The organism is uncultured Ruegeria sp. (assembly GCF_947489545.1).
Classification (GTDB): Bacteria; Pseudomonadota; Alphaproteobacteria; order Rhodobacterales; family Rhodobacteraceae; genus Ruegeria.
This window is the reverse complement of record NZ_CANLDZ010000019.1, coordinates 1-55,143: the sequence shown is the minus strand read 5'-3', so window position 1 is coordinate 55,143 and position 55,143 is coordinate 1. Positions and strand designations below refer to the sequence as shown.

General features: G+C 57.3%; 65 protein-coding genes (1 of these 65 only partly in view). 39 read left to right on the top strand and 26 right to left on the bottom strand.

The window, feature by feature from the left end; translation table 11 throughout:
- The 5 genes from Q1B13_RS21060 to Q1B13_RS21040 form a co-directional block, all read left to right on the top strand.
- Positions 1-300: the 3' portion of a PLP-dependent aminotransferase family protein gene (locus Q1B13_RS21060; protein ID WP_299083563.1), read on the top strand. It extends 900 nt beyond the left edge of the window; 300 of the gene's 1,200 nt are visible here — the last part of the coding sequence; its start codon lies off the left edge, out of view; the stop codon is at positions 298-300.
- Between the two features lie 58 nt (positions 301-358).
- Positions 359-766, top strand: a complete 408-nt coding sequence (locus tag Q1B13_RS21055) for a hypothetical protein (RefSeq protein WP_299083561.1) — start codon at positions 359-361, stop codon at positions 764-766.
- A gap of 137 nt (positions 767-903) precedes the next feature.
- The gene (locus tag Q1B13_RS21050) at positions 904-4,359 is read left to right on the top strand and encodes an AAA family ATPase (protein WP_299083559.1); all 3,456 of its coding nucleotides are present in this window, start codon (positions 904-906) and stop codon (positions 4,357-4,359) included.
- Positions 4,360-4,413: 54 nt separating this feature from the next.
- Positions 4,414-4,764, top strand: a complete 351-nt coding sequence (locus Q1B13_RS21045) for a hypothetical protein (protein WP_298937118.1) — start codon at positions 4,414-4,416, stop codon at positions 4,762-4,764.
- A gap of 133 nt (positions 4,765-4,897) precedes the next feature.
- Positions 4,898-5,695 carry a class II glutamine amidotransferase gene (locus Q1B13_RS21040; protein WP_298937117.1) on the top strand — a complete coding sequence of 266 codons (798 nt, stop codon included), beginning with the start codon at positions 4,898-4,900 and terminating at the stop codon, positions 5,693-5,695.
- A 3-nt stretch (positions 5,696-5,698) separates the two neighbouring features.
- On the opposite strand, the gene Q1B13_RS21035 is transcribed toward Q1B13_RS21040, so the two are convergent.
- Genes Q1B13_RS21035 through cobD form a run of 3 tightly spaced genes read right to left on the bottom strand, consistent with a single transcriptional unit; the run spans position 5,699 to position 8,753 of the window.
- Positions 5,699-6,862: a lytic murein transglycosylase gene (locus Q1B13_RS21035; RefSeq protein ID WP_299083557.1), complete on the bottom strand. Its 1,164-nt coding sequence runs from the start codon at positions 6,860-6,862 to the stop codon at positions 5,699-5,701.
- 14 nt (positions 6,863-6,876) lie between these two features.
- On the bottom strand, positions 6,877-7,797 hold the full coding sequence (gene cbiB / locus Q1B13_RS21030) for an adenosylcobinamide-phosphate synthase CbiB (RefSeq protein ID WP_299083554.1): 921 nt from the start codon (positions 7,795-7,797) through the stop codon (positions 6,877-6,879).
- Positions 7,794-8,753, bottom strand: coding sequence for a threonine-phosphate decarboxylase CobD (gene cobD, locus Q1B13_RS21025; protein WP_299083552.1), 960 nt, complete (start codon positions 8,751-8,753; stop codon positions 7,794-7,796). The genes cbiB and cobD overlap by 4 nt, the downstream gene beginning before the upstream one ends.
- A 184-nt stretch (positions 8,754-8,937) precedes the next feature.
- Here cobD and Q1B13_RS21020 point away from each other — a divergent pair, with 184 nt between their 5' ends.
- Positions 8,938-9,300 (top strand): hypothetical protein, encoded by a 363-nt coding sequence (locus tag Q1B13_RS21020; protein WP_299083549.1) that lies wholly within the window; start codon positions 8,938-8,940, stop codon positions 9,298-9,300.
- Here Q1B13_RS21020 and Q1B13_RS21015 read toward each other — a convergent pair.
- On the bottom strand, positions 9,282-10,271 hold the full coding sequence (locus Q1B13_RS21015) for a glutathione S-transferase family protein (protein ID WP_299083546.1): 990 nt from the start codon (positions 10,269-10,271) through the stop codon (positions 9,282-9,284). The genes Q1B13_RS21020 and Q1B13_RS21015 overlap by 19 nt on opposite strands.
- Before the next feature lie 211 nt (positions 10,272-10,482).
- Between Q1B13_RS21015 and Q1B13_RS21010 the strand changes: the two genes are divergently transcribed.
- On the top strand, positions 10,483-10,836 hold the full coding sequence (locus Q1B13_RS21010) for a hypothetical protein (protein WP_298937111.1): 354 nt from the start codon (positions 10,483-10,485) through the stop codon (positions 10,834-10,836).
- On the opposite strand, the gene Q1B13_RS21005 is transcribed toward Q1B13_RS21010, so the two are convergent.
- On the bottom strand, positions 10,833-11,360 hold the full coding sequence (locus Q1B13_RS21005; RefSeq protein WP_299083543.1) for a L,D-transpeptidase family protein: 528 nt from the start codon (positions 11,358-11,360) through the stop codon (positions 10,833-10,835). The genes Q1B13_RS21010 and Q1B13_RS21005 overlap by 4 nt on opposite strands.
- A gap of 3 nt (positions 11,361-11,363) precedes the next feature.
- Positions 11,364-12,536, bottom strand: a complete 1,173-nt coding sequence (locus Q1B13_RS21000; RefSeq protein ID WP_299083540.1) for a MalY/PatB family protein — start codon at positions 12,534-12,536, stop codon at positions 11,364-11,366.
- Positions 12,537-12,630: 94 nt separating this feature from the next.
- On the opposite strand from Q1B13_RS21000, the gene def (Q1B13_RS20995) reads away from it, so the two are divergent.
- Genes def (Q1B13_RS20995) through Q1B13_RS20975 form a run of 5 tightly spaced genes read left to right on the top strand, consistent with a single transcriptional unit; the run spans position 12,631 to position 15,059 of the window.
- A complete protein-coding gene (gene def / locus Q1B13_RS20995; RefSeq protein WP_298937108.1) occupies positions 12,631-13,149 on the top strand; it encodes a peptide deformylase in 519 nt (172 codons plus the stop codon).
- A complete protein-coding gene (gene def / locus Q1B13_RS20990; protein ID WP_299083537.1) occupies positions 13,146-13,640 on the top strand; it encodes a peptide deformylase in 495 nt (164 codons plus the stop codon). The genes def (Q1B13_RS20995) and def (Q1B13_RS20990) overlap by 4 nt, the downstream gene beginning before the upstream one ends.
- Before the next feature lie 23 nt (positions 13,641-13,663).
- Complete coding sequence (gene fmt / locus Q1B13_RS20985; protein WP_299083534.1) at positions 13,664-14,578, top strand: methionyl-tRNA formyltransferase; 915 nt, start codon at positions 13,664-13,666, stop codon at positions 14,576-14,578.
- Between the two features lie 6 nt (positions 14,579-14,584).
- Complete coding sequence (locus Q1B13_RS20980; RefSeq protein ID WP_299083531.1) at positions 14,585-14,821, top strand: hypothetical protein; 237 nt, start codon at positions 14,585-14,587, stop codon at positions 14,819-14,821.
- A 1-nt stretch (position 14,822) separates the two neighbouring features.
- Positions 14,823-15,059, top strand: coding sequence for a GlsB/YeaQ/YmgE family stress response membrane protein (locus Q1B13_RS20975; protein WP_120634432.1), 237 nt, complete (start codon positions 14,823-14,825; stop codon positions 15,057-15,059).
- 10 nt (positions 15,060-15,069) lie between these two features.
- On the opposite strand, the gene Q1B13_RS20970 is transcribed toward Q1B13_RS20975, so the two are convergent.
- From Q1B13_RS20970 to Q1B13_RS20940, 7 genes are all read right to left on the bottom strand, one after another.
- The gene (locus Q1B13_RS20970) at positions 15,070-15,672 is read right to left on the bottom strand and encodes an alpha/beta hydrolase (RefSeq protein WP_299083526.1); all 603 of its coding nucleotides are present in this window, start codon (positions 15,670-15,672) and stop codon (positions 15,070-15,072) included.
- Between the two features lie 51 nt (positions 15,673-15,723).
- Complete coding sequence (locus Q1B13_RS20965) at positions 15,724-16,347, bottom strand: trimeric intracellular cation channel family protein (protein WP_299083524.1); 624 nt, start codon at positions 16,345-16,347, stop codon at positions 15,724-15,726.
- Positions 16,344-16,811 (bottom strand): ribonuclease HI, encoded by a 468-nt coding sequence (gene rnhA / locus Q1B13_RS20960; RefSeq protein ID WP_120634429.1) that lies wholly within the window; start codon positions 16,809-16,811, stop codon positions 16,344-16,346. Before rnhA ends, Q1B13_RS20965 begins: the two co-directional genes overlap by 4 nt.
- Entirely contained in the window at positions 16,804-17,397 is a 594-nt protein-coding gene (locus Q1B13_RS20955) for a bifunctional 2-polyprenyl-6-hydroxyphenol methylase/3-demethylubiquinol 3-O-methyltransferase UbiG (RefSeq protein ID WP_299083521.1), read from the bottom strand. The genes rnhA and Q1B13_RS20955 overlap by 8 nt, the downstream gene beginning before the upstream one ends.
- Positions 17,394-17,846 (bottom strand): DUF3429 domain-containing protein, encoded by a 453-nt coding sequence (locus Q1B13_RS20950; protein WP_299083518.1) that lies wholly within the window; start codon positions 17,844-17,846, stop codon positions 17,394-17,396. The genes Q1B13_RS20955 and Q1B13_RS20950 overlap by 4 nt, the downstream gene beginning before the upstream one ends.
- Positions 17,843-18,793, bottom strand: coding sequence for a 4-hydroxy-3-methylbut-2-enyl diphosphate reductase (gene ispH / locus Q1B13_RS20945; protein ID WP_299083515.1), 951 nt, complete (start codon positions 18,791-18,793; stop codon positions 17,843-17,845). The genes Q1B13_RS20950 and ispH overlap by 4 nt, the downstream gene beginning before the upstream one ends.
- A 190-nt stretch (positions 18,794-18,983) precedes the next feature.
- A complete protein-coding gene (locus tag Q1B13_RS20940; RefSeq protein ID WP_120634425.1) occupies positions 18,984-19,559 on the bottom strand; it encodes an NYN domain-containing protein in 576 nt (191 codons plus the stop codon).
- Between the two features lie 136 nt (positions 19,560-19,695).
- Between Q1B13_RS20940 and folK the strand changes: the two genes are divergently transcribed.
- From folK to Q1B13_RS20890, 10 genes are all read left to right on the top strand, one after another.
- Positions 19,696-20,265, top strand: coding sequence for a 2-amino-4-hydroxy-6-hydroxymethyldihydropteridine diphosphokinase (folK, locus tag Q1B13_RS20935; protein ID WP_299083512.1), 570 nt, complete (start codon positions 19,696-19,698; stop codon positions 20,263-20,265).
- A 94-nt stretch (positions 20,266-20,359) separates the two neighbouring features.
- Entirely contained in the window at positions 20,360-20,713 is a 354-nt protein-coding gene (rpoZ, locus tag Q1B13_RS20930; RefSeq protein WP_085824454.1) for a DNA-directed RNA polymerase subunit omega, read from the top strand.
- Between the two features lie 25 nt (positions 20,714-20,738).
- Positions 20,739-22,871, top strand: a complete 2,133-nt coding sequence (locus tag Q1B13_RS20925) for a bifunctional (p)ppGpp synthetase/guanosine-3',5'-bis(diphosphate) 3'-pyrophosphohydrolase (RefSeq protein ID WP_298937093.1) — start codon at positions 20,739-20,741, stop codon at positions 22,869-22,871.
- 16 nt (positions 22,872-22,887) lie between these two features.
- Positions 22,888-23,586 (top strand): DUF2062 domain-containing protein, encoded by a 699-nt coding sequence (locus tag Q1B13_RS20920; protein WP_299083509.1) that lies wholly within the window; start codon positions 22,888-22,890, stop codon positions 23,584-23,586.
- Positions 23,579-24,325: a pyridoxine 5'-phosphate synthase gene (locus Q1B13_RS20915; RefSeq protein ID WP_298937091.1), complete on the top strand. Its 747-nt coding sequence runs from the start codon at positions 23,579-23,581 to the stop codon at positions 24,323-24,325. Before Q1B13_RS20920 ends, Q1B13_RS20915 begins: the two co-directional genes overlap by 8 nt.
- Positions 24,322-24,945, top strand: coding sequence for a LysE family translocator (locus tag Q1B13_RS20910; protein WP_299083506.1), 624 nt, complete (start codon positions 24,322-24,324; stop codon positions 24,943-24,945). The genes Q1B13_RS20915 and Q1B13_RS20910 overlap by 4 nt, the downstream gene beginning before the upstream one ends.
- A gap of 482 nt (positions 24,946-25,427) precedes the next feature.
- Entirely contained in the window at positions 25,428-25,847 is a 420-nt protein-coding gene (gene acpS, locus Q1B13_RS20905) for a holo-ACP synthase (RefSeq protein ID WP_298937089.1), read from the top strand.
- Between the two features lie 59 nt (positions 25,848-25,906).
- Positions 25,907-26,746: a signal peptidase I gene (gene lepB / locus Q1B13_RS20900; RefSeq protein WP_298937088.1), complete on the top strand. Its 840-nt coding sequence runs from the start codon at positions 25,907-25,909 to the stop codon at positions 26,744-26,746.
- A complete protein-coding gene (gene rnc, locus Q1B13_RS20895) occupies positions 26,743-27,420 on the top strand; it encodes a ribonuclease III (protein WP_298937087.1) in 678 nt (225 codons plus the stop codon). Before lepB ends, rnc begins: the two co-directional genes overlap by 4 nt.
- 152 nt (positions 27,421-27,572) lie before the next feature.
- Positions 27,573-28,049: a hypothetical protein gene (locus tag Q1B13_RS20890; protein WP_299083503.1), complete on the top strand. Its 477-nt coding sequence runs from the start codon at positions 27,573-27,575 to the stop codon at positions 28,047-28,049.
- 33 nt (positions 28,050-28,082) lie between these two features.
- Here the strand turns inward: Q1B13_RS20890 and Q1B13_RS20885 are convergent, their stop codons facing one another.
- Positions 28,083-29,459: a multicopper oxidase family protein gene (locus tag Q1B13_RS20885; RefSeq protein ID WP_299083500.1), complete on the bottom strand. Its 1,377-nt coding sequence runs from the start codon at positions 29,457-29,459 to the stop codon at positions 28,083-28,085.
- 158 nt (positions 29,460-29,617) lie between these two features.
- On the opposite strand from Q1B13_RS20885, the gene era reads away from it, so the two are divergent.
- The 4 genes from era to recO all read left to right on the top strand — a co-directional run bounded on the left by era (position 29,618) and on the right by recO (position 32,170).
- On the top strand, positions 29,618-30,526 hold the full coding sequence (era, locus tag Q1B13_RS20880) for a GTPase Era (protein WP_299083497.1): 909 nt from the start codon (positions 29,618-29,620) through the stop codon (positions 30,524-30,526).
- Entirely contained in the window at positions 30,523-30,852 is a 330-nt protein-coding gene (locus Q1B13_RS20875) for a DUF1491 family protein (RefSeq protein ID WP_299083495.1), read from the top strand. The genes era and Q1B13_RS20875 overlap by 4 nt, the downstream gene beginning before the upstream one ends.
- A 47-nt stretch (positions 30,853-30,899) precedes the next feature.
- A complete protein-coding gene (locus tag Q1B13_RS20870; RefSeq protein WP_299800389.1) occupies positions 30,900-31,292 on the top strand; it encodes a hypothetical protein in 393 nt (130 codons plus the stop codon).
- Positions 31,293-31,444: 152 nt separating this feature from the next.
- On the top strand, positions 31,445-32,170 hold the full coding sequence (gene recO, locus Q1B13_RS20865) for a DNA repair protein RecO (RefSeq protein WP_299083489.1): 726 nt from the start codon (positions 31,445-31,447) through the stop codon (positions 32,168-32,170).
- Here recO and Q1B13_RS20860 read toward each other — a convergent pair.
- The gene (locus Q1B13_RS20860) at positions 32,154-32,546 is read right to left on the bottom strand and encodes an META domain-containing protein (protein ID WP_299083486.1); all 393 of its coding nucleotides are present in this window, start codon (positions 32,544-32,546) and stop codon (positions 32,154-32,156) included. The genes recO and Q1B13_RS20860 overlap by 17 nt on opposite strands.
- 265 nt (positions 32,547-32,811) lie before the next feature.
- Here Q1B13_RS20860 and Q1B13_RS20855 point away from each other — a divergent pair, with 265 nt between their 5' ends.
- Entirely contained in the window at positions 32,812-34,038 is a 1,227-nt protein-coding gene (locus Q1B13_RS20855; protein ID WP_298937079.1) for a hypothetical protein, read from the top strand.
- A 243-nt stretch (positions 34,039-34,281) separates the two neighbouring features.
- On the opposite strand, the gene Q1B13_RS20850 is transcribed toward Q1B13_RS20855, so the two are convergent.
- A complete protein-coding gene (locus tag Q1B13_RS20850) occupies positions 34,282-35,973 on the bottom strand; it encodes an acyl-CoA dehydrogenase family protein (RefSeq protein WP_299083483.1) in 1,692 nt (563 codons plus the stop codon).
- A gap of 144 nt (positions 35,974-36,117) precedes the next feature.
- Here Q1B13_RS20850 and Q1B13_RS20845 point away from each other — a divergent pair, with 144 nt between their 5' ends.
- The gene (locus Q1B13_RS20845) at positions 36,118-36,882 is read left to right on the top strand and encodes a sulfite exporter TauE/SafE family protein (protein WP_299083480.1); all 765 of its coding nucleotides are present in this window, start codon (positions 36,118-36,120) and stop codon (positions 36,880-36,882) included.
- 4 nt (positions 36,883-36,886) lie between these two features.
- Here Q1B13_RS20845 and Q1B13_RS20840 read toward each other — a convergent pair whose 3' ends face one another.
- The 3 genes from Q1B13_RS20840 to Q1B13_RS20830 form a co-directional block, all read right to left on the bottom strand.
- On the bottom strand, positions 36,887-37,429 hold the full coding sequence (locus Q1B13_RS20840; protein ID WP_299083477.1) for a hypothetical protein: 543 nt from the start codon (positions 37,427-37,429) through the stop codon (positions 36,887-36,889).
- A 33-nt stretch (positions 37,430-37,462) separates the two neighbouring features.
- Positions 37,463-37,705 (bottom strand): hypothetical protein, encoded by a 243-nt coding sequence (locus Q1B13_RS20835; RefSeq protein ID WP_298937075.1) that lies wholly within the window; start codon positions 37,703-37,705, stop codon positions 37,463-37,465.
- 414 nt (positions 37,706-38,119) lie between these two features.
- Positions 38,120-39,718 carry a phosphoenolpyruvate carboxykinase gene (locus tag Q1B13_RS20830; RefSeq protein ID WP_299083474.1) on the bottom strand — a complete coding sequence of 533 codons (1,599 nt, stop codon included), beginning with the start codon at positions 39,716-39,718 and terminating at the stop codon, positions 38,120-38,122.
- Between Q1B13_RS20830 and Q1B13_RS20825 the strand changes: the two genes are divergently transcribed.
- From Q1B13_RS20825 to Q1B13_RS20790, 8 genes are read left to right on the top strand one after another with little or no spacing between them, the layout of a single operon-like run.
- Positions 39,712-40,044: a hypothetical protein gene (locus Q1B13_RS20825; RefSeq protein WP_298937073.1), complete on the top strand. Its 333-nt coding sequence runs from the start codon at positions 39,712-39,714 to the stop codon at positions 40,042-40,044. The genes Q1B13_RS20830 and Q1B13_RS20825 overlap by 7 nt on opposite strands.
- A 21-nt stretch (positions 40,045-40,065) precedes the next feature.
- Positions 40,066-40,770 carry a response regulator transcription factor gene (locus tag Q1B13_RS20820; protein WP_298937072.1) on the top strand — a complete coding sequence of 235 codons (705 nt, stop codon included), beginning with the start codon at positions 40,066-40,068 and terminating at the stop codon, positions 40,768-40,770.
- 32 nt (positions 40,771-40,802) lie between these two features.
- On the top strand, positions 40,803-42,521 hold the full coding sequence (locus Q1B13_RS20815; protein WP_299083468.1) for a sensor histidine kinase: 1,719 nt from the start codon (positions 40,803-40,805) through the stop codon (positions 42,519-42,521).
- A 4-nt stretch (positions 42,522-42,525) separates the two neighbouring features.
- Positions 42,526-42,996, top strand: a complete 471-nt coding sequence (locus Q1B13_RS20810; protein ID WP_299083465.1) for a serine kinase — start codon at positions 42,526-42,528, stop codon at positions 42,994-42,996.
- Positions 42,993-43,874 (top strand): RNase adapter RapZ, encoded by an 882-nt coding sequence (gene rapZ, locus Q1B13_RS20805; RefSeq protein WP_298937069.1) that lies wholly within the window; start codon positions 42,993-42,995, stop codon positions 43,872-43,874. Before Q1B13_RS20810 ends, rapZ begins: the two co-directional genes overlap by 4 nt.
- On the top strand, positions 43,871-44,263 hold the full coding sequence (locus tag Q1B13_RS20800; RefSeq protein WP_298937068.1) for a PTS fructose transporter subunit IIA: 393 nt from the start codon (positions 43,871-43,873) through the stop codon (positions 44,261-44,263). Before rapZ ends, Q1B13_RS20800 begins: the two co-directional genes overlap by 4 nt.
- Positions 44,264-44,279: 16 nt before the next feature.
- Positions 44,280-44,549: an HPr family phosphocarrier protein gene (locus Q1B13_RS20795; protein WP_298937067.1), complete on the top strand. Its 270-nt coding sequence runs from the start codon at positions 44,280-44,282 to the stop codon at positions 44,547-44,549.
- Positions 44,550-44,588: 39 nt separating this feature from the next.
- On the top strand, positions 44,589-45,488 hold the full coding sequence (locus Q1B13_RS20790; RefSeq protein ID WP_299083462.1) for a lysophospholipid acyltransferase family protein: 900 nt from the start codon (positions 44,589-44,591) through the stop codon (positions 45,486-45,488).
- A gap of 52 nt (positions 45,489-45,540) precedes the next feature.
- On the opposite strand, the gene Q1B13_RS20785 is transcribed toward Q1B13_RS20790, so the two are convergent.
- Positions 45,541-46,416: a 3-hydroxybutyryl-CoA dehydrogenase gene (locus tag Q1B13_RS20785; protein WP_298937065.1), complete on the bottom strand. Its 876-nt coding sequence runs from the start codon at positions 46,414-46,416 to the stop codon at positions 45,541-45,543.
- Between the two features lie 163 nt (positions 46,417-46,579).
- On the opposite strand from Q1B13_RS20785, the gene Q1B13_RS20780 reads away from it, so the two are divergent.
- Positions 46,580-47,389 (top strand): DUF6473 family protein, encoded by an 810-nt coding sequence (locus tag Q1B13_RS20780; protein WP_299083459.1) that lies wholly within the window; start codon positions 46,580-46,582, stop codon positions 47,387-47,389.
- Positions 47,390-47,439: 50 nt separating this feature from the next.
- Here Q1B13_RS20780 and Q1B13_RS20775 read toward each other — a convergent pair whose 3' ends face one another.
- From Q1B13_RS20775 to Q1B13_RS20750, 6 genes are all read right to left on the bottom strand, one after another.
- The gene (locus Q1B13_RS20775) at positions 47,440-48,369 is read right to left on the bottom strand and encodes an electron transfer flavoprotein subunit alpha/FixB family protein (protein WP_298937063.1); all 930 of its coding nucleotides are present in this window, start codon (positions 48,367-48,369) and stop codon (positions 47,440-47,442) included.
- Complete coding sequence (locus Q1B13_RS20770; protein ID WP_298937062.1) at positions 48,369-49,127, bottom strand: electron transfer flavoprotein subunit beta/FixA family protein; 759 nt, start codon at positions 49,125-49,127, stop codon at positions 48,369-48,371. The genes Q1B13_RS20775 and Q1B13_RS20770 overlap by 1 nt, the downstream gene beginning before the upstream one ends.
- 200 nt (positions 49,128-49,327) lie before the next feature.
- Entirely contained in the window at positions 49,328-49,900 is a 573-nt protein-coding gene (locus Q1B13_RS20765) for a cob(I)yrinic acid a,c-diamide adenosyltransferase (protein ID WP_299083456.1), read from the bottom strand.
- Between the two features lie 3 nt (positions 49,901-49,903).
- Positions 49,904-50,104 (bottom strand): twin transmembrane helix small protein, encoded by a 201-nt coding sequence (locus Q1B13_RS20760; RefSeq protein WP_298937060.1) that lies wholly within the window; start codon positions 50,102-50,104, stop codon positions 49,904-49,906.
- Between the two features lie 81 nt (positions 50,105-50,185).
- A complete protein-coding gene (locus Q1B13_RS20755; RefSeq protein WP_299083453.1) occupies positions 50,186-51,013 on the bottom strand; it encodes an SDR family NAD(P)-dependent oxidoreductase in 828 nt (275 codons plus the stop codon).
- A 69-nt stretch (positions 51,014-51,082) separates the two neighbouring features.
- Positions 51,083-51,712: an SH3 domain-containing protein gene (locus tag Q1B13_RS20750; protein ID WP_299083450.1), complete on the bottom strand. Its 630-nt coding sequence runs from the start codon at positions 51,710-51,712 to the stop codon at positions 51,083-51,085.
- A 201-nt stretch (positions 51,713-51,913) separates the two neighbouring features.
- Between Q1B13_RS20750 and parC the strand changes: the two genes are divergently transcribed.
- The gene (gene parC, locus Q1B13_RS20745; protein ID WP_299083447.1) at positions 51,914-54,262 is read left to right on the top strand and encodes a DNA topoisomerase IV subunit A; all 2,349 of its coding nucleotides are present in this window, start codon (positions 51,914-51,916) and stop codon (positions 54,260-54,262) included.
- Between the two features lie 97 nt (positions 54,263-54,359).
- Positions 54,360-54,992, top strand: a complete 633-nt coding sequence (locus Q1B13_RS20740; protein ID WP_299083444.1) for a hypothetical protein — start codon at positions 54,360-54,362, stop codon at positions 54,990-54,992.
- Positions 54,993-55,143 lie beyond the last annotated feature (151 nt).

Here is a 55,143-nt window from a genome sequence, read left to right as displayed (position 1 = left end):
ACCGTCTATCGGTCTCGGCGGGACGCCATGCTGACGGCCTTGGAACAGCACATGCCTGAAGGTGTGGAATGGACCAAACCCGAAGGTGGCATGTTTGTCTGGGTGACTTTGTCCAAAGGGGTTAGCGGGGCTGATCTGCTGGCGCGTGCACTGGACACGGTCAAAGTTGCCTTTGTTCCCGGGCGGGCGTTCTTTCCTGACCAAAGCGGCACCAACACTATCCGGTTGAGCTTTTCGAATTCCGACGAGGAGAAAATCCGAGAAGGCGTGCGCCGATTGGCAGAGCTTTTGCAAACCTGACAGGAGGAAGCCGAAAACCGGAAAGGTTCTGTTAACCAAAATACCCCAAAGCTGCGGCATGATCCGGTTTCTTGCCCCTCTGCTGATGGCCGCATGTTCCGCGGGCACACCGCATTTTCGCGACGTGCCAGCAACCCGCGTGGCGGTGAACGGCAGCGTGTTCGACATCCGTGTGCGTGGAGAACTGGCCGAGGCAGTGCGGATGAACTCTCAATACGCCCCAAGGCTCGGGCCAATTCGCGACCGGGCGGCATTGGCTATGGCTCAGGTGTCGGGCTGTCCGATACTGGATGTGCTGGGCGACGCGGCGGTGACCATTGGGGTGTTGGGGTGTGATCGTAAGGCAGGTGAACGGTTATTGCTGACGGCCGTGTCGACACCAAATTACGAATGTATCGACTTTGGCATTTACGAAGGCGACGGCAAGAATGACGGGTACCAGGTGTTCGAATGCACACCTTACTGAAACGCGTAATCCTGCTCAGACAGCCAAGATGTTGTGGATAACTCGGCTCAATAGCCCATATCCTGCGCATCTCCGTTGACTCGCCCCAATCCCTTGCGCAGACTTCTTTGACGTAGGAATCATGGGACCCACCACCTTTGCGTTTTAGCAAACTCAAACTGACCGGCTTCAAAAGCTTTGTTGATCCGACCGATCTGATTATCGCGGACGGGTTGACCGGTGTTGTGGGTCCGAATGGTTGTGGCAAGTCCAATCTTCTGGAAGCTCTGCGCTGGGTGATGGGCGAAAACCGCCCCAAATCCATGCGTGGTGGCGCAATGGAAGATGTGATCTTTGCCGGTGCCGCCACGCGTCCTGCCCGTAACTTTGCTGAGGTTGTCCTGACCATGGACAACTCGGAACGATTGGCTCCCTCAGGCTTTAACGACAGTGACCAGCTTGAGATTGTGCGCCGCATCACCCGTGATGTGGGCAGCGCCTACAAGACCAATGGCAAAGACGTCCGAGCCCGCGACGTTCAGATGCTGTTTGCCGACGCCTCAACCGGCGCGCACTCGCCCGCATTGGTGGGGCAAAACCGCATTGCCGAGTTGATCAATGCCAAACCCCGCTCTCGTCGTCGTATCCTGGAAGAAGCCGCAGGAATTTCAGGTCTGTATCAGCGACGCCACGAGGCGGAACTGAAACTGAAGGGAACGGAATCCAATCTGACCCGCGTGGATGACGTGTTGGAACAGTTGGGGACGCAGCTGGCACAGCTCGCCCGCCAGGCGCGTCAGGCCGCCCGCTACCGTGAGATCGGTGAGCAACTGCGTCAGGCCGAGGGTATGTTGCTATACCGTCGCTGGAAAGAGGCCGACATGGCCCGCCAGCAGGCCGAGGACAAGCTGCGCGAACGCATCACCGAAGCCTCGCGCGCCGAGGCCGAGGCACGCGCCGCAGGTGCCAAACGGGTTGAGATCGAAGAAACCCTGCCGCCCCTGCGCGAAGAAGAGGCTATCGCCGCCGCCGTCCTGCAACGCCAGCAGGTGCAGCGCGACGCATTGACCGATCAGGAAACCCGGGCGCGCCAGACGATTGAGACCCTGACCAACCGTATTCAGCAGCTGGGTAATGATATCGAGCGCGAAACCGGTCTGAACCGGGATGCGGGCCAGATGATCGAACGACTGGAATGGGAATCGCGCGAATTGGCCAAAGCGGCCGACGGGCACGAGGAAAAAGTGGCCGAGGCTGCAGAAATCGCCCGCGAGGCGGCATCGGTTTTGCAGGATCGTGAGGACCACCTGTCACAACAAACCGAAGACATGGCCCGCCTTGTCGCCCGCCACCAGTCGGCACAGCGTTTGGTCGAAGACAGCCGCAAGACGTTGTCCCGATCCGAAGGTGAAGAAGAAAAGGCCCGCGTTGCGGTGGATGAGGCCAAGACATCCCTGACCCGCGCCAGCGCAGCTTTCGAGGCCGCGCAGGAGGGTGAAGAAGAAGCTCGTGAAGCCGCCGAAGCTGCTGATGAAGCGCTCGCCGCCGCCGATGAATTGCGCAACGAGACCCAAGCCCGCGAGGCCGAAGCCCGCGCGCAACGGTCTGAGGCCGAAGGCGAGTTGGGCGCGATCCGGGCCGAGACCACGGCGCTGGCGAAATTGGTGGAACGCGATACCGCTGAGGGCGGGCAGGTGCTTGATATGCTGCGTGTTGCACCCGGCTATGAAAAGGCGCTGGGTGCAGCACTGGCCGATGATCTGCGCGCGCCGTTGGTCGAAGGAGACGGCCCATCCGGTTGGGTCCAGATGGCAGGTTATGACGCCGACCAATCACTGCCAGACGGGGCGGAGCCACTGGCCTTGCATGTCTCGGGGCCTGATCGCCTCAGCCGCCGGATCGCGCAGATCGGGCTGGTTGACGGGGATCAGGGCGCGCGGTTGCAGGCTGCGTTGAAACCCGGTCAGCGTCTGGTGTCGCGTTCGGGCGATCTCTGGCGCTGGGACGGGTTCCGCGCCTGGGCCGAGGATGCGCCAAGCGCCGCGGCATTGCGATTAGAACAGCTCAACAAACTGGAAGCCCTGAAGCAAGAGCTGACTAGGGCAGAGGCGCAGGCTGATGGTGCTCGTGCCGCACATGAGGCGCTGTCGCAGCAGCTGGCCGACGTGACCGAAGCTGACCGTCGTGCGCGCGAAGCCCGCCGCGCCGCCGATCAACGCGTGGCGGAAACTGCCCGTGCGCTAAGCCGGGCCGAGGCGGATCGCAATCTTGCGCAGGGCAAGCTGGAAACGCTGGCGCTCGCCGTAGACCGCCACAAAGAAGACGCCATGGCCGCCCGTGCACAACTGCGCGAGGCTGAGGGGTCTCTGACGGGTCTGGGCGATCTCGACAGCGCCCGCGCTCAGGTTGAAGACATCAAACAAACGGTCGAGGCGGCGCGGATCACCATGCTGACCCATCGTTCGTCCCATGACGAACTGCGTCGAGAGGGCGAGGCCCGGACCCGCCGTACCCAGGAAGTCACCAAAGATCTCAGCGGTTGGAAACATCGTCTCGAAACTGCCGAAAAGCGCATCTCGGAACTCGCTGAACGCAAGGAAGGTTCCGAAGAGGAACTGGCTGAGGCCACGGCAACTCCTGGCGAAATCGCCGAGGCGCGCGAAGAACTGAACGAATTGATCGAAGACGCGGAAGCCCGCCGCGCCGAGGCTGCTGACAAGCTTTCTTTGGCCGAAACACAACAGCGCGAAGTTGTGCTGGCCGAGCGTGAGGCTGAACGCCTAGCCTCGGAAGCGCGCGAAGCGCGCGCTGCGGCTGAAGCACGCTGTGACGCTGCCAAGGAAGGCGTCGTGGCCGCTGCAGAGCGCATTGCCGAAGATCAGCAACTGACGCCGAACCAGTTGCTGAACCAGCTCGACGTGAATCCCGATCAGATGCCTGCCGCCGATGCGCTGGAATCCGAGGTGAACCGCCACAAGCGCCAACGCGACGCGATGGGTGCGGTGAACCTGCGCGCTGAAGAAGACGCCAAAGAGGTTCAGGAAGAATTCGACACGCTGAATGGCGAAAAGGCCGATCTGGAAGACGCGATCAAGGCCCTGCGCAGTGGCATCGCCAGCCTCAACCGCGAGGGGCGCGAGCGTCTGCTAACCGCGTTTGAACAGGTGAATTCGAACTTCGCCATGCTGTTCAAGCACCTGTTCGGTGGGGGTGAGGCCAATCTGGTCATGGTCGAAAGCGACGATCCGCTGGATGCGGGGCTTGAGATCATGTGCCAGCCACCGGGCAAGAAGCTTTCGACCCTCAGCCTGCTTTCGGGTGGAGAACAGACACTGACAGCGACGGCGCTTATCTTCGGCGTCTTCCTCGCCAACCCGGCACCGATCTGTGTGCTGGACGAGGTAGATGCGCCGCTGGACGACGCCAACGTCACCCGCTTTTGTGACCTGCTTGATGAGATGTGCCGCCAGACTGACACGCGCTTTCTGATCATCACCCACCATGCGGTGACAATGGCACGCATGGATCGTCTGTTCGGGGTGACAATGCAGGAACAGGGCGTCAGCCAGTTGGTCTCGGTCGACCTGAAGAAAGCGGAACAGATGGTCGCCTGATCGATCACTGCAACGTTATGCGCGTTTTGCTGTTGACCGGGTTAGGGTAGCGGTATGATCCGATTGCTCATCCTTGCTATGTTTGTTGCAACGCCGCTTTGGGCGGCCGAGTGGCTGACCAAACCCGGCGATGTGCCGTTGAACCCACAAGAGTTGGACGGGTTGGCAGGCCGTACGCTGACGTTCTACGACGATGGTCAATCCAAGTTTTCGGCCGGTGGGGCCTATTCCTATACCTATGCCAGTGGGGAATCGGCATTTGGAACCTATAGCATTGCCGAGGATGGCAGCGTCTGCATCCAATACCGCAATGGCTTCGGCCGTTGTGACCTCTTTGTACGCAGCAGCGACCGTTTGATCCTTATCAACGCAAAGGGTGAACGGTATCCGGTGCGACCCGATTAATCGGACGAAGAAGTGACCAATTGCTCTATCAAGCGATAGAATTCTGCGAATTTTCTGACTAAAATTGGTGACTATTTTGCCCGTTTGCCTGGCATATTGCTGAAAACCTGAAACAACATGTGAGGTAAGGCTGATGTGCCGATTTCTGGCTTGGGTTGGCGCAAAACGCTATCTGGACGAACTTGTACTAAACCAGGAGCAATCGCTTGTCATTCAAAGCCGGAATGCCCTGATCGGAAAAACTCCGATCAACGCGGATGGGTTCGGCCTTGCCTGGTATTCCGACCGCAAGACGCCGTGTTTCTATAAAGACACAAACCCGGCCTGGTCAGATGCTAATCTCAAACAGCTGACCCATCACACTCAATCGCATCTGTTTCTGGCGCATGTCCGGGCATCAACGGGTACGGCCACGTCGCGCAACAACTGCCATCCCTTTGGCGTCGGAAAATGGAGTTTCATGCATAATGGGCAAGCTGGTGGCCATGACCGTATCCGGCAGGAACTGGACGGGATGATCCCGGCCGATCTGTACGGGCATCGGCTTGGGGCAACCGAAAGCGAAGCGATTTTCCTGATTGCCCACGGTGAAGGGCTGGATGCAGAACCGATCGCAGCGATGGAACGCGCAGTCGAACGTGTGGAAGCGTTGGCCAGACGACGGGGCACGCTTCCCTATCTTCGGTTTGCGGCTTGCTGGTCAGATGGGGATCGGCTGTTTGCAGCCCGATACGCCTCGGACCGTTTCGCGCCGAGCCTGCATTACAAAACTTGCGATGACGGCATCATCATTTCGTCCGAGCCGCTGGATGCAAACAGCGGCGAATGGACTGAGATTCCGGCCAATACGGCGATTGAAACGCGCGGCAATTCCCTGAACACGCACGCGTTTGAACCAAACGTGCAATACCGCCGCGCGGACGTCGCCTAGCCGCTATAGCTGGTTCAACAACTCAGCGGTTGGCCAAGCATCGGCGGGCAGGCCCAGCCGGGCTTGCTCGGCCTGTACCGCCGCTCGCGTGCCCGCGCCTAGAATACCGTCGATCTTGCCCACATCATACCCACGCGCCTGCAGCTTGGACTGCAACTGCTTCATCTGCGCCCCGGACAATCCCTGTGCCGGGTTGCCCGCATCATAGACCTGCGCACCTGCCAGCCGGGTCCCGAAGTACGCTGCGGTCAAAACATAGACAAAGCTCTGGTTCCATTCGAAATAGACATCGAAATTCGGGTAGGCCAGAAAGACCGGTCCCTTGTGCCCCTGCGGCAGGATCAGCGAAGCTGGCAGATCGGGCAGAGATCCGCTGCGCGCCGAAACACCCAGTGCCTGCCAGTCGGATACCGAACGCGGTTTGCCGGGGCCGGACAAGGACCAATCCATCTTGGCGGGTACCGTCACTTCCTGCAGCCAAGGCTGACCGGGTTGCCACCCCAGATGTGACAGCATCTTGGCCCCCGACATCAGCGCATCCGGAGCTGAGGTTTTCAACGACACCTTGCCGTCACCATCGCCATCGACGCCATTTTCCAGAATGTCGCGCGGCAGCATCTGCACCATGCCGATCTCTCCGGCCCAGGCGCCGGTTGTGCGATTGGGATCAAAATCGCCCTGCTCAAATAGCTGTACGGCGGCAAAGATCTGCGGGCGGAACAACTCGGGGCGGCGGCAATCATGCGCCAAGGTCACCAGCGCATTGCGCGTGTTGAAATCGCCCTGAAACGCGCCGTAATCCGTTTCAAACGCCCAAAAAGCCAGCAGAACGCCGCGCGAAATTCCATATTGCGATTCGATCTGGTCAAAAACCGCGTCGTATTTGCGGGACATGGACTGCCCTCGGTCGATCCGGTTTTGTGAGATCAGTCGACGCGAGAAATCGATAAAGGGTTTCTGGAAAACTCCTTGCGCCCGATCTGCCTGCAACACTTTGCCATCCTGCTGAACCCCTTTAAAAAAGGCATTCACGCTGGATTTGTCGAACCCCTGTTGCACCGCCTCAGATTTCAGTCCTTTGACAAACTGATTAAAGCCACCGCCGCATTGGGACAGAGCAGGTGAGGCAAACAGGGCGGCGGCAATAAAGCCAGAGACAAGGCGCATGGGCGGCGGGTCCTTCAGAAAACCAGGTTGATCACAACCCACACCGACAAGAGCGCAAGTGCAAGCCCCCAGACCTTCCATAGCATGTCACATGCGCGAAAAACCTCGTATGCGCCGATGTTGCGCGGGGCGTCACCATTAACCCAGGCGAGATCGCGCATTTGCCCGTCATAGCTGCGGGGACCAGCCAAGGCTACGTTCAGGGCGCGGGCCATCGCCGCCTCGGGCCATCCCGCATTGGGCGAGATATGCCTGCGCGCGTCGCCCAGAATTTCCGGCCAGCGTCCCCACTGACCGGACAGGGCGACGATCATCACGCAGGTCAGTCGCGCCGGTATCAGGTTCAGCAGATCGTCTACCCTAGCCGAGGCCCAGCCGAATTCCTGATATCGCTCAGTACGATAGCCGATCATGCTGTCGGCGGTGTTCACTGCCTTGTACACCAGCAACCCTGGCAGCCCGGCAATCAGAAACCAGAAGGCAGGCGCAACAACACCGTCGCTCAGGTTTTCGGCGGCGCTTTCGATAGCCGACCGGGCGACCTGCGCCTCGGACATATCGGTTGTGTCGCGGGACACGATGCGGGCAACCATAGCGCGCCCTTCAGGCAGCGAGGTACGCAGCCCGTCGCCCACATCCCGAACATGTGTGACCAGCGATTTCTGCGCCAGCAGAATTGCACAGACAATGATCTCGACCAGCAATCCGAAAAACGTCAGAAACTGGCCAAGTGTGTACGCCGTCAGAACCAGCAAGATCAGGACGGCAACACCTTTGGTCCGTCGATGCCCTGATTGATTAAGCCGCTTTTCCAGCCACCCGATCCCTTGGCCGATCAGAACAGCGGGGTGACGTAAGCGTGACCAGAGCCAATCAGGCTCTCCTAAAGCGGCGTCCAGACACATGGCGCAGACCAGCAGCAGAGCCACACTCAAAGCGCGGCCTCCAGCCGCTGCCACCCGTCAGTCGGAGGCAGACCAAGGCGCAGGTAGGTTGCAGAGTAGGGGAAAACCCGGCTCCAAATATGGGCGTGGGCCAGCCGGGTCTGCCAATCTGCGGCGCTGTCGACCTGATACAGACGGAAAAGCGATGTGCCGCCAACCACGGCCGCGCCTTTGCGCGTCAGCAAGGCGTCCAGCCGTTCAGCTTCGTGTGCCAACTGCGCTCGGGTTTTCTCAGCCCAACTCGTGTCCAGCAGGGCTTCGGTTCCGATCCGCAAAGCTGGCCCCGAAACGGCCCAGGGCCCGGTCAAATCGTTAAGCCGCGCAATCAACTTGGGCCGGCCAATAGCAAACCCCAGCCGCATCCCGGCAAGGCCCCAGAACTTGCCAAAGCTTTTCAGCACAACCACACCCGGGTTCTCGGTCAGGGCAATCAATGATGCTTCGGGTGTGACGTCGCAGAAGCTTTCATCAATGATCGTCAAAGGTGCGTTTGCATCGGTCTGCTGCCAGAGCCGGCCATCGGGGTTGTTGGGATGCACAATGACACGCGCCTCGGCAGGGCCAGTATCCTGAACAACCCAGCCTTGGGCGGCAAAAGCGGCTGCATGTTCGTTATAGGTCGGCGTATTGATTTGGACGTTGCCTGCCCTGGCAAGGGCTGGAACGCGCGCGATGAGTGCTGACGCGCCGGGCGCGGGTAAAATCGCAGCGTCCGCCGGGACTGACCAGAAACGACGCGCGGCATCGGTCAGCCGTTCAAAGGCACCGTGATCAGGCAATTCCATCCAATCAGAGGCCTGCAGCCCCGCGACATCATAGGGGTGGGGATTGATCCCGGTGGACAAATCGATCCAATCCACCCGTGTTCCGCCAAAATGTTTGATCGCCCTATCCAGGCCGCCACCATGATCGCGCCGTGTGCGGTGGTTCAAGTCGTCATTATTCATTTGCACAATCTGGCCAAAACGCTGGTTTTGGACTGCTTCAAGCGGATTTCTGCCGTTTTGACAAGCAAATCCACGTGATCAGGGGGGTCTGCGACCATCGTTAACACTTTGTTAAGGAAATCACGGGATCACGGTTCACAGGGGTCGGCACCATTCACCATATCAAGTGCCGAGGTTGTTGCAAATGAAAGTTCTGATTGTTGAGAGTAACCCCGACCTAGGTCAGGTCTGGCAAAGACATCTGGAAAGGCAAGGTGCTGATGTCGAATTGGTGCCGGGCCAAGAGGCTGCGATCCTTGCACTCTATGGCACAGCCTTTGACATCATCGTGCTGGATCTGGTTCTGGAAACCGGCAGCGCTTTGGCTGTTGCCGATTTTGCCAGCTATCGGCGCCCCGAGGCGCGCGTGATCTTTGTCACCAACACCACGTTCTTCTCGGACGGCTCGATCTTTGCCCACAGCCCCAATGCGTGTGCCTATGTGCAAAGTGGTACGCCGCCAGAGGATCTGGCGGCGATGGTGGAACATTATGCGGCAGGCCTCTGACCGCGCCCGTGCGGCTCCATATAATCCAGTACCGGATTGACCGGGATGATCCGGTTCGGATTGATGCTGTCATGGCTGTAGTGATAATGTCGCACGATATGATTTAGATTTAACGTCTCTGCGACGCCCGGCCATTGATACAGCTCTCGTGTATAGGCCCAGAGGTTTGGGTAGTCGATCAAACGCCGCAGGTTGCATTTGAAATGCAGATGATAGACCGGGTCAAAACGGATCAGAGTGGTGAAAAGCCGCCAATCGGCCTCGGTGAGGCGATCTCCCATCAGATAGCGGTTTGCGCTTAGGCGATCTTCCAACCAGTCCAGAGTGTCAAACAGTGGATGCACGGCCGCGTCGTATGCCTCTTGCGAGGTGGCAAAGCCGGATTTGTAGACCCCATTGTTGACGTCGGAATAGATGCGGGCATTAACCTCTTCAATCTCCTCGCGCATCGTTTCGGGCCAGTAGTCATCAGTATTGCCGGTGATACCGTTAAAGGCCGAATTGAACATGCGGATGATTTCCGAGCTTTCGTTCGACACGACGGTGCCCTGATCTTTGTCCCAAAGGATCGGTACGGTGACGCGGCCCGAATAGGTCGGATCGGCCTTGGTATAGACCTGGTGCGCAAAGTCCAGACCGTACAACGTATCACCTGTGGCGCCATGGGCGTCTGTCTCGAACGTCCATCCTTTGTCCAGCATATCGGGATGCACGACCGAGACCGAGATCAGGCCGCTGAGGCCCTTCAGCTCGCGAAAGATCAAAGTGCGATGCGCCCAAGGGCAGGCATGGCTTACGTAGAGATGATAACGCCCAGGTTCCGCCTTGAAACCGCCCTTGCCCGAGGGGCCGGAGCTGCCATCGGCGGTCAGCCAGTTGCGAAACTGCGCAGCGCTGCGTTTGAACGCCCCGCCAGTGGATTTGGTGTCATACCAGGTGTCGTGCCATTTTCCGTCGACCAGCAGGCCCATATCAATTCCTCCGCTCAGCGATTTCGGCCAAGATAGGCGTTTGCGTGAAGGCTTCCTATGCCAGCGCCCGCGCATCACGCCTGCATACGCGCACATTCACGCCCGGGATTTCTGTGCAACAAACCGCCAGTGGCGCGGAAGTTTGTGAAACAGTTCACTGGATTTTTACATCTTAAACCCCACAATAGAGAGGATTAGGGGGAATTGTTTTATGAGTACTTATGTTTCCAAGGAAATACGCGCGGAACTGGATGCTGCGCGAATCGCCACACTGAAGAAATCCAGCCGTTTGCGGGTGGAGATGGGCGACAATACCTTCAAGATCCTGAAATTGTGGAAAGACGGTTTCACAGTCGAGTCTGAGACCACGCCGCGCCTGCGCGGGCTTGTCGATGTGTATGACGGGGCAAATCATCTGTACCAGTGTCTGATCATCGCGGATGAGGAAGAGGGCGGCGAGATGCGCTATGAATTCAAGCGCAGTACGGCCGCCCACGACAAAGCTCCGCTGGATTTCTACCGCGCCCCCGACGCGCCCATCGCCTTGCTGGGCCACGAGGACTAAGGGCGAATCTCAACCGTCGTACCAGTGGCCGTAAGCCTCCAAAGCTGGGCCATCTCGGTATTTGAAATGGCGATGCAGCCTGCTGTCCAATCCCCGGGTAGGGTCAGGCCGACGACACCGTTGGGCTGGCCATGGATGAAGATGTCACCGCCGGGATCTATCCCTTGTTGCTGCGCACGTGTCACATCATCTGGTTGAGGGTAGTCGAGCCCCAGCGACAGGTGATACGCGCTTTGGGGATTGCGACGGTCCACTTTGAATACCCCCACCGGCGTTTTGCCATCGCCTTCTACCTGCTTGTCGCCTTCTGGCGCGAAGCCCAACGCGATATCGACCTGCATTACAACCGCTCCGTCCAGCGACGCGGTCAGACGTCGCGCGGACTTTTCGATCAGTATATGATCAACGCGCGCCGCCTCTGGGGCCATCACAGGTGCCGAAGGGCGCGGACCATAGCGGTGCCAGCCGAACCAAGCAGCACCGGCCGCCACCGCAATCAAAGTTATCAGACCCAGCCAGCGCATGACCTACTGAAGGTCAGCAAACGCACTTTTGAGGCGGGTGCAGGCCTCTTCGACCCGGGCGCGTTGCGTGGCGAGGTTGAAGCGTTCGAAGGTCTCGCCACCTGCGCCAAAGCCCGGTCCAGGTGAGGTTGCAATCCGGGCGTCTTCGCGCAGGCGGTGCGTGAACTCAGTATGGTCCATTCCGGTGCCAGAGAAATCGACCCAAGCCAGATAGGTCGCCTGCAGCGGCATCGACCACAGGCCGGGAATTTCGGCGATAGTGGCGTCAAAGAGTTTCCTATTGGCGTCCAGGTGTGCGATCTGCGCATCGACCCATTGGGCACCTTCGGGCGAATAGGCCGCGGTGATCATTGCCACACCCAATGCGCTGGGATCATAGTCCAGTGTTTGTATGCGATGTCGCATTTCGGCACGCAGTTTGGCGTCCGGTATGATCATGTTCCCGGTGCGTTGACCGGCAATGTTAAATGTCTTCGACGCCGCCGTCAGTGTGACGGTCCATGGGCGCGCATCTGGCGCGGCCGCATCCATCGGCACGAAGGTGTGGCCGGGGTAAACCAGATCATGGTGAATCTCATCCGAGACAAGGATCAACCCGTTGCGTTCGGCAAACGCTGCCACCGCGCGCAGTTCCTCTGGCGTCCAGACGCGGCCTGACGGGTTCTGCGGGGAACACCACAGCAACAGCTTTTCCGACCCGTCTAACCGCGATTGAGCATCGTCCAGATCAAGGCCATAGCTCTCGCCATCGCGCACCATTGGGCATTCCACCACGCGGCGGCCCGCCTTGTTCACCTTGTGGGCAAACTCGTGGTAGACCGGGGCGAAGATGACCACGCCGTCGCCAGGGTTGCTCCATACATCCAGACAGAGAGCAATTGCGTTGCCCAATCCTTGCGATGTCAGGACCCAATCGGTGTCGATCTTCCAGTTGTGGCGGTGTCCCATCCACCATTGAACTGATGCCAGATAGTCGGGATGTATCCAGGAATATCCGAAAACTCCGTGTTCGGCCGCTTTGCGGACGGCATCGATGACACAGGGCGCTGTTTGATAGTCGGAATCCGCCGTCCACATCGCCAGCCCGTCTTTGGGTGATAAGCCATATAGGCTTTCCAACTTATCCCATTTGGAACTGTTGGTTCCCCGGCGATCGATCAGGTCGTTGAATGTCATGTCTGCTCCATTTTCTCGGACGAAAGCTAACTGTAAAACGGTCAGGTGCAAGGGGGGCGTTGCGGCTAGGCGCGGGTTGTCCTAAATCAGCCTCATGAAACGCAATATCTTGATCCACCCCGACCCCCGCCTGAAAAAGGTCTGCGCACCTGTGGCTGACCTGTCGGACGAGCTGCGCACGCTGGCTGATGACATGCTGGAGACGATGTACGACGCACCGGGTATCGGGCTGGCCGCACCTCAGATCGGTGTATTGGAGCGGCTGATTGTTCTGGACTGCATCAAGGAAGAGGGCGAAACGCCCCGACCACTGATCATGTTCAACCCCGAAGTCATTGCCTCCTCGGACGAAACCAATGTCTACGAGGAGGGTTGCCTGTCGATTCCGGATCAATATGCTGAAGTGACCCGCCCCAAGGTCGTTGACGTGACGTGGATTGACCGCGACGGGAAACTGCAGCAGGAAACTTTTGATGGCCTCTGGTCGACCTGTGTGCAGCACGAGATTGATCACCTGGATGGCAAACTGTTCATCGATTATCTCAAGCCGTTGAAACGCCAGATGATCACGCGCAAGATGCAAAAGCTCAAACGTGAGCAGGCCCGTTCATGACCGTCCGAACCTGCCTGCCGTGGCCGGATAAGCGTTTGCGCAGCAAGGCTGAGGATGTGGCCGAAGTCACCGATGACATCAGGGCCATCTGGAATGATATGATCGACACAATGGAGGCGATGCCCGGTGTCGGTCTCGCTGCACCTCAGATAGGGGTGATGCTGCGTCTGGCGGTTGTTGATGGCTCGACCGAACGTGGCCGCGCCGTGCGTCTGGCAAACCCCGAAATCCTGCACAGCTCGATCGAACTGCGCGAACATGACGAGGCCAGCCCCAACTTGCCCGGTGTTTCGGCCAAGGTGAAACGGCCCCGCGCGGTGACAGTTAAATTCCTCAATGAACAAGGCGTTGTCGATCGCCGGGACTTTGTCGGTATCGAGGCCACAAGTGTGCAACACCAGATTGATCACCTGAATGGTCAGATGTATTTCGACCGGCTCAGCAAGGTGAAACGCGACATGCTGCTACGCAAAGCCAAAAAGATGGGATAAAACCCCATCCTACGGAGAGATAGATGCGAGTAATTTTCATGGGAACGCCGGATTTCTCGGTGCCGGTGCTGGATGCGCTGGTTGAGGCCGGACACGAAATCGCCGCCGTCTATTGCCAGCCACCACGCCCCGCCGGGCGCGGCAAGAAAGACCGCCCGACCCCGGTCCATGCACGTGCCGATGCGCTCGGACTGACTGTCCGCCATCCCATCTCTCTCAAATCTGCTGAAGAACAGGCAAGCTTTGCGGATCTCAAAGCGGATGTGGCCGTTGTTGTGGCCTATGGTCTGATCCTGCCCCAAGTTATTCTCGATGCGCCGGTAAAGGGATGTCTGAACATCCATGCCAGCCTGTTGCCGCGTTGGCGCGGGGCTGCGCCGATCCATCGGGCAATCATGTCAGGGGACGCAGAAACCGGGATCTGCATCATGCAGATGGAGGCCGGGTTGGACACCGGTCCGGTGCTGTTGCGCAAATCCACCAGCATCAGACCCGAAGAAACCACCGCCGAACTGCATGACCGCCTGTCAATTCTTGGCGCTGATCTGATCACCGAGGCGCTGACCCACCTGCCAGACCTGACACCGCAGCCGCAATCCGAAGATGGCGTGACCTATGCCGCCAAAATCGACAAAGCCGAGGCGCGGATCGATTGGACGAAGTCGGCTGTCCTGATCGACAGGCAAATACGCGGTCTCTCACCTTTCCCCGGCGCATGGACCGAGGTTGAAGGCGAGCGGATCAAACTGCTCGCGTCGCGCCTTGCTGAAGGGCAAGGGGCACCGGGCGAAGTTCTGGATGACCAGCTTCGCGTTGCCTGCGGATCCGGTGCGCTAGACCTGCTGCGCTTGCAAAGGGCGGGCAAAGGCGCGCAGGATAAGGAAACCTTCCTGCGGGGCTGGCCAATTCCGGCGGGCACTCGCCTGTTTTCGGAGTAGAGCCGCATGTTCATGATCCTGATGGGCACCGTCGTGATCGCGGGGATCGTCGGGTACCTGTCCGAGAAAACGGGCTTTACCCACAATGGCTACCTTCAATCCATCATCATCTGTGTTGGTGGTGCGTTTCTGTTCTATTTCGTGCGGATCATGTTTGGCATCAGCTTTGGCCCGCCCGGTCTGGATGCAGTACTTTCATCTATCGGTGCGCTGATCATCGTGCCAACCCATTGGAGGAGGTAAGATGCCCGTTGTTGCCCTGATCATCATCGGCGCTGCCGCCGGATTTCTGGCCACCCGCCTGATGCGGATCGAAGCGGACATTCCAACCACCATGCTGATCGGTATCGTGGGTGCCTTGGTCGGTGGCTTCCTGTTGCGCACGCTGCTGGCGGTTATGGGCTGGCTGTCGGGATTTGTCGGCGCCATTCTGGGTGCGTTGCTGGTGATCTGGATCTGGCAGACCTACATCAAACGCTGATGACCCGTCTCTAGCGCGCGTCACAGTCTGGCGCAGCGCCCAACCGGGGCGATCCGTTGGTGGTCATACCAAATCTGTTCGCTTCCGAGGCGTTCATCCAGTAAATTCTATCTGCGGGCGCGGCGTCCAACGTGAACCAGTAGAAGTCATCGTCAAAGCCGATATCCTCGAAATAGCTGATGTACCGGTCATGTTCGGGATCATTCTGCGGAAGCTCGGTTGCTACGATCCCAGAACCAGCCCAACTGTGGACGCCGACACATGCGCCAGGCTGCAAAATACGCCGGTTCCCGGCCAGAAACAAATCCGTTCCACCCGAGGCAATCAACCCATCGGACGGTACTACAGTGTCAAATCCCGCATTGTGCACCACGCGGCTGAAGACAACATTGGCATCATCGTCCAGTGACCCCTCTATATGCTGCAAGACTAGGGTTCTTATCTTTGGATTGTCTGAGGTCACCTCCCGAAACGCCGTCAGCGTGGTGTCGTCGATTGTGCCGGTTGCAATAATCTCATCGCCCTGTGCGACGAAGCTGACTGGCGCATACTGTTCTGCGCAAGACGCCAGCACTGCCAGACAGACTGCAATCTGTGGAAACCTGGACGTCATCTGAGACCTCGCGCCTTGTTTTCCGGCAATTCTATCGCAATGCCTGCCGGCTTATTGCCGGGGAGGGCGGCTTTTGTAGACCGGTAGTTGCCATCCAAACAGCAGCGAGCCCGCCCTAAGGGCCCAGCATATCAACGCACAAACGCCCAGTGCGGGCAACGTCTCCAACCCCAGCTTTGTTGCAACGACCGCCGCCAAAGCCCCTGCCAACGCGCACGAGACATAAAGCTGCCCTTGTTTCAAAACCAAAGGCACCTCGTTGCAGACAACGTCCCGCATCAACCCACCGAGACATCCTGTGGTGATCCCCATCAGAACCACGATGATGCCGGACTGACCCAGCGACATTGCCGCACCGGTGCCTGCGGCGACCGCAATCGACAAGGCAAAACTGTCCAGCCAGACCAGCCAGTTGTACCGGCTTTCCATCAGATGCGCGGTAAAGAACACCAGAACGGCAGCACCTGCGGCGATCAGGATATAGTCGGGCTGGCCAACCCAGAACACCGGGTGCCGATCCAACAGAACATCCCGAACCGTGCCTCCACCAACGGCCGTCAGACAGGCGACAAAGGCGAATCCAACCAAGTCCAGTTGTGCTCGGCTGGCCACCAACGCGCCAGTCAGCGCAAACACCAAAACCGATGCATAGTCCAGCAGTGCAAGACCGTTCACGCCTGCGCCTTCTTTGGCTTGAAGGGCGCCATGCCTGCACGGGCCAGTTCGTCGGCCTTTTCGTTCTCGGGGTGGCCCGCATGGCCCTTGACCCACTCCCAGATGACGTCATGGCGCGATTGCGCCTCGTCCAGTCGTTGCCACAGATCAACATTCTTGACCGGCTTTTTGTTCGATGTTTTCCAGCCGTTCCGCTTCCATCCGAAAATCCAGCCGGTGACGCCGTTTTTGACATAGGCGCTGTCCGTGACAATGGTGATCTTCGAGGCGCGCTCCAGTGCCTCCAACGCGCTGATTGCAGCCAGCAACTCCATTCGATTGTTGGTGGTCTCCGCTTCGCCGCCGTTCAGTTCACGCTCTTTCAGGACGGTCTCACCGTCCTTTGCCTGCAGCAACACACCCCAACCGCCAGGCCCGGGATTGCCGGAACAGGCCCCATCCGTATAGGCAAAAAGCTCAGGCATGGGCCGCCAGTCTGATCCACTCCGACTCTGATCCGTCCAACCCTGTTCCGCTGCCATGCCATTGGTTGGTTACCGTGAAACCGGCGTCTTGCAGATGCGTCTTCAATGCGTCCTCGCTGTAGTAGCTATAATATCGACCCAGCCGGTCGGGGCCTTCGCCTTCACCCAGTTTCAAGGCGATGAAGAACACGCCGCCGGGTTTGAGCGACGTGTGAATAGCGGCCAGATGGTTCGGGAATTCACTGCGTGGCGCGTGCAACAGGCTAAAATTAGCCCACACGCCATCATATGCGTTGTCTGCATCCAGATCAGCAAAGGTAGCCTGCCGGGCCGAAACACCTTTATGAGCCGAGGCCAGCTTGACCATTTCTGCCGAGGCATCCGTCGCGTCGACCTGAAGCCCCGCTTCAGCCATGACCAAAGCCGAGGCGCCGGGACCGCAGCCAAGATCCAATACGGTTCCCCCAGCCGGTATCGTTGCGATGAAATCATCCATGCCCCGGTCAGATTTGTTCGAGTCATCTGTCAGTTCCGCGTACCGCGCGGCTTGCGCGTCATAGACGGAAATTGTGTCACGATCGCTCATAGATACACTCCTACAGCAAGGCAAAGAACGACGATTGCAGTCAGCAGTATACGCAGTTTCATCCACCAGCGCGGCGCCAGACCCCAATACCAGAACATCGCATCCAGCAGCAGCAGCCCGGCAAACCCGACAATTAGATTGAGGCCCGCAGTGACCGGCCCGCCGCTCGTCATGAAAAAGGCCCACAGCGCAGGCAGAACCGACAGCGCATAGCAGGTTGCCGCCTTGCTGCCGGATGTTTTGGTCGCAAACCCCCATAGAACGCCGGACATAAAGCTGAGGATCACAGAGCCATAGAAAAGCTGGACGTAGGGCCCGACAAACCGGGACCCAAATGTACTTGAGCCCCAGGCCTGCAAATCCCCGTTCAGATAGGTCAGCGCACCCCAGATAAACGGGATCAGACCCGCCAGCCCCAGATACAGTGGCGCCTTTGGAACCCCGTTCACGCGGGTTGCCTCAAAACACGGGGGACTTTGAACTCGACATTTTCAACGGCGGTTTCGACCAGCTCTACCGTGACGTCGTAGTGATCGCTGAAAGCCTCGATGACTTCATTTACCAAAATTTCGGGGGCGGATGCGCCAGCTGTGATCGCAATGCTCGAAATCCCTTCCAGCGCGCGCCAGTCAATCTCTGTCGCACGTTGAACCAGTTGCGCGTAGTTGCACCCGGCGCGTGATGCGACCTCGACCAGTCGGCGCGAGTTGGATGAATTTGGGGCCCCGACCACGAGCAAGGCATCGGATTTTGGAGCAACCTCTTTCACTGCCTCCTGCCGGTTGGTCGTTGCATAGCAGATGTCTTCTTTATGCGGTCCGACAATGGCCGGGAACCGCGCCTCAAGCGCGGCGATGATGTCCTTGGTGTCATCGATCGATAGCGTTGTCTGCGTAACAAAGGCCAGCTTCGCAGGGTTTCGCACCTGAACATGGGCCACTTCGTCCACAGTCTCGACCAGCAGCACTTCGCCATCCGGCAGCTGGCCCATCGTGCCAACCGTTTCCGGATGGCCTTTGTGACCAATCATGATCATCTGTAACCCGGCATCGGCGTGACGCTGTGCTTCGACATGGACTTTCGAGACCAATGGGCAGGTCGCATCCACATAAATCATCTCACGCTGAGTGGCTTCTGCGGGAACCGATTTAGGCACCCCGTGGGCGGAGAAGATCACCGGTCGGTCATTGGGGCATTCGTCCAGCTCTTCGACAAAGACGGCGCCTTTGGCGCGCAACCCGTCAACGACGAATTTGTTGTGCACGATCTCATGGCGCACATAGACCGGCGCGCCCCATTTTTGCAGGGCCATCTCGACGATTTTGATGGCACGGTCCACACCTGCGCAGAACCCGCGCGGTGCGGCCAAGTAAAGTCTCAGTGGCGGCTTGCTCATGTCGCTGTCTCCTTAGGCCACAGGTAAGTCTTTTCCCAGCCTTGGTCCAGACAGGACCGCGTCATTGATCTGACATGAATCGATGGTAGCCCGACGATGTTTGAGCACCTGTTTATAGTTAAAGAAGCGCGGTCAGGATCAATTGTCCTGACCGCGCGAATTTCGTCCCCATCCCGTTTTGATCGTCAGATCAGCTGCCGCTGGCCACTGCGACGCTGCGCGGTTCTGCCGGCATCTCGCGCGGCGGGCGTCCTACGACGTCACGCAGGTCTTCCAGCTCGATGAAGTTGTCGGCTTGGCGGCGCAGCTCGTCCGAAATCATCGGCGGCTGGCTGCGGATGGTTGAAACGACCGATACACGCACGCCCTGACGCTGCAGGCTTGCAATCAACGGGCGGAAATCCCCATCACCCGAAAACAGCACGATATGATCGACGCGCGGTGCCAGTTCCATGGCATCGACGGTCAGTTCGATATCCATGTTTCCTTTGACCTTCCGACGCCCCATGCTGTCGGTGTATTCTTTGGCCGGTTTCGTCACCATGGTGAAGCCGTTGTAATGCAGCCAGTCAACCAGGGGGCGGATCGGAGAATACTCGTCGTTTTCCAGTAGCGCAGTATAGTAGAAGGCTCGCAGCAACTTGCCGCGGCGCATGAATTCCTGCCGCAGAAGTTTGTAGTCTATATCAAAACCGAGTGCTTTTGCCGCAGCGTAAAGATTCGAGCCATCAATGAACAGCGCTAGCCGTTCGTCCTTATAAAACATAAATAGTCCCTTCCGGTATAATCCAACACGTCGCGACTTTGGTGAGTGAGTGAAATTCCGGACGCACTGGTAAGCCTATAATTAGGGCATTTGTTGTGTATCGCAAGTGTCCAATTTGGTTAACAAAGGAGGTTTAATGAGCGATTCGTTGCCCGAAGCCGTGCTCGCGCTGGGCGCAAATCTCAATCTGAGTGGAAACGGACCCAAAGTGACACTTCAGAGGGCTCTGGACGCTTTGTCTGCCAAGGGTGTGCTGATTCGTGCGGTCAGCCGGTTTTTTGCGACCCCGTGCTTTCCGGCTGGTGCCGGTCCGGACTATGTAAATGCAGCCGCCCTGCTCAGTTCGAACAAAGCACCCGCTGACCTGCTGCAGATTCTGCACGAGATCGAGCTCCAATTCGGGCGCGAGCGGATACAGCGATGGGGCATGCGCACGCTTGATTTGGACTTGGTCGCTTGGGGTGACACGGTGTTGCCCGATCGTAACGAATTTGACCATTGGCTGACCCTTTCACCACAGGATCAGCGGCAGCAAGCGCCAGATCAGTTGATCTTGCCGCATCCGCGTCTTCAGGACCGGGCGTTTGTGCTGGTTCCGATGGCGGATGTGGCACCCGATTGGCGCCATCCGGTGCTAGGTCGCACAGTGACCGAGATGGTCGCTATGCTGCCTGCCGAAGATGTTGTTTCAGTCACGCCTCTGTGATCCGCGCATTTGCAGCATTTCTTGCTTGTCAAGGCGTGCAATCGGCCTTAGATAAACCTCTTCCTGACATGGATTCAGTAACGGAGAGCGCCCGATGGCCCGCGTAACGGTTGAAGATTGCGTAGACAAGGTTCCAAACCGGTTCGAACTGGTAATGCTTGCCGCCCATCGTGCGCGCGAGATTTCCGCCGGTGGCCCGATCACCGTTGACCGTGACAACGACAAAAACCCCGTCGTGTCGCTGCGTGAAATCGCCGACGAGACCCAAAGCGCGGATGATCTGCGCGAACGCCTGATTGAGGCCAACCAGACCCAGATCGAGGTTGACGAGCCTGAAGAAGATCAGATGGCGCTGCTGATGGGTGCGGAATCGGACAAGCCTGCCGATGACGACATGTCCGAAGAAAAGCTCCTGCGCGCATTGATGGAGGCTCAGGGCCAGGGGTAAGCCCCAAGACGAAGGTGCGGACCGGATGATTTCTGCTGAAGATCTGATTGCGCTGGTCCGCAACTACAACCCCAAGACCAATGCTGATCGTATCGCAAAGGCCTATGAGTTTGGCCGGCAGATGCATGACGGGCAGTTTCGCCACTCAGGCGAGCCCTATTTTACCCATCCCGTTGCCGTTGCCGCCATCCTGACCGAACAGCGTCTGGATGATGCCACGATTATTACCGCGCTGCTTCACGACACAATCGAAGACACCAAAGCCAATTATGGCAAAGTGTCGGAACTGTTCGGCGAAGAGGTCGCCAAACTGGTCGATGGTGTCACCAAACTGACCAACCTGCAGCTGTCCAGTCGCGAGACCAAGCAAGCCGAGAACTTCCGCAAATTGTTCATGGCCATGTCCAAGGATTTGCGGGTCATCCTGGTCAAGCTGGCCGACCGTTTGCACAACATGCGCACCATCAAGGCCATGCGACCGGAAAAGCAGGTGATCAAAGCGCGTGAAACCATGGATATCTATGCGCCACTTGCTGGCCGTATGGGTATGCAATGGATGCGGGAAGAGCTTGAAGACCTCGCGTTCCGCGTTCTCAATCCAGAAGGGCGCCAATCGATCATCCGCCGTTTCATCACGCTGCAACGGGAAACCGGCGATGTGATCCATCGCATCACCGGCGACATGCGGCATGAACTTGAAAAGGTCGGGATCGAAGCAGAGGTATTTGGGCGTGCCAAAAAGCCATATTCAATCTGGCGCAAGATGCAGGAAAAAGATCAGGGCTTCTCGCGCCTGTCTGACATCTACGGGTTCCGCATCATCACCCAGACCGAGGAAGACTGTTATCGTACCCTCGGCGCAATCCATCAGCGCTGGCGCGCCGTGCCCGGGCGGTTCAAGGACTATATAAGCCAGCCGAAATCGAACGGCTATCGCTCGATTCACACCACCGTGTCGGGGCGTGACGGCAAACGGGTTGAAGTTCAGATCCGCACCCGTCAGATGCATGACGTGGCCGAAACCGGGGTCGCGGCGCATTGGTCGTACCGCGACGGTGTACGCTCAGAAAACCCGTTTGCCGTGGATCCGGCAAAGTGGATTTCCAACCTGACCGAGCAGTTTGACAACGAAGAAGACCACGAAGATTTCCTCGAAGCCGTCAAGCTTGAGATGTATTCGGATCAGGTGTTTTGCTTCACGCCGAAAGGGGATGTGGTCAAGCAACCGCGTGGTGCCACACCCATTGACTTTGCATATGCCATTCACACACGCATCGGCCATGCCTGTGTTGGTGCCAAAGTGGATGGCATCCGCGTGCCCTTGTGGACACGGCTCAAGAACGGTCAGTCGGTCGATATCATTACCGCAGACGGGCAAACGCCTCAGGTCAGCTGGCTTGAGATCGCCGTGACCGGCAAGGCTCGCACTGCCATTCGCCGTGCTCTGCGCGAAGTTGATCGGGAACGTTTTATCAAACTGGGCAAGGAACTGGCCCGCGCTGGGTTCGAGAACGTTGGGCGCAAAGCAACCGACAAGGCGCTGGATACTGCAGCAAAACATCTGCGACTTACGGACCGTCAGGAACTGCTGGCCCGGTTGGGCAGTGCCGAACTGACCGCCCATGAGGTGGTCGAGGCGGTGTATCCAGAGCTCGCCAAGGATGAAGGCGATGCCATCCCGTTGCGCCGCGCCGTTATTGGTCTGGAACCAGGGCAGAGCTTTGATCGCGCGCCTTGTTGTCAACCGGTGCCGGGTGAACGCATAGTGGGGATTACCTACCGTGGCAAAGGTGTGGTTGTGCACGCCATCGATTGCGACCGCCTGTCTGAATTCGAGAACGAGCCCGAGCGGTGGGTCGATCTGCACTGGCACTCTGGAACGCACCCGGCAGTCTACGGCGCCACGCTGGACCTGACCATTGGCAACGATGCCGGTGTATTGGGGCGAATTTGTACATTGATCGGCGAGAAAAAGGCCAATATCTCCAACCTCGAATTCGTGGATCGGAAACCGGATTTTTACCGACTGATGATCAACGTCGAACTGCGCGATCTGGAACAGCTGCATTCTCTGATGCTGATGCTCGAGGCTGAAAGCGACGTTGCTGCGGTCGAACGGTATCGGGACCGTGCAAAAACCGCAGTTGCGGCTGGCTGAGAAGGGGTGATCAGGAGTGGTTTTCAAGCGCCGAGATCGACGCTCACCCGTCCAGGTCGCATCTGAATTTGTCTATCCGCGCGGTGGTTGGACCCGCGCCTTTCACTATGTCAAACACCGCGTTCGCCGACTGCCGGATTCACCTGACCGGATCGCACGTGGAATCGGGGCAGGGGTCTTTGCTGCGTTTACCCCGTTTTACGGGCTTCATTTCGTGGTCGCCGCCGTGTTGGCGCGCCTGCTGAACGGCAATATTCTGGCGGCGCTCAGCGGTACGTTCTTCGGCAATCCGCTGACCTACGTCCCCATCGGCGTCGTCAGCCTGCAGACCGGACATTTCCTTTTGGGCACCCGGTTCCGCAAGGGCGACACGCATGGGCTGATGGGCAAGTTTGCCGATGCGATGGGCGATCTCAAAGACAATTGCATCGCCGTGTTCACAGGGCGCGAAGCGGATTGGCATGGTCTCAGCCGGTTTTACGACGATGTATTTTTCCCATATCTGGTGGGCGGCGTCATTCCGGGGATCGTAGCAGGTTTGATCTGCGGCTATCTCAGCCTGCCGTTGATCCGCACCTATCAGAATCGCCGCCGCGCCAAGATCAAGGCAAAGTTCGAACAAATCAAACGTTTGGCCGAAGCTAAGGCTGCCGTTCCCGACTCAAACGCTCTAGGTTCGGAACAAAATCGGAAAAAGGAATCGGGTGATGTCTGACAACCATCTGCGTCTGGGTGTGAACATCGATCATGTGGCGACGGTGCGCAATGCGCGTGGCGGGGCTTACCCCGATCCGTTGCGCGCGGCGAAACTGGCCGAAGAAGCAGGGGCAGACGGCATCACAGCGCATCTGCGCGAAGACCGCCGCCATATCTCGGACGCCGATATCGACGGGCTGATGGAGGTTCTGTCGGTGCCTTTGAATTTTGAAATGGCCGCAACTGAAGAAATGCAGAAGATCGCCCTGCGCCACAAACCGCACGCTGTCTGCATCGTTCCCGAAAAGCGAGAGGAACGCACGACCGAGGGCGGGCTGGAGGTCGCGCGCGAGGAAAACAAGCTGGCACATTTCATCGCGCCCCTGCGTGAGGTTGGTTGCCGCGTCTCAATCTTCATCGCCGCTGACAAGCGTCAGATCGAAGCCGCCCATCGCATCGGGGCCGAAGTGATTGAGTTGCATACCGGCGCCTATTGCGACGCTCATGCCGAGGGCCGCATGGAAGATGCCGCGCGCGAGCTGGAGTCGCTGCGCGAGATGTCGACATTTGGTCATTCGCTGGGTCTTGAGGTGCACGCGGGCCATGGCCTGACCTATGATACGGTCAAGCCCGTTGCGGCCTTTCCCGAAGTGCGCGAGTTGAATATCGGCCACTTCCTGATTGGGGAGGCGATCTTTCTGGGCCTCACCCCGGCCATGGCCGAAATGCGTCGCCTGATGGATGAGGCGCGGGCATGATCACCTCTGGGTTTGTCGCGATCTGGATCGCCTGGCTCTTGGCGGGCGGCTCCCCGGGTCCTGCAACTATGGGCATCGCCGGAACAGCCATGAATGAAGGCCGCACCGCTGGTTTGGCCTTTGCGCTGGGCATCTGTGCCGGGTCCGCCGCGTGGGGCATTGCCGCCGCGCTGGGCCTGTCGGCGATCATGCTGGCCAATGTCTGGGTATTCGAAGTGATCCGCTACATCGGCGTTGCCTATCTGGGTTGGTTGGCCCTCAAGGCGCTGCGCCGCGCTCTGACCTCGGATGAGGTGGCATTGGGCAACCCGATCACCGGGTCGCTGCCAACCATCTTTGCCAAAGGGGCGGCCATCCACCTGACTAACCCCAAGGCAATCCTCAGCTGGGGCTCGATCTACGCCATCGTCGCCGCGAACGACGCTAGCCTCGCGATGTTGCTGGGCTATTTTGGCTTACTCTACGCAGGATCGTTGCTGATCTTCATCGGCTACGCTTTTCTGTTTTCGTCCGCGCGCATGGTCCAAACCTACCGCCGCACCCGCCGCTGGTTCGATTTCGCCTTTGCCGGGTTCTTTGGGTTGGCAAGTTACAAGATTCTGACGGTGCGGTTGTCTTAAGCGATCCTAACTGAGGGATTTTGGGTGAAGTATTTGTTTTCACGAGACAAGCAAGTTGGATTGCATCGCCCTCTGTTTCTAAACATCGTTCTAATGACCTATGTTTTTCTGAACATGGCGAGAGCATTTCTGTGGTTTGAATGGCCCACGAGGTTATCCTCGCTGATCTTTTCGATTGCGGTGGCTGCTTTGGTGTATGGATTTGATATCGGTCGTAGGGGTTTCCAATGCGGCCCGCCAGAGAAGAGTTGGATTCTCGCGCGTAAGACGGTTTTGACCACTTTTTTTGCAGTACTTGCCTGTGCTTTGTTGTATAATCTGGCAGTCTCACCCCAACGTTGGCACTTGTCAGAACAAGTCGTTCTATGGTGCTTTGAGCTCTTGATCAGTTTGGGTATTTCCTTGTTTTTGTGTCGCTACGCTTTTGTCTTCGGTGTTGGTCGAGGATACAACATACACCCACGCAAAGTAGAGCAGGGAACATGATCCTCGGCATCGGCACGGACCTCGCAAATATTGAGCGCATCCAAGGCACGCTTGACCGCTTCGGCGATCGGTTTCGCAACCGTGTCTTCACCGATATTGAACAGAGCAAGGCCGAACGTCGTGCCGACACGGCCGGCACCTACGCCAAGCGCTGGGCCGCGAAAGAGGCGTGTTCCAAGGCGCTGGGCACAGGCCTTGCCATGGGGATCGCGTGGAAAGACATGTCTGTCACCAACCTCCGCACCGGCCAGCCCATCATGCATGTGACTGGCTGGGCTGCCGAGCGTTTGAAGGAAATGACCCCGGACGGGTACGAGGCGATCATCCACGTCACTCTGACCGATGACCACCCCTGGGCACAGGCCTTTGTCGTGATCGAGGCGCGACCACTGCAAGATGGGGCCGCACGGCCTTGACTTGCCCCCACCCGACCCGCATGTAGCACCCCAACCAAGCAAAGACTGGAGAGAGCAGTATGGCCGAGGAAGCCAAATCCGGAAATGCCGTCTGGGAGACGATCAAGACCATCGTCTACGCCCTGCTGATCGCGGGTGTTTTCCGCACGCTGTTCTTCCAGCCGTTCTGGATTCCCTCCGGATCGATGAAGCAAACGCTGTTGATCGGGGATTTCCTGTTCGTTAACAAAATGGCCTATGGCTACTCCTACGCATCTTGCCCCAGCATGGTCATGCCCAGCATCGGCCTGAACATTGATGCCGAAGGTATCTGCGGCTGGCTGCCAGGCGAAGACAATACGCGCATTTGGGGCGGCGATCCCGAACGCGGCGATGTGATCGTGTTCCGCCACCCGGTCACCGGGCGGGACTATATCAAACGGCTGATCGGCCTGCCGGGGGATCGCATTCAGGTGCGAGAGGGGCAGATCATTCTGAACGGAACACCGGTTCCACAGCAGCCCGATGGCGTCTTTACCGAGGTTGCCGCTCCGCAAGGTCCTCAGGGTCTGCGACCACGATGCGAAAACGGCCCGGTGGGGAACGGGGGCATCTGTGAGAAATCCCGCATGATCGAAACGCTGCCCAATGGCGTTTCATACGATGTTCTGAACATCCACAATCAGGGATCGGACAACACCGGCATCTATACCGTGCCGGAAGGCAACTACTTCTTCATGGGCGACAACCGCGATAACTCTGCCGACAGCCGCCTGCCGCAATCCGCCGGAGGGGTTGGCTATGTGCCATATGAAAACCTGATCGGTCGCGCCGATCGGATCATGTTCTCATCCGCTGGCCGCTCGATGCTGTTCTTCTGGACCTGGCGCGGAGATCGGTTCTTCAAGGCAGTCAATTGAAGCTATCGGCCGAGATAAAAGCGTTCCAGCAGCGGCTTGGGTATGAGTTCGCCAACCCCGAGTTGCTTCTGCGGGCATTGACCCACGGCTCAGTCTCTTCGTCCACCCGGCCCGACAATCAGCGGTTGGAGTTTCTGGGCGATCGAGTGTTGGGACTTGTGATGGCGACCGCCTTGCTTGAGGCAGACAAAAAGGCATCCGAAGGCCAGCTGGCCCCGCGCTTCAATGCGTTGGTCCGCAAGGAAGCCTGCGCCGATGTGGCTTTGCAGATCGATCTGGGAGCGGTGCTGAAACTGGGCCGGTCCGAGATGCTCTCGGGAGGACGCCGCAAACAGGCGCTGTTGGGCGATGCGATGGAGGCGGTGATTGCCGCCATCTACCGCGACGCTGATTTCGAAGCAGCGCGCGACGTGATCCTCGCCCTTTGGGGCGATCGGGTCCACAGTGTCGAGGCCGACGCCCGCGACGCCAAAACCTCTTTGCAGGAATGGGCGCAGGCCCGCGGCCAGAAGCCACCCAGCTATGTCGAAGTCAAGCGCAGCGGCCCCGACCACGCGCCTGTCTTCACCATTGCGGCCCGTCTGCAAGACGGCACCGAGGCGCAGGCCACTGCGGGATCGAAACGGCAGGCGGAACAGGCGGCGGCGAAGGCTTTGCTAGAACGTCTTAGTTGACGCGCGACCGGCACTGCATTGTAAAATATGTAACACTTCATTGATAATTCTGGCAAAATCTGGCTGTCTTTTTATGTACTGCAGAGTTGCTTTGACCCGGCCGCACTAAGCCCGATCAGAGTTTACGAATTGGAGTTATTGAGAGCGGTTCAATGGAAAAAAGCAGACTGAGTGTAACCTATATCGGGCTTTTGTTTATCGCCGGGTTTTTCGCCACAATGGCATTTGATTTCTGGGGCCAGGTCCTCAGCCCTTCTATCGGCTGGGCAAATCTGTCGCCCGAAGGTCTGGCACAGAGTCTGCTGTCCAGCCTCGGGCTGCCAAGCAGTGCCTTTCTCGGGTTCTTTGTCCATTTCTACATCGTGGGTCTGATTGGCTACCCGATGGGATGGGCCTATGTCTTCAAACCTATCTGGACGCTCGTAGTGGGTCCGGTGCATTGGTTTCTGGCCTCGGCGCTTTACGGGGCCGGATTATGGGTCTTCGCAATCGGCGGCGTTACCGCCTTCTCGGGCCTGCCGCCGTTTTTGAACTTCACCGGGATTACTTGGGTCGCGCTGATTGGCCATGTGCTTTACGGCATCGTACTGGTTGCAATCCTGCGCCTGATCACCCGCCGGGAAACCTGACACTTGATGAGTTTGAGTGGCGCAATCCGCCCTTCAAACAACCCGAATAAACCCGGTCAGGCCGGTTTTCTGATGCTCGATCACATGGCAATGAAACGCCCAATCGCCCGGATTGTCGGCAACCAGGGCAATCTCGACCACCTCGTCTTTTAGCAGCAACATCGTATCCGTCATCTGGGGCGGCAATTGGCGTTGATTAGACTTCAGGGGCACAAAGGCCAGCCCGTGCAGGTGGATCGGATGCAAGTTTGGCGATTCATTCCGCAACCTCAGAACATAGGTTTTGCCCAGCTCCAGCGTCGCCAAAGGGCCCACGCCCTGAGCTGCATCCCCCGGCCACGGTTTGCGATTGATTGACCAGAAATTGTAACCGAGCGAGCCACAGAAGCCGTTGTTCGGAACGCCACCTTCAGGCGTCCAGCCAAAGACGAACTCATGCAGTTCCGCATTGGCCAGATCGGGTTTTGCAACCGGGTTGACGGGTAGGGGCTTCAAGTCACGCAGATTTCGCGCAACGGTCGCGCCAACTGCGTGCAACCGCGCCATGGCGCGGGGCGGTTGACCCGGCAGTTTCGCCATTAGCGCGACGGTCTGACCTTCGCCTTCAGGCATCGCCACCGCAAAATCCACCCGTTGACCGGAGCCAACCAGCAGCGGTTTGTCAGCGCTGGGCAGGGGAATTTCTACGTCGGCCGGGTGCCCATCCCAGGCGATGATCCGAGCCTCGGCCCCCTCAAGATGCAGTTTGTAAATCCGGCTCGTGTCGGTGTTGACCACACGCAGGCGGACCAGCCCACCGGCAGCGTGGTCATAGACTGGCTGTTGCAACCAGTTGGCGGTGTGGACATTGCCAAATGTTCCCGCGCGGGCCGCACCCCGTTGCGTATAGGCGGGTAGAAATGCGCCATCATCATCCAGCCGGAAATCGCGCAGATTGATCACCTGTTCGCTGTCAAAGCCGGGGTCTTCGGGTTCGGCAATCACCATCACGCCAGTCAACCCGTGGGCCATCTGTTCCATGGTCATGCAATGGGGGTGATACCAGTAGGTGCCTGCATCGGGTGGCGTGAATTCGTACTGAAAAACCTCGTTTTGACCCATCGGCATCTGGGTCAGATAAGGCACGCCGTCCATCTCATTGGCGATCCGCAGCCCGTGCCAATGCATCGCCGTGTAATCGGTCAGCGTATTGCGCACCGACAACCGCATCACCTCACCCTGACGTCCATACAGAACCGGAGGAGGCGCGCCCGGCGACAGGCTGACCATGCCATCCGTGACCTGATCCCTCAGCGCAAAACTGGCTGGCTGAATTACCAGTTCTTGCGTCCCGGCCGCCAGACCGAACCCGCTCAGACCCAGCGCTCCCGCAGCGGCACCGCTGCCCAAAAGAAACTCTCGACGTTTCATATCTCGCCTCACGGATTGGATGGCCGCCTGGCTGGGTTTGGCGTGGCGCTTCGCTGTCCTGCCACCTTGTATGCATGGCTGCAATGCGACAAATCCCTCTGGCCCGCAGCCCCTTTCTGCTATAGGGGTGCGCACTTGCAAACAGGATCGCAACACACATGACCACACGTGCCGGATTTATCGCCCTGATCGGAGAGCCCAACGCAGGCAAATCCACCCTTTTGAACCGCATGGTCGGGGCCAAGGTCTCGATCGTGACGCATAAGGTGCAAACCACTCGTACTCGCATCCGTGGTGTCGCGATGGAGGGCGACGCGCAGCTGGTCTTCGTCGATACACCCGGCCTGTTCAAACCCCGTCGCCGCCTGGACCGTGCCATGGTTGCCGCAGCGTGGGGCGGGGCCGCCGATGCCGATGTCGTCGTGCTGATGGTCGAGGCCCATCGTGGCATCACTGAAGGGGTCGAGCGCATCCTCGAAGGTCTGGAAGAGATCGGGCAGGGCCGTAAAATCGCGCTGGCGATCAACAAGATCGACAAGGTTCAATCCGAAGTGCTACTGGCCCTGACCAGCGACTTGAACACACGCTATCCATTTGCCGAGACCTTTATGATCTCGGCTGAAAAAGGCCATGGCGTTGACGACCTGCGCAAATGGCTGGCCTCGGAACTGCCCGAGGGCCCGTGGCTCTACCCCGAAGATCAGATCGCCGACCTGCCCTTGCGCATGATCGCCGCTGAAATGACGCGCGAGAAACTGACCCTGCGCCTGCATCAGGAACTGCCCTACCAACTGACGGTCGAAACCGAGAGCTGGGAAGAGCGCAAGGACGGTTCCGCCAAAATCGACCAGATCATCTATGTCATGCGCGACGGCCACAAAGGCATCGTGCTGGGCAAAAAGGGCGAGACGATCAAGGCGGTCAGCCAAGCGGCGCGGGCGGAACTGGAAGAGTTCCTGGACCGTAAAATCCACCTGTTCCTGCAGGTCAAAGTCCGGCCCAACTGGCTGGAGGAATCCGAGCGCTATTCGGAAATGGGTCTGGACTTCAAAGACGGCAACGCATGACGCGGCTGACAGCTGATTTCTGGGTCCACGCCTATCTGGCGCGCCTGCGATTTCAGGAAATCCCGGCCTTTGTCGTGACCCATGGCGACGACACAGCGGGCGCGGTGCTGGTCAAGCTTAACACGCTGGACGGTCAGGCGATGGCGTTCCAACGCAGTTTCGACCTGATGAGCGGTGACCGCAAATGGGTCGAACTGTCCAGCGGCGCAGAGGCGGATGTAGACGCGGCCATCCAACGCCAGCGCAGCTTTGACCCCGATCTGTGGGTTATCGAGGTCGAGGATCGGCAGGGCCGACATCTGCTCGGCGAAGAGGGGTTGGAATAGCAGTTCCTTGAATGACTGCTTCGAGCCCCATTGTGACATTCTTAAATATGACTAAGCTGCCAAAATCTTGGGGAGAAACACCAATGCACTTGGCTGTGCGACAGTCTCAAATAGAAGTTTGCAAGGCAGTTGGTGCGGAAGTCTGCGAATGCCACCTTGGCGAAAAGGTTGGGGTTTCTCAGTCTGCATTGGATGGTGAAATTCCACTTAATGGCCTGCGGCACCGAGAAGAAAACGGCACAACGGGTTGGTATATTTGGGGAAGCCAGCAATTTTCAGAGGACGAAGGTTTTTTCAAACCCCTTCACACGGCGCATTTAGAAACAAAATGCACTCTTGCGTTAAAGTTCCTGTCATTGCCTCCAGGCTGGCGTTTCTTGACCGATGGCATTTATGAGGATGTTTGGTTCGATGCTAAATTGCTTGCGAGAGATCAATAGTAGTAAATTGTCCACTTAGATGTCTTTGTTCCGAACCATTGCGCTTGCCCGGAGGCACAACTCTTGTCGCTCACGATGCTTAACCCTTGCAGAATGCGGTTCGTCACGATCTTCTGCTAGAGTACTGACCCAACCACCCACAGGATCCCAACTTGGACTGGCGCGATCACGGCATCCTTCTGACCTCTCGCCGCCACGGCGAAACAGCTGCGATTATTGAGGTCTTTACCGAAGGCCACGGTCGCCATGCCGGTGTTGTGCGCGGGGGGACCAGTCGCAAGATTGCACCGATCCTGCAGCCCGGTGCGCAGTTAGATGTACTTTGGCGCGCGCGGCTTGAGGAACATATTGGCACGTTTCAGGTGGAACCGCTCAGGTCCCGCGCGGCGGCGGCGTTTTCGGGACGGTTGGCGCTGGCGGGGCTGAACGCAGTGGTGGCGCTGCTGGCGTTTTGCCTACCCGAACGTGAACCGCACCCTGCGATCTACAAAAAGACCGAACAGCTGATGGACCTTCTGGGGCAGGATGACATCTGGCCACTGGCCTACTTGCGCTGGGAGTTGGCGCTGCTGGAAGAGCTGGGGTTTGGTCTGGATCTGCAGACATGCGCAGTGACCGGAGTGACCGACGGGTTGATCTATGTCTCACCCAAATCCGGTCGCGCCGTTAGTACGCAGGGGGCCGGGGAATGGGCGGACAAGCTGCTTGCGCTGCCGCCGTGTCTGCGCGGCGAAGGCGACGCCCCGGATGCCGAGATTATCGAAGCGTTACAGACGACCGGCTATTTCCTGACACATCGCGTCGCAACCTCGCTGGGCAATAACCCATTGCCCGAGGCGCGCGCCCGCTTTGTGGATCAGCTTACTCGACGGCTCTGAACACCATTTCGTGCCCATCCTCATTGCGCAGGATCATCACGTCGCCTGACACTTCGGACTGGGTCATCGCCATCAACGCAGCAAAATAGAACCCTTCAGCCTCAAGCCCTGCACAGGCGGCGCGAGTGGCGGTTAGATTCTGCAGTTCGAACCAGGGATAAGGTGCGTTCAACGTCGCGCTGTACGTGTTGCATGGCGCGTTTCCTTCGATCCGGCCTTCTTCTGGGAAGCGTATCAGCGCGGTTGCGTCATAGGGCAGGCCATCGATTTCCTGCAGCGCCCATGTTTGATCTGCGGCCCCATACGCAGCGACGCTTTCATCCCGGTCGCATTGCGCGAATCCCAGAAAAGGCAGCAAAAAGGCAAAGCGCAGCATCGTGATAAACCTTGCGGATCAGACATAATGGGTGATTGCGTTTAGGCCTGCTTATCGCGCCAGGTCAAGGCATAGGTCGAAACAACGAACCGTGACGCGGCCCATAGTTGACGTAAGGTCGCAAATCGACATAGTGAACCGGCATTACAACCGGCTTTTTCTCTGAGTTGATTTACCCCAATTGGGGTAGCTTATATTTAGTATCTACGCAGAAATGCGTTTTTTATGAGTGGAGATTGTTTTGTCCCTAACGCAGAGTGATGACGTGAGCAAAACTGGCCAGACCCGACCTATCGTCAAGGCCCTCATGATCCTGATCTACGTGGTCTTTTTGGCCCTGCTGATCGAGCTGTTGTCTTATGTCGCTGTAGTCCATGTCTTTGACAACGCGCTGGGCGGCCGGGCAGAACGGCATCTCTATTCCTCGATCCGGGGGCATGAACTGAACCCGGATTATCGCCGCGACTTTGACACGGGTGGAGAACGGATTCACTCGGATCAGGGGTTTCGACGGGATACTTCCGTCGCGCTGCCCAAGCCGCAGGACACATACCGCATTTTCCTTATGGGCGGGTCGACCGCCTATGCGATTGGATCGCAAGGCAGCGTGTACCCTGAGCATCCAACCTTAACAAATCAGGAAACGGTCTCGCATTTCCTGGAACAGGATTTGCGGGCACAGCTGCAGGATGAGATGCCCGGCGTAAATATCGAAGTGATCAACGCCGGCGTGGCGGCTTATCACAGTTTTCAACACGTTTTGTATTTCTATGAAACGCTTTACGAATACGAGCCGGACATGATCGTGTTTCTGGACGGGCACAATGACTTCTACAATGTCGGGGTTAAGAACCCAATCCAGAGCTATGGGTATTCATCGGCCCGTATGGTTGATGCCCTGAACGAACGAAAGCCGTTCTTTGCGACATATGCGTTCTTACGGGCACCAGCCGAGTACTCCTATACGTTCAAACTGGTCTCGAAACTGACGCAGGGCCTTTATGATCGTTACGAAGCGCCGCGCTATAACGTCTCAGGAGACGCCGCTGCTTTGGAACGGGATTTTCCGGCTGAAGTGGCCGAGGCCGCCCAGATCGGCTTTTTACGTAACTACAAGTTGATGGACGCCTTCAGCGACTACCATGGATTCTGTTACCACGTGTTTCTTCAGCCCGAAGTCGTGTTCGAAAATACCGATCACCTGAGCCCGGCGGATCGCGAGATTGCCCAGATTACGCGGGACAAATATGTGCCGGGCCGGGAAGAGATCATGATACGCTCCCGCCCGGAATTTCCGGCCCTGTTCGAACAAGCAGGTATCCCGTTCACAGATGTTGCGCAAATCGCGGGTCCAGCACATCAGGACAAGTCGCTATACGTAGACTACACCCATCTGACGCCCGAGGGGTCAAAACTGGTGGCCGATAGGATGCTGCCGGTGGTGGTCGAGGCGATCGCCGAATGTGGTAATGCGGTCGAGATCGGTCAGTAAGACACCGGAGTTTACCCGCGATTGTTGCGTTTACGGGCGGGTAACGTCTTGTTTAGCCCTTCGCCTTTGAACGCCCACGTTTTGCAGGCTCAGCATAACCTGAGCTGCGCAGCAAGCAGTTCGAAACCGACCCGAAAAAAGTTTTACAACACGAAAGATGCACTGTTCAGCGCATGTACAATTCAAGAAAAAGACCCGGCACGTGGCCGGGTCCAGTCGGGGAAACAAGGATACCGTTTCAGATCAGCTCAGCAAACGTCGTGCGATGACCTGAGCCTGAATTTCGGCAGCCCCTTCGAAAATGTTCAGGATGCGCGCGTCACATAAAACGCGGCTGATTTTGTATTCCAGTGCAAATCCATTGCCACCGTGAATCTGCAACCCATTGTCCGCTGCGGCCCATGCGACGCGTGCCCCCAGAAGTTTGGCCATCCCGGCCTCAAGGTCACAGCGGTGCCCGTTATCTTTTTCCCAGGCCGAGAAGTAGGTCAGCTGTCGTGCGATCATGATTTCCACCGCCATCATCGCCAGCTTGCCCGACACACGCGGGAAGTTGATCAGCGACTTACCAAACTGCTTGCGGTCTTCTGCGTATTGCATGGCGATATCCAACGCGCTTTGCGCCACGCCAATGGCGCGGGCGGCCGTTTGGATGCGGGCGGATTCAAAGGTTTCCATCAATTGCTTGAAACCTTTGCCCTCTTCGCCGCCCAGCAGGTTCTCGCCTTTGACTTTGAAGCCATCAAAACCCAGCTCGTATTCCTTCATGCCGCGATAGCCCAGTACTTCGATTTCACCACCGGTCATGCCGGGGGTCGGGAAGGGGTCTTCGTTGCTTCCGGGCGTCTTTTCGGCAAGAAACATCGATAATCCACGATGGTCCGCGCTGTCCGGATTGGTCCGCGCCAGCAGCGTCATTACGTGGGTGCGGGCGGCATGGGTGATCCAGGTCTTGTTGCCGGTGATCTGGTAATCGCCATTCTCGTCCTTGACCGCTCGAGTGCGCAAGCTGCCAAGGTCAGATCCCGTATTGGGTTCGGTAAACACTGCTGTGGGCAGGATTTCCGCGCTGGCCAGCTTCGGAAGCCAGCTTTCCTTTTGTTCGTCTGTGCCGCCCGCAATGATCAGTTCCGCTGCGATCTCGGACCGGGTGCCCAGCGAACCTACGCCGATGTAGCCGCGCGACAGTTCTTCGGACACAACACACATCGAGGCTTTGGACAGGCCAAAGCCGCCGAATTCTTCAGGGATGGTCAGACCGAACACACCCATCTCGGCCAGTTCTTCGATGACTTCAATCGGGATCAACTCGTCTTTCAGGTGCCAATCATGTGCATAGGGTTCAACCTTTTCAATGGCATAGCGCCGGAACTGATCGCGGATCATCTCAAGTTCTTCATCCAAACCGGACGCGCCGAACATGGTGGCACCGGATTGGTCCTGCATCAGTTCGACCAAACGGGTGCGTGCAGCCTGAGAGTTGGCCTGCGCCATCAAGGTCTGTACCTCGGTACACTGGAAGCCCGACAGGGCGTCCCAGCCAAGCCCCAGATCCTGTAGACGGACAACTTCGCCCTGGTTCATCGGAATGCCGCCGGCAACCTGGTGCAAATACTCACCAAACGCTATCTGATGAAGCAATTGCTCAGTCTCGCCGAACTTGCCGTCGGCTTCCAAAGCCTCGGCCCAGCGTTGCATCTGAGTTAGCGATTGAGCGTAGGTGGCCAGCCAGGCAAGCCCATGCGCGGCTGTCTGGTTGGCCTCAATCAACGCGCCAGACACACGGCCATCAGCGGTGACCATGTCACGCACAGAATTGCGAGCCTGTTCGAACACGGCTTCGACCGCAGGCACGGCGGCCCGTGTCAAATCCAACAGATTAGGCAAAATCGCTACTGTCGTCATCTGGGTCATATCCTGTCCGTCATGGGCCATGAATCACGTCCTTTTCTGGGTCGTCTGGTCATATCATGCTGCACGTGCAGCGCAACAAAAATACGAATTACGCCGCGAAAAAGTTCAAAAATTGCTTAGTCGTTTTTGCGCTGCAGAAATTCACCGGAATGCTATCTAGGGGCCATGACATTGTTTTCCATACTCTCTCCGCTGGACCTGGCGCTGTCTTTGGTGGTCGCTTTTGCCGCGGGTTGGATCAAAGGCATAGTAGGGTTCGCTATGCCAATGGTCATGATATCCGGGCTCAGCATGTTTCTGCCTCCGGAACTGGCTCTGGCAGGATTGATCCTACCAACATTGGTCACCAACGGTTTTCAGGCGCTGCGCGAAGGCACGAAAGCTGCCTACGCGTCGATCCGGCGGTTCCGCGTCTTTCTGATCTTTGGACTGGTTTTCCTACTGGGCGGGGCGCAACTGGTTGCACTGGTACCTGCGTCCACATTTCTGCTGATGATTGGCGTCCCGGTTTCGATCTTTGCGATGATTCAAGTCCTTGGCCTTAAGCTGACGCTGCGCGGAACTTCAGCAAGGATCGAAGCGATCATCGGCGCCGTGGCAGGTTTTGTCGGAGGCATGTCTGGCGTTTGGGGGCCTCCAACCGTTGCTTACCTGACGGCCCTGGGCACCCCCAAATTGGAACAAATGCGTACGCAGGGCGTTATCTATGGGTTGGGTTCGATCGCTTTGGCGATCGCGCATCTGGGATCTGGGGTGTTGCGTGTAGAAACAGCACCATTTTCCGCCGTACTTGTTGCACCGGCATTGGTAGGTATGTGGGTGGGTTTGCGGCTGCAGGATCGGATCGATCAGGCCGTTTTTCGGAAGGCCACGTTGATTGTTTTGCTTGTCGCAGGCCTAAACCTATTGCGGCGAGGCCTGATGGGATAGCGCGCTAGGCGCGACGATCTGCAAAGCGGAATGCGAAATACACACCCAGCATCAGGAAGAACAGCCCTGAGATATCTCCGATCAGAAAGGCGACGTATTCGGCGGTCGCGCTGCCAAACGCCAGATTGGTCAGTCCTGACATAAGTATCGACGTTATGACCCCGACACCCATAATGCAGGACCAACATGGCTGCCGGTCCGAGCGTGGAAACAAGTCCCATCCGATCCATTTCAGCAGATAAAAAATGGTCGGAGCTGTTGTGACAGCAATAGCAATTGCCATCAGGCGACTTGGTAGAAAGACATCTGATCCGCCCAGATACGCAAACACCAAGAATACCCCGGGCAATAGTGCGAAGATTGCTCGCCATCCCAATAGCCATGCCGTCAGCACCCTGACGCCGTGAGGCAGAAACAGCAGGCTGGCGCGGCTTGGATATTCGGGAAAGAAGACGTTCTGAAGCGGCATCAGAACCTCGAACGTGAGGATCGACACGACAACATACGCCAACGACGCGAAAAAGGTTTCAGAGGCCCACTTGCGCACGGGGATCAGCCGCCGTTGCGCCGGGGCACAACATCACTGGGGGGCATTTACGACGTAGCGCCCCCGGTTCGCGCTGCCGCTTTGAGACAGATACCCCTGCTCGACCAGCGATTTCAAAGCGCGAAAGAAAGTCGGCCGTGAGACGCTTTGGACCAGTGTGTGTTCGATCAGACCAAACGTGCGCACTTCCTGGTCAGCTTTCGACAGTTCTTCCGCTGCGTAATAAATATCACGCTCAACCGGAGAGAGTTTTTCCAGGCCGAGCGTACGCTCCATGCTCTGCATCAGTTTACGTAGTTCTGTGAGTTTCGAGATTTCTGACATGTACATAACCGTTGTTTTTAGTGTCTTGCATCGCACCCCTGCGATCATTTGAAACGTGCTGAACCGGCAAATGCTCAGCTAATCTCATATTGACACTTATCCCCATCCTATTAGACTAGTCTTCTGATTAGGTTGCTCAAACCGCCGTTGTGAGTGAATGCGCATGAGCTGCCCAAAGGTATTTTCAGTTTTGGCCCGGTGCAATTGCGCCGGGCTTTTTAGTTGCAATGACTAAAAGAAATACCTGAAGGGATCGTTCACGACAACGAATTTGTACACCCAGATGCGATCAAACAACTTTAAGAAGAGTGTATGAGCTCGGCGCGCGCAGCAGCGAAAAAGGGGCGCTGACGCCCCTTTTTTGTTCTAACCGATTGCGACGGCTTTGATGTCCTCGTCAATAAACGGGACATATTGTTCGAAATTCTCCGCAAACATCTGAACCAGCTTCTCGGCTTGTTTGTCGAACGCGGCCTGATCATCCCAGGTGCGGCGTGGGTCCAGCAGAACTTCGGGGACACCGGGAACCGAAACAGGAACGTCAAATCCAAAATTCGCATCCTTACGGAATTCGGCATCGCGCAGCGATCCCTCCAGCGCGGCAGTCAGCAAAGCGCGGGTCGCTTTGATGGGCATCCGGCTGCCAACACCATAGGCACCACCAGTCCAACCGGTATTGACCAGCCAACAGGTCGCGCCGTGCTGAGCGATTTTGTCGCGCAGCAGGTTACCGTAGGCTTCGGGGCGGCGCGGCATGAAGGGCGCGCCAAAGCAGGTTGAGAAGGTTGGCTGCGGTTCTGTCACACCACGCTCGGTGCCCGCGACCTTCGAAGTAAAGCCGGACAGGAAGTGATACATCGCCTGCGCCGGGGTCAGCCGCGCAATCGGAGGCAATACACCAAAAGCGTCGCAGGTCAGCATGATGATGTTCTTGGGATGACCACCCAATGCACTGCCGGAGGCGTTCGAGATGTACTCCAGCGGATACGCACAACGCATGTTAGCGGTCAGCGAGTCGTCATCGAAATCCAATTCCTTGGTTTCGGGATCGAACACCATGTTTTCGATTACTGTACCGAATTTGGATGTGGTCGCGTAGATCTCAGGCTCTGCCTCGGCATTCAGGTTGATGGTCTTGGCATAGCAGCCACCTTCAAAGTTGAACGTACCGCGATCCGACCAGCCATGTTCGTCATCCCCAATCAAAGTGCGCGCGGGGTCGGCAGAGAGTGTGGTCTTGCCTGTGCCGGACAGGCCAAAGAACACGGCCGTATCGACCGGGTTGCCAACCGCGTGATTGGCTGAGCAATGCATCGGCATCACGCCTTTTTCGGGCAGCATGTAGTTCAGCAGGGTGAATACGGATTTCTTGTTCTCGCCCGCATATTCGGTTCCGCCAATCAGGATCAACTTGCGATCGAAGTTCATCGCAATCACCGTTTCGCTGCGGCAACCATGCTTTTTTGGGTCGGCCTGAAAGCTTGGGCAGTTGATGACGGTGAAATCTGCTGTGAAATCGTCCAGATCTTCGCGATCCGGGCGGCGTAGCAGGTGACGAATAAACAGATTGTGCCAGGCCAGTTCTGTGACCATCCGCACGTTTATTGAATAAGCCGGATCGGCCCCGCCAACGAGATCCTGCACAAAATAGTCACGACCCTTCATATGCTCGACCATGTCGACATAGAGCGCGTCGAACCCTTCCGGGGTCATCGCGGCGTTGTTTTCCCACCAGATGCTGTCTGCAACGCTGTCGGTTTTGACCACATGCTTGTCTTTGGGGGATCGACCAGTGAATTTGCCGGTCGAAACCAGAAAAGCTCCGCCATTGCCGAGCGTCCCCTCGCCGCGCTTCAGAGCTTGTTCGATTAGCGCCGGTTCCATGAAGTTGTAATAGACATTGCCCAGACCCTCGATGCCCTGATCCTCGAGGCGGAATTGCGGGTTAACCCGTCCAGATGTCATGCGTTTCTTCTCCTGTGGCGGCGCGGCGGCGATTTGGGCCGACTGCGCTCTTGGGGCAGTTTGCCGGGGAAAACCGGCGGATAGGCGCGTCTTATCACGGTCTTTTGGGGCATGAACAGGACGGTTTGGCGCAGTTAGCGCAACCAAGTACAGGTTTAGCGCCATCAAGAATTTCCTGCCGGAGAACCGGGCGTATTTTTGCGGGAAGCAAGGCAATTTTGCCGCATCCCTGCCGCAACAAAGGCACGATTCGCAGTTACGGATTGATTCGCTGGCGCAAAATCGCCAACAATACCTTACAAATAGTCGAATTATTGCGTGAGTGAGCAGGAATAGGGGCGAACCCGATGTCAAAGATTGCACTGGTGGACGACGATAGAAACATTCTGACGTCCGTTTCCATGACGCTTGAAGCCGAAGGTTTCGAGGTCGAAACGTATAATGACGGACAAGCGGCGTTGGATGCGTTCAACAAGAAGCTGCCGGACATGGCCGTTCTCGATATCAAAATGCCGCGCATGGATGGTATGGACCTGTTGCAGCGTCTGCGTCAGAAAACGCAGATGCCAGTGATCTTTCTGACCTCGAAAGATGATGAGATCGACGAGGTTCTGGGTCTACGCATGGGCGCGGATGACTATGTGAAAAAGCCGTTCTCACAACGTCTGTTGGTCGAGCGCATTCGCGCCCTTCTTCGTCGGCAGGAAGCCACAAGCGGAGATGCCGCGGTGGCCACGACCGGCGATACCAAGGTGATGGAGCGCGGCGAACTGCGGATGGACCCACTGCGTCATGCGGTCAGCTGGAAAGGCGCAGATGTGTCTTTGACCGTCACCGAGTTCCTTTTGCTGCAAGCGCTTGCGCAGCGTCCGGGCTTTGTCAAAAGCCGTGACCAATTGATGGATGTCGCGTATGATGATCAGGTCTATGTGGATGACCGTACTATCGACAGCCACATCAAACGCCTGCGCAAGAAGATGCGCGCTGCTGACTCAGAGTTTTCGGCGATCGAAACTCTGTACGGCATCGGGTACAGATACAACGAAGAATAGGCGCGGCCGCCTGCAAGAGGTAATGGGGTCCCGTGCGCGACACCGAACAAGCCAGAGAACCACGCGACGGTGACGTCGTTCTGGGGGATGACTGGGTTATCCCGCAAGACCCCGAGTCGGCAGAGCTTCGTGAGAAACGATCTCGCAGGAACTTGTTTTCCCTGCGCGGCTCTCCCTTGGCTCGCAAAATTATCACCTTTAACCTGATTGCTCTCGTAATCCTGGTGACGGGGTTGCTGTATCTGGACGATTCCCGAAAGGAACAAGTCCAGCAAACGGCGCGCAACTTGATCGGTGATGCGCAGCTGGTCAGCAACGTTTTTGAAACTCAGATGCGTCAGGGCGCGCTTCAAAGTCAACAAAATGCCGGAGATTTGGATGTCAAGGACACCCTTGCTGGCCTGAGCTTGCCCGAAGGCGGCGAAGTCTTCGTCTATGATGCCGATGGTACCCTGATTGGCTGGACGCGTGGCGCGCCGCCGGCATCAGAAATGCCGGTTCTGCTGCGCTCAGATTCTGACGTGCAAACTGGTAGTACCGTAATCAGCGATGGGTTGAACGCTGTCTGGACTGGGATATCACAGATTTTCAACTGGTCTTCGACCGGAGAGGCACCAACCCTGGCACAACGTGTTCAGACCATAGTCCCTCAGGCATTGTTGGGCCAAAATCAGGTGCAGGCTGTGCAGGACGATGCGGGCGATACGGTGATCGTTGCCGCCGCCCCCATCCTGTACGAAGGTATTCCTGCGGGTGCCGTCGCCATTTCCGGCCCTGCTGGAGAGATCGATGCACTGGCCCGGCGGGAACAAGAACGCATTCTGCAGATGTTTGTTGTCGCCTTGCTTGTGTCCGTCGGCCTCAGCCTGGTTCTTGCCTCGACGATCGCCAACCCTTTGGCAGATCTGGCCTCTGCTGCCGAGATGGGCAAAGACCGAGGTACCGGTGTTAATCCGGGCCGTATCCGGATCCCGGATCTTAGTGGTAGGCCCGATGAAATTGGCCGCCTCAGCCGCGCTCTGCGTGGCATGGTGACCGCGCTTTACAATCGCATTGATGCAAATGAGCAGTTTGCAGCTGATGTGGCGCATGAAATCAAGAACCCGCTTGCGAGCCTGCAATCTGCCGTCGGCACCATGCGTATGGTCAAGCGCGACGATCAGCGTGAAAAGCTGCTGGGCGTGATTGAACATGATGTGCGTCGGCTGGATCGACTGGTGAGTGATATCTCTAACGCGTCGCGTCTGGATGCCGAGTTGGTCAAGGAAGAAGAACAACCCTTTGACCTACTCAAACTGCTTGGCAACATCGGTCAGTATCTGGGCGAGGATGCCCGGTCCCAGGGAATTGACTATATCACTGACCTGCCGTCCGAGCCGATTGTTGTTCAAGGGCTTGAAGCGCGTTTGGCTCAGGTCTTTGTCAATCTGATCACCAATGCGATTTCCTTCTGCGAGGAAAGCGATGCCATCCGGGTTTGGGTGCGCCAGCGCGACAACCGTGTTCTGGTCGTGGTTGAAGATACCGGCCCTGGTATCCCCGAACAGGCTTTGACCAAAGTGTTCAAGCGGTTCTACTCGGAACGGCCGGAAGAGCATTTCGGAAACAACTCGGGGCTGGGACTGGCGATTTCGAAACAGATTGTCGAGGCTCATGGAGGTGTGATCTGGGCCGAAAACATCCGACCGACCGAGGCTGATATCACTTCGGATCCGCTGGGTGCTCGCTTTGTGGTGGGGTTGCCAGTCTAAGCTCATGAAAACCAGTAGCTTGTCAGACGCGATGAACCAGGACAGTGCCCGCGTTCATGCAAGCTGTGTCGCTGTTGCAGGTCGGGGGCTTCTTGTTGTCGGGGTCCCGGGGACAGGAAAATCCGCTTTGACGCTGCAAATGATGGCCTTTGGGGCAGAGTTTATTGCAGACGACCGGGTTGATCTGCGTTTGGAGCGGGGAAAGGTCACAGCAATGACCGTGCAGAACATCAGCGGTTTGGTTGAAGCGCGCGGAATCGGGCTTTTACACGCTAGCTCCGCCGGATCAGCTACGGTTCACTATGTCGTCGATCTGGATCAAACCGAAGATGCGCGCCTGCCAGAGCCGATCACCATCCAGTTACTGGGGCAAACTGTGCCATTGCTTCGCGGCGCTGGTGTCCCCAATTTGCCCGCAGCTCTGATCCAATTGTTGAAAATGGGACGCGTTGACCCGGAATGGCCGAGTAAATGATATCGCAAAGTCAGATCGTGTTGGTGACCGGCCCATCCGGAGCAGGCCGTTCAACTGCAATTCACGTGTTGGAAGACCTTGGGTTCGAGGCAATTGACAACCTGCCCATGGGCTTATTGTCCCGTTTGTTGGATGGAGCAGAAAGCGACCGTCCCATGGCGCTGGGGATCGATGCGCGCAACCGTGATTTCTCGACAGTGGGGTTCATAGAACTCGCGGAAAAGTTGGGTCGCATGAAGCAATACGACCTGACGGTGCTGTATCTGGATTGCAGTGACGACGTCCTGCTGCGTCGCTTCTCGGAAACCCGCAGGCGGCACCCTGTGTCCAAAGACGCGGGTCCGGAAACCGGCGTGCGAACCGAAAAGGAGCTGCTGACGCCTATTCGCGAAATTGCGGATACGTTGATCGACACCACAGCCTTGAATGTCCACCAATTGCGGGACGAGGTCGAGCGATGGTTTGCTCCAAAGGGTGGCCGTCATTTGGCGATATCCGTTGAATCCTTTTCGTATAAACGCGGCCTTCCACGCAGTCTTGATATGGTTTTCGACTGCCGGTTCTTGGCAAATCCGTATTGGCGTCCCGAATTACGTGCGGCGGACGGTCGAAACCCGGATGTGGCGCACTATGTGCAGTCCGATACAAACTATGAACCGTTTTTTGACCGTGTCGTAGATTTGGTGACGCTCTTGTTGCCTGCCTTTCGTGCGGAAGGTAAGGCGCATCTGTCAGTGGCGTTCGGTTGTACTGGCGGTCAACACCGATCTGTTGCTATGGCCGAAGCGGTTGCGAAAGCTCTTGCAGAAGGGGGGCAGCAGGTGGCAGTTAGACACCGCGAGATGGAACGTCGATCGTTGAATGTGAGGCCGGGTTGATCGGGATTGTGATCGTAGCGCATGGGGGGCTGGCTCAGGAGTATTTGGCCGCCATGCAACATGTGGTCGGGCCTCAGCCAGGCCTTTTGGCAATTGCGATCGAAGCAGATCACGACCGCGATGAAAAACAGGCTGAAATCAGCCGCGCGGCCGATCAGGTGGATATAGGCGACGGTGTCGTCATCGTAACCGATCTTTTTGGTGGCAGCCCGTCGAACCTCAGCTTGCGGGCCTGTGCCCCACAGGATCGTCGAATCCTTTATGGTGCAAACCTGCCAATGTTGATCAAATTGGCCAAAAGCCGCCACCTTCCGGTCGCCGAAGCCGTTCGACAGGCGATGGAGGCTGGACGGAAATACATCAATGCGCAAAATGTGACATTGGACTAGTACCGGATTCACTGAAATGACCAACCGAAGCTTGAAAATTGTAAACGAAAAAGGCCTGCACGCGCGTGCCTCGGCCAAGTTGGTCGAAGTGGTCGAGGGTTTTGACGCGCATGCTGAGGTGTCGAAAGGCGGACTTTCTGCATCCGGCGACAGCATCATGGGCCTTTTGATGTTGGCAGCATCGCGCGGAACCACTATTGACGTCGAGACGTCCGGACCGGATGCTGAGGCATTGGCGGAAGCTCTGGAGACCCTCGTGAGCGACAAGTTCGGAGAGGGGTTCTAAGCCGCCCCGTTGGGACAGGAAGAACGGGAAGACCAGGAATTGGCGGAAACAACGCACGAGACCAAGACAAGCCCGGTGGTGGATGGGACCGCAGATCAGGGTGAGATCTACGATCGTAGGACTCTGACCTATGCGAACTCGTTCGACGATGTCTGGACTTCAACAGCCATTCGGGCCATCGAGTGGTGCACCGGCAAGCTGACCATTCTGCGAATGGTCAATAAGTTCGAGAAGAAGAACGAATACTATCGGGGACAAAGGTTCTGGGGCGGTGCGCTTAAGATCATGGGCATCGACCTGACCACGCCGCAGGAACAAATTGCCCGCATCCCGAAGGCAGGACCTGTTGTTGTTGTAGCCAATCACCCGCATGGGATGGTCGACGGAATGATCCTGGCGGAACTGATTGGACAGGTTCGCAACGATTACCGAATTTTGACCCGTTCGGTTCTGACCGGGCTGGACGAAGCCGCAACGTCATTCATGATCCCGGTCCCGTTTCCACATGACCCTGAAGCGCAGGCAAAGATGCTGGAAATGCGTAGCAAGGCGATGGAACACCTGAAACAGGGGGGCGTTGTGGCGCTGTTCCCGTCTGGGGTGGTGATGTCTTCGGAAGACTGGTTTGGCCCGGCGATCGAGCAGGAATGGAATGTCTTTACGGCCAAGATGATCCGACGATCCGGCGCGCAGGTGGTTCCGATTTTCTTTCCCGGCAGAAACTCGCGCTGGTATCAGATCGCAAACCGCGTGTCCCCCATCCTGAGACAGGGCCTGTTGCTGCACGAAATCGTGCGCTCGTGCAACAAGCCGCAATCACCGGTCATCGGAGAGCCTGTTTCGGACAGCGACATGGAGTTGCTGGAGCGCGATCCTCGTGGCTTTATGACATGGCTCAGGCAGCACACTTTGTCTCTGGGCAAGTCGCTTAAGCCCTAACCCCGAATCTCCGTCTTGATGGAAATACCGCGCTGATGGTTTTTCTTTTATGCTAGCGCGTCGGAACAGGATGCTCGCCGCGATAGTCGTAGAACCCTCGTTCGGTCTTGCGTCCAAGCCATCCTGCCTCGACATATTTGGTCAAAAGCGGGCAGGGTCGATATTTGGTATCCGCCAGACCTTCGTGCAGGACGTTCATGATCGCCAGACAGGTGTCCAGGCCAATGAAGTCAGCCAGCTCTAGTGGCCCCATAGGATGATTTGCGCCGAGTTTCATCGATTGATCGATTGACTGAACGTTTCCGACGCCTTCATAAAGCGTATAGACCGCTTCGTTGATCATCGGCATCAAAATGCGGTTCACGATGAAGGCGGGAAAGTCTTCGGCACTTGCGGCCGTTTTGCCAAGTCGATCCACAACGGTTTTGCAGGCTTTAAACGTCTCTTCATCTGTCGCAATACCGCGGATCAGCTCGACCAGTTGCATGACGGGGACGGGGTTCATGAAATGAAATCCCATGAAACGCTCGGGTCGGTCTGTGCGGCTGGCAAGGCGTGTGATTGAAATAGACGAGGTATTCGACGTCAAAATCGTATGTGGCAACAGATGCGGCTGGATATCTTCGAATATCGCCTGCTTGATTGCCTCACGTTCGGTGGCCGCCTCGATCACCAGATCGGTTTGACCCAGTTGTGGCAGCTCTAGCGTTGTGTTGATCCGCTTTAGGGCCGCTTGCATGGCGTCGTCAGAGATCTTGCCGCGCGACGCCTGACGCGCCAGATTGCCCTCGATGGTGGCAATGGCGCTGTCCAGCGCGTCCTGACTGACATCGTTCAGCAGAACGTCGTATTCCGCCAGCGCCAAGACATGAGCGATCCCGTTGCCCATTTGGCCTGCGCCAATCACTCCGACCGATTTCACTTCCATGTTCAGCTGCCTTTGCCCTGCGCGTTACGGCGACACTATCGGCAGATCGGGGCAGGCGGCAAGGGCATCAGGCCTGCGGAATTTGCTTCAAATGCGCACATTAGGAATTTCTCAATACCTGAGACAGCAATATGGCAATCGGGTGAATATTTGGGTGAGCGATATGAGCTATCATCAGGCGGGTCCTTGCGGGCACGAAGATGCAGTGTGTCAATACGCTGGATCAAAGCGTTGGTTCCGGGGTCCGGCGTCTGCGCTGGCCAAGCCATATGTGGCATGCGTGGGCGGGGATGAAACCTTCGGGCGTTTTGTGGAAACCCCGTTCCCGGCCGTGCTGGAGGCGAGACTTGGCGAGACATGTGCGAACTTTGGCAGTCTGTTTTGCGGGGTCGAGGCGATGTCGCGGGATCAGGGGTTGTTGGATCTGATCAACCGGTCTCAGCTTTGTGTGCTGCAAGCGCCTTGCGTTTCTTATCAATCGAACCGGTTTTATCGTGTTCATTCCCGTCGAAACGATCGATTTCTTGAACCGATGCAGGATCTGGTAGACCTGTACCCTGAGGAGGACTTCACCGAAGTCCATTTTGTGCGCCACCTGTTAGGCAAGCTGCACGCAAAATCAGACGCTCGGTTTGATTTAATAGCACAGGAGTTGCGCGCGGGATGGGTTCGGAACCTTCAGTCGCTGCTGGGGCGCATCGTACCTCCGGTCGCGCTGCTGTGCCTGCGGGTCCAGCGTGATCACGCGCACGAACAAGAAATGATACCGGTGGAGGACGCAATGATAGATCAACTCAGACCTAAATGTGCTGGTGTCGTCCAGCGATCTGTTTGCGTGTCAGGAGAGTCGGATGAGCTTGAAGATATGCTGTTCGGCACGTTGCAAGTGCCGATGGCAGCGCACATGATCGGTCCTTCTGCCCATAGGGCGATTGCCGATGCGGTGCTGCCAGTGTTGCTGGATCTGAATTGAAAAAGACCCGCCAATTGGCGGGCCCTTCAAATTCAGTTCGACGCTTTGGCTTAGCCGAGCTTTTCTGTCAGCTCTGGCACGGCCTGGAACAGGTCTGCAACCAGTCCGAAATCGGCAACCTGGAAGATCGGTGCTTCTTCGTCTTTGTTGATCGCGACGATAACTTTCGAGTCCTTCATACCAGCAAGGTGCTGGATTGCGCCCGAGATGCCGACGGCGACATACAGGTCAGGGGCGACCACTTTACCGGTCTGACCCACCTGCCAGTCGTTCGGCGCATAGCCCGAGTCGACCGCCGCGCGTGAGGCACCAACAGCGGCGCCAAGCTTGTCGGCCAGCGTTTCGATCAGTTTGAAGTCATCTTCCGAGCCGACACCACGACCGCCCGAGACAACCACGCCAGCCGAGGTCAGTTCGGGGCGGTCGCTTTCAGCAACCTTATCCTCGACCCATTCGGAAAGTCCGGGGTTGTCGCCAACCGAGATGGTCTCAACCGCAGCCGAGCCACCTTCGCCAGCAGCGTCAAAGCTTGCGGTCCGGATGGTGATGACTTTCTTGGCGTCGTTTGACTTCACGGTCTGGATTGCGTTGCCCGCATAGATCGGACGCTCGAAAGTCGAGCCGTCAACCACGCCGGAGGCATCCGAGACGATCATCACGTCCAGCAACGCGGCAACGCGAGGCATGACGTTTTTGGCATCGGTGGTGGCAGGGGCGACGATGTGTTCATAACCGTCAGCCAGACCTACGATCAGCGCTGCGGTTGATTCCGCCAAGCGGTGGCCCAGCGACGCATCTTCGGCCACCAGAACCTTGGACACGCCATCGATCTTGGCAGCGGCCTCGCCGGCTGCGGACGCGGAACCGCCTGCGGCCAGTACAGTCACATCGCCCAATGCCTGTGCAGCGTTGACGGCCTTGGCGGTGGCGTCCATCGCCAGTTCGCCATTGTTAACCTCTGCGAGAAGAAGAACAGCCATTACACAGCCCCCGCTTCTTTGAGTTTCCCGACCAGCTCATCGACCGAGCCCACGATGATACCTGCGGCGCGTGCCGGCGGTTCTTCGGTCTTGACGACTTCCAGACGCGGCGTGACATCGACGCCGTAATCGGCAGCGGTTTTCTCATCCAGCGGCTTTTTCTTCGCCTTCATGATGTTCGGCAGCGACGCATAGCGCGGCTCGTTCAGACGCAGGTCAACCGTTACGATGGTTGGCATCTTGACGCTGATGGTCTGCAGGCCGCCGTCAACTTCACGGGTAATCTTGGCGCTGTCGCCTTCGATGTCCAGCTCGGACGCGAAGGTGCCTTGCGACCAACCCAGCAGGGCCGACAGCATCTGACCGGTGGCGTTCATGTCGTTGTCGATCGCCTGCTTGCCCGCCAGAACGATGCCCGGCTGCTCTTCCTCGACCACTTTGGCGAGGATTTTTGCAACGGCCAACGGCTCGATATCCTGATGGACGTCGTCAGCGGCAATCACCAAAATGGCGCGGTCTGCGCCCATGGCCAGCGCCGTGCGCAGTGTTTCCTGCGATTGCTTTACGCCGATCGAAACAGCAACAACCTCGTCGGCCTTGCCCGCTTCTTTCAGTCGGATCGCTTCTTCAACTGCAATCTCGTCGAATGGGTTCATCGACATTTTGACATTGGCGAGATCAACACCGCTACCGTCCGCTTTGACGCGAACCTTCACATTATAGTCAATCACGCGTTTGACAGGCACGAGTACCTTCATTTTAGCGCTTTCTCCTCAAAAAACGGTAAGCCGCGGAGCGACTCCACCAATGCTCTCGCCGGTCTCAATAGCGTTTCTGCAGCGTTCACAACAGAGCAAAATCGTCACGTCATAGCTTTGAGACGTCGCGTTTTGTGGTTTTTGACACCGGGTCATTTCAATCGATTGGGCAATCATGTCCTTTGAGCGCAATACCTGCGTCAGCGGTTTGCTCCGGGCACCCACAAGACATCTGCGGTCCCGTTTTCATTGGCGCACCGTGCGGCCACAAAGAACCAGTCACTCAGGCGGTTGAGGTATTTGACCGCCACTGGATTGACCGGCTCCATATTAGACAATTCCACAACCAACCGTTCAGCCCGACGTGATACAGTTCGGCACACATGCAAATGGGCGGCCAGGCGCGAGCCGCCCGGCAAAATGAAGCTGCGGAGTGGTTCTAGCACTTCGTTCATGACGTCGATTTCAGATTCCAGCCGGTCGATCTGTGCCGGAGCGATGCGGAGCGGCGGATAGTCAGCCTCTGCATCCTTGTCCATGTCAGGACGGCACAGATCCGCGCCAAGGTCGAACAGGTCGTTTTGTATAAGTGAGAGCGCTGCTTCGACATCTCCGCCTGCTTCGGAACGCGCCACGCCGACAAAGGCGTTCAGCTCATCCACAGTGCCGTAACCGGCGACACGACCGGAATACTTCGCAACCCGCTCACCGTTACCCAGGGCTGTTTTGCCGTCATCGCCGGTTCGAGTGTAAATCTTGTTCAGAACGACCATTTGCTAGCCCCCTTGTCCGCGCAGATAGACGAAGAGCATGATCAGAACTACGGCAATGAATTGAAAGAGGATACGCAGCCGCATCATCTTGTTGCTTTTCTTTGCGGCTTCCATTCCGCTTTTGCCGAAATTCGCGATGCCCATGGTCAACACGACAACAACCGCTGCCATGGCCAGAAGCAAAACGACCATCAATAGGTCCATAACAAGTCACCGTCCGCGTTTTTTGTTACATTGCGCCTCATCTAGCGTCACGCCGTCAAAAAGCGAACTGGTAAAATCGTCTCAGACGTCCGAAAGGATGCGGTCGATGGCTTTGGTGGGTAGGATTCGGCGTAAATACCCGGCGATATAGGTCGGGGTTGTTACGTAGTAGCGGGATTTAGGATTTCGCGCTTCGACGGCATGGGCCAGCTTGTCGGTGACGGCCGCAGCAGGGAGTTCAAACCTATCCGGACCCGAGTCTTTATATAAACGATTGAGCAACGAGGTTTCGTATTTTGCCTTCAGGGCCGAGTTTTCCCAATCGATGAACTTTTCGAACAGTGGAATTGCCTTTTCCCGAAGTTTCGACGTGATCGGACCAGGTTCGATTAGGACAACCTTGATGCCGGTGTCGCGCAGTTCCAGCCGCATGGTATCGGTCAGGCCTTCTATCGCGTATTTGGTGGCGACATAGGCACCTCGCCAGGGAAAGGCCACCAACCCCAGAACCGATGAGCACTGCACGATGCGCCCATAGCCCTGTGCCCGCATGACGGGAATGACCTGACGTGTCAGTTCGTGCCAGCCAAAGACATTAGATTCAAAAATATACCTTAGCCCCTCGGTTGGTACGTCCTCGACCGCGCCGGGCAATCCATGTGCCCCGTTGTTGAAGAGAGCGTCCAAAGTCCCCCCCGTCGCAGCGAGAACTTCTGAAAAACCTGAGGAAATACTGTCGGCGTCCGTGTAGTCGATTCTGGGGCTTTCGAACCCTTGGGCCCGCAACCGATCACAATCTCGCTGCTGGCGACAGGACGCAAACACACGCCAACCTCGTGCACGCATGCCGTGTGCTGCGTCAAGACCGATACCAGACGAGCAGCCAGTAATTAGAATCGATTTCTGCATGTTTTCCCCGAGCGTCATCCTTGCCAAAAGCTATGGCGAGGTTTGGCGCAGGGCAATGACACCCAGACGTTAGTTCGCGGTTTTTCTGATGAGTGAGGCGGAAATCCATCCAACCTGTTGCCCGGGCAACACGCGAAGCCGCAACCAGCCAGTGCCCGATTCACTAAGAACCTCGACCTGCTGGCCGATTCTGGCTTTGCCGATGATTGGATAAATTGTTCCCGGTCCGTCGCGCATGTTCACCCGTGTCCCCGAAACCTCGCGGATGTCTTTCGTCACCTCAACCAGTTCCGGCAATGCAGGCGTTTGGGGGTCGGCATCCGTTGCGACCTGCTGCATTGCACTCACGCCCTCCTCCAACGACGCCAGCGTCAGAGTGACATTCTCATCGTTGAACAAGGAAGGATTGGCTTTCAAACCTGCAGCGACCTGTGAGAGCAAAGCCTTGGTCTCGGTCTCGTTTAAAGCAGGTTCAGGTTCGAGAAGCGGAGGGATTATGTCGTTCGTTTTCAATGCGGTCCGTGTCACCAACTCATCAACAGGCGCTGCAACGACTTTTTTCGGAGCCGCTTTGGACACCGATGCAACCCTATCAGGTTGGGCTGTGCGTATTCCGCGTGGTTCAAAATCGGGACCACCGCTCATCACGTAAAAGGTCCAGCCAAGCATGGCAAAGGTAACAAGTATAAGGCGCGTCATGTCGCTCCCCCAGAGGCAATCGTAACATCAAAAAAAAGCAGCAATTCAATTGATGAAATCTTACCATATTTTGATAGCCGAGTCGAAAAACCGGGGAAATCTGGAACTTGCCTCCCCCTGTTGCAAAAAGCGCGACTTGTCCCCAGCAAAATGTTCGCTGCTTGCTTTACCCAGGCGGCCTAGCGTCGTATCACATCATCTATGAATGACACGATCGACGACCCCAACATGGAGGCCCCCGACAATGGGGGTGAGGTGGCTGAACCGCTGCGCCGAGCAATTGGCGAACGGTATCTGACCTATGCGCTGTCCACGATTATGCACCGCGCGTTGCCCGATGCACGGGATGGCCTGAAACCGGTTCACCGGCGAATCCTCTATGCGATGCGCGAATTGCGACTCAGCGCGGCAGGTGGATTCCGCAAATCAGCCAAAATTTCGGGCGATGTGATGGGTAACTATCACCCGCACGGGGACGCGGCGATCTACGATGCCATGGCACGTCTTGCGCAGGATTTTAACGTTCGCTACCCACTGGTCGATGGGCAAGGGAACTTCGGCAATATCGACGGCGATAATCCGGCGGCCTCGCGCTATACCGAAGCACGGATGACCATCGTGGCCGAGGCCTTGCTTGAGGGTCTGAACGAGGATGCCGTCGATTTTCGTGACAACTATGATGGTACGCTGACCGAGCCGGTTGTTTTGCCCGCGCAATTCCCGAACCTGCTGGCCAATGGCTCCAGCGGAATTGCGGTTGGCATGGCCACAAATATCCCGCCGCACAATATTGCCGAACTGTGTGACGCTTGTCTGCATCTGATCAAAGTGCCCGATGCCCGTGACGATACTTTGCTGAACTATGTTCCCGGTCCGGATTTCCCGACTGGCGGTATCATCGTCGAACCACCCGAAAACATCGCACAAGCTTATCGCACCGGGCGCGGCTCGTTCCGCCTGCGTTGTAAGTATGAGGTCGAAGATCTTGGTCGTGGTCAGTGGCAGATCATCGTCACCGAGATCCCTTATCAGGTTCAGAAGTCCAAGCTGATCGAAAAGATCGCGGAACTGATCCAGACCAAGAAAATTCCGATCCTCGCCGACGTCCGCGACGAATCCGCTGATGACATTCGCCTGATCATTGAGCCGCGGTCCAAGAACGTCGACCCCGAGGTGCTGATGGGCATGCTCTATCGCAACTCGGATCTAGAGGTGCGGTTCAGCCTGAACATGAACGTGTTGATCGACGGCGTAACGCCGAAGGTCTGCTCGATGAAAGAGGTGCTGCGCGCCTTCCTTGATCACCGGCAAGAAGTATTGCTGCGTCGGTCCCGTCACCGGATGGCCAAGATCGATCATCGGCTGGAAGTGTTGGAAGGCTTTATCGTCGCCTTCCTGAATCTTGACCGTGTGATCGATATCATCCGTTACGACGACGACCCCAAAGACGCGTTGATGCGTGAGAACTGGGGTATCGACCACGTCCGTGCCACCAACGAGGCCGACTATGTTTCTCCCGCGCTGGGCGAGGGGGAGTTGTCCGAGGTTCAGGTCGACGCGATTCTCAACATGCGCCTGCGCAGCCTGCGTCGTCTGGAAGAGATGGAGTTGATCCGCGAGCGCGACGCGTTGATGGAAGAACGGGCCAATCTCGAAGATCTGTTGGCCGATGACACCCTGCAATGGGCCAAGATCGCCGAGCAATTGAAAGAAACCAAAAAGACCTTCGGCAAAGACTACGAAGGCGGTGCCCGCCGCACCCGATTTGCCGAAGCGGGCGAGGTTGAAGAGGTGCCGCTTGAGGCGATGATCGATCGGGAGCCGATCACAGTTGTCTGTTCTCAGATGGGCTGGATTCGTGCCATGACGGGTCACATAGACCTGACCCGCGAGCTGAAGTTCAAAGATGGCGACGGCCCGCGGTTCATATTCCATGCCGAAACGACGGACCGCCTGCTTGTGTTCGCCTCGAACGGGCGGTTCTACACTATCAGCGCCGCCAACCTGCCCGGCGGTCGGGGTATGGGCGAACCACTGCGCCTGATGGTCGATCTGCCAAATGAAGCGCAGATCATTGACATCATGATCCACAAGCCCGGGCGCAAGCTGCTGGTTGCCTCGGATGCGGGCAACGGGTTCATGGTGCCCGAGGATGACGTCCTCGCCCAGACCCGCAACGGCAAGCAGGTGCTGAATGTCAAAGACAGTGAAACAGCCATGATCTGCAAGCCCGTCGATGGTGACCATGTGGCGGTCGTTTCGGAGAACGGAAAGTTTCTGGTCTTCCCGATCGAGGATCTGCCCGAGATGACCCGTGGCAAAGGCGTGCGCTTGCAAAAGTACAATATGGCACGCGGACGTCAGGGCACGCTGGAATTGGATGGCGGCCTGTCTGACCTGACAACCTTTAGCTGGGAAGACGGCCTGAGATGGTCCATGGGCGGAGACAAAACGCGGCACGAAGCGGACTTGAGCCCATGGCTGGCCAAACGTGCAAGTGTCGGGAAAAAGGCACCGTATGGGTTCCCGCGAGACTATAAATTCACCTGATCGTGTTTCAGAAGACGTGTATTTCCGCCGATACGGCTTGGCACAAACCGTATCAGTGGGCTACACCCAATAAAAACAGGCCTATCGAGAAGAGAAAATGTTACGCATTCTGACTCTGATTACCGGATTGGCCCTGATGGGCGCATGTACCCAGACGCAGGTTTATGAAGAACCTGAATCGCTGGGTGAATTCAAACTCCGCGTGAACTACGCCTTCGCCGAGAAAGCAAAACAGGGACCTGTGTCTCGCGATGCGACACCCAAAGAGTGGGAAAACGCCATCCAAAATGCGGTGGATATTCGCATGGGCCGCTATGAAGGGGCGCAGGATTATGACATCGGTATCAGCCTTGAAGGATACATGCTGGCGCCGCCTGGAATACCGATAATTTACAATCCCAAAAGCACCGCCATCGTTCTGGTGAACGTCTACGATGTGAACAAGAAAGAGTTTCTGGCCAAGGGTAAACAATTTCAGGTTCTGGAAGACACCACCGGCGGCAGCGCCTTAAAAGGGTCCGGGAATGAACGGACCAAAGAAGAACAGATGAGTGGTCTGGCGCTGAAGGTTGCAGACCGGGTCGAAGAGTGGTTGGCCGAAGAACATCTGGAAAATGGCTGGTTTGACAAGCGCCCGGACCCGATCCAGCCGCTGGATCCTGCCGAGGTCACGCAAAATCCGGCGCGAGCCGCGGCTTTTCACTCAGATGTGCTTGATTTTCCCCTGTGAACCAAATATCTCGCGCGCGCAGATGTAACTTACGGGACCACGGGTCCCCCAAATCGCAAAAGGGCGCCTGAGGAATGGCAAAGGAAAAGTTTGAGCGTAATAAGCCGCACGTCAACATTGGAACGATTGGCCACGTTGACCACGGCAAGAC

Bases quoted from the DNA above. Each gene is read 5' to 3' on its own strand.
- Q1B13_RS20875 (WP_299083495.1), top strand. From the start codon at position 30,523: ATGACGCGGCTGACAGCTGATTTCTGGGTCCACGCCTATCTGGCGCGC.
- Q1B13_RS20975 (WP_120634432.1), top strand. From the start codon at position 14,823: ATGCCCGTTGTTGCCCTGATCATCATCGGCGCTGCCGCCGGATTTCTG.
- def (WP_299083537.1), top strand. From the start codon at position 13,146: ATGACCGTCCGAACCTGCCTGCCGTGGCCGGATAAGCGTTTGCGCAGC.
- Q1B13_RS20750 (WP_299083450.1), bottom strand. From the start codon at position 51,712: ATGACGCGCCTTATACTTGTTACCTTTGCCATGCTTGGCTGGACCTTT.
- Q1B13_RS20785 (WP_298937065.1), bottom strand. From the start codon at position 46,416: ATGGAAGTGAAATCGGTCGGAGTGATTGGCGCAGGCCAAATGGGCAAC.
- Q1B13_RS21005 (WP_299083543.1), bottom strand. From the start codon at position 11,360: ATGCGCTGGCTGGGTCTGATAACTTTGATTGCGGTGGCGGCCGGTGCT.
- Q1B13_RS20885 (WP_299083500.1), bottom strand. From the start codon at position 29,459: ATGAAACGTCGAGAGTTTCTTTTGGGCAGCGGTGCCGCTGCGGGAGCG.
- Q1B13_RS21000 (WP_299083540.1), bottom strand. From the start codon at position 12,536: ATGACATTCAACGACCTGATCGATCGCCGGGGAACCAACAGTTCCAAA.
- Q1B13_RS20770 (WP_298937062.1), bottom strand. From the start codon at position 49,127: ATGAAGGTACTCGTGCCTGTCAAACGCGTGATTGACTATAATGTGAAG.
- Q1B13_RS20755 (WP_299083453.1), bottom strand. From the start codon at position 51,013: ATGCAGAAATCGATTCTAATTACTGGCTGCTCGTCTGGTATCGGTCTT.
- Q1B13_RS20955 (WP_299083521.1), bottom strand. From the start codon at position 17,397: ATGAGCGATCGTGACACAATTTCCGTCTATGACGCGCAAGCCGCGCGG.
- Q1B13_RS20780 (WP_299083459.1), top strand. From the start codon at position 46,580: ATGAGCTATCATCAGGCGGGTCCTTGCGGGCACGAAGATGCAGTGTGT.
- Q1B13_RS21035 (WP_299083557.1), bottom strand. From the start codon at position 6,862: ATGCGCCTTGTCTCTGGCTTTATTGCCGCCGCCCTGTTTGCCTCACCT.
- def (WP_298937108.1), top strand. From the start codon at position 12,631: ATGAAACGCAATATCTTGATCCACCCCGACCCCCGCCTGAAAAAGGTC.
- parC (WP_299083447.1), top strand. From the start codon at position 51,914: ATGAATGACACGATCGACGACCCCAACATGGAGGCCCCCGACAATGGG.
- rpoZ (WP_085824454.1), top strand. From the start codon at position 20,360: ATGGCCCGCGTAACGGTTGAAGATTGCGTAGACAAGGTTCCAAACCGG.
- Q1B13_RS20825 (WP_298937073.1), top strand. From the start codon at position 39,712: ATGTCATGCGTTTCTTCTCCTGTGGCGGCGCGGCGGCGATTTGGGCCG.
- Q1B13_RS20860 (WP_299083486.1), bottom strand. From the start codon at position 32,546: ATGCTGCGCTTTGCCTTTTTGCTGCCTTTTCTGGGATTCGCGCAATGC.
- Q1B13_RS20925 (WP_298937093.1), top strand. From the start codon at position 20,739: ATGATTTCTGCTGAAGATCTGATTGCGCTGGTCCGCAACTACAACCCC.
- Q1B13_RS20740 (WP_299083444.1), top strand. From the start codon at position 54,360: ATGTTACGCATTCTGACTCTGATTACCGGATTGGCCCTGATGGGCGCA.
- Q1B13_RS20845 (WP_299083480.1), top strand. From the start codon at position 36,118: ATGACATTGTTTTCCATACTCTCTCCGCTGGACCTGGCGCTGTCTTTG.
- cobD (WP_299083552.1), bottom strand. From the start codon at position 8,753: ATGAATAATGACGACTTGAACCACCGCACACGGCGCGATCATGGTGGC.
- Q1B13_RS20940 (WP_120634425.1), bottom strand. From the start codon at position 19,559: ATGTTTTATAAGGACGAACGGCTAGCGCTGTTCATTGATGGCTCGAAT.
- era (WP_299083497.1), top strand. From the start codon at position 29,618: ATGACCACACGTGCCGGATTTATCGCCCTGATCGGAGAGCCCAACGCA.
- Q1B13_RS21040 (WP_298937117.1), top strand. From the start codon at position 4,898: ATGTGCCGATTTCTGGCTTGGGTTGGCGCAAAACGCTATCTGGACGAA.
- Q1B13_RS20810 (WP_299083465.1), top strand. From the start codon at position 42,526: ATGAAAACCAGTAGCTTGTCAGACGCGATGAACCAGGACAGTGCCCGC.
- Q1B13_RS20915 (WP_298937091.1), top strand. From the start codon at position 23,579: ATGTCTGACAACCATCTGCGTCTGGGTGTGAACATCGATCATGTGGCG.
- acpS (WP_298937089.1), top strand. From the start codon at position 25,428: ATGATCCTCGGCATCGGCACGGACCTCGCAAATATTGAGCGCATCCAA.
- Q1B13_RS21020 (WP_299083549.1), top strand. From the start codon at position 8,938: ATGAAAGTTCTGATTGTTGAGAGTAACCCCGACCTAGGTCAGGTCTGG.
- Q1B13_RS20775 (WP_298937063.1), bottom strand. From the start codon at position 48,369: ATGGCTGTTCTTCTTCTCGCAGAGGTTAACAATGGCGAACTGGCGATG.
- Q1B13_RS21010 (WP_298937111.1), top strand. From the start codon at position 10,483: ATGAGTACTTATGTTTCCAAGGAAATACGCGCGGAACTGGATGCTGCG.
- rnhA (WP_120634429.1), bottom strand. From the start codon at position 16,811: ATGCCTGAGCTTTTTGCCTATACGGATGGGGCCTGTTCCGGCAATCCC.
- Q1B13_RS21045 (WP_298937118.1), top strand. From the start codon at position 4,414: ATGATCCGATTGCTCATCCTTGCTATGTTTGTTGCAACGCCGCTTTGG.
- Q1B13_RS21015 (WP_299083546.1), bottom strand. From the start codon at position 10,271: ATGGGCCTGCTGGTCGACGGAAAATGGCACGACACCTGGTATGACACC.
- Q1B13_RS20910 (WP_299083506.1), top strand. From the start codon at position 24,322: ATGATCACCTCTGGGTTTGTCGCGATCTGGATCGCCTGGCTCTTGGCG.
- lepB (WP_298937088.1), top strand. From the start codon at position 25,907: ATGGCCGAGGAAGCCAAATCCGGAAATGCCGTCTGGGAGACGATCAAG.
- Q1B13_RS20970 (WP_299083526.1), bottom strand. From the start codon at position 15,672: ATGACGTCCAGGTTTCCACAGATTGCAGTCTGTCTGGCAGTGCTGGCG.
- Q1B13_RS20835 (WP_298937075.1), bottom strand. From the start codon at position 37,705: ATGGAGCGTACGCTCGGCCTGGAAAAACTCTCTCCGGTTGAGCGTGAT.
- Q1B13_RS20890 (WP_299083503.1), top strand. From the start codon at position 27,573: ATGGAAAAAAGCAGACTGAGTGTAACCTATATCGGGCTTTTGTTTATC.
- Q1B13_RS20795 (WP_298937067.1), top strand. From the start codon at position 44,280: ATGACCAACCGAAGCTTGAAAATTGTAAACGAAAAAGGCCTGCACGCG.
- Q1B13_RS21055 (WP_299083561.1), top strand. From the start codon at position 359: ATGATCCGGTTTCTTGCCCCTCTGCTGATGGCCGCATGTTCCGCGGGC.
- Q1B13_RS20760 (WP_298937060.1), bottom strand. From the start codon at position 50,104: ATGGACCTATTGATGGTCGTTTTGCTTCTGGCCATGGCAGCGGTTGTT.
- Q1B13_RS20980 (WP_299083531.1), top strand. From the start codon at position 14,585: ATGTTCATGATCCTGATGGGCACCGTCGTGATCGCGGGGATCGTCGGG.
- rapZ (WP_298937069.1), top strand. From the start codon at position 42,993: ATGATATCGCAAAGTCAGATCGTGTTGGTGACCGGCCCATCCGGAGCA.
- Q1B13_RS20765 (WP_299083456.1), bottom strand. From the start codon at position 49,900: ATGGTCGTTCTGAACAAGATTTACACTCGAACCGGCGATGACGGCAAA.
- ispH (WP_299083515.1), bottom strand. From the start codon at position 18,793: ATGAGCAAGCCGCCACTGAGACTTTACTTGGCCGCACCGCGCGGGTTC.
- Q1B13_RS20830 (WP_299083474.1), bottom strand. From the start codon at position 39,718: ATGACATCTGGACGGGTTAACCCGCAATTCCGCCTCGAGGATCAGGGC.
- fmt (WP_299083534.1), top strand. From the start codon at position 13,664: ATGCGAGTAATTTTCATGGGAACGCCGGATTTCTCGGTGCCGGTGCTG.
- folK (WP_299083512.1), top strand. From the start codon at position 19,696: ATGAGCGATTCGTTGCCCGAAGCCGTGCTCGCGCTGGGCGCAAATCTC.
- Q1B13_RS20820 (WP_298937072.1), top strand. From the start codon at position 40,066: ATGTCAAAGATTGCACTGGTGGACGACGATAGAAACATTCTGACGTCC.
- Q1B13_RS20850 (WP_299083483.1), bottom strand. From the start codon at position 35,973: ATGGCCCATGACGGACAGGATATGACCCAGATGACGACAGTAGCGATT.
- Q1B13_RS20870 (WP_299800389.1), top strand. From the start codon at position 30,900: ATGACTAAGCTGCCAAAATCTTGGGGAGAAACACCAATGCACTTGGCT.